This window comes from Pseudodesulfovibrio piezophilus C1TLV30, from assembly GCF_000341895.1.
Classification (GTDB): domain Bacteria; phylum Desulfobacterota; class Desulfovibrionia; order Desulfovibrionales; family Desulfovibrionaceae; genus Pseudodesulfovibrio; species Pseudodesulfovibrio piezophilus.
In genome coordinates this window covers 1,784,347-1,839,973 of sequence record NC_020409.1, presented here as the reverse complement: position 1 = coordinate 1,839,973, position 55,627 = coordinate 1,784,347, and the positions used below count along the sequence as shown (strand labels likewise).

Genomic DNA, 55,627 nt, shown 5'->3' with positions numbered 1-55,627 from the left:
ACCGGCATTGGTCACGGCTCCCATGACGATAAGACGTTTGCGACCAGGGGAGATTCCTTCCGCGACCGGACCACCGAGTGGAACATCGACAGCCAGAGTCTCCGGCAGATCGCCGACATCGGGATTCAGGTTGAGGAACCCTCCGGCGTGGATGCGTTCGCGCACGAGGTCTTCGCGGCGAATAAGCGGTTCAGGGAGATGCTCTTGGTCAATGGCTGATGCCTGTCCCAGAGAAAGGGCTGTGTCCGCATCCACCATCCAGACATTCTTGCCGTGACGAGCCAGCCAGTCGGCCGTCCATGCTGCCAGTGATGTCTTTCCGACGCCGCCCTTGCCTGCAAATGCTATTTTCATAAAAAAGCCTCCTGAGCCGGTTCACCTGTCCGAAAGGAATTGCCGATGTTCCATCATGTTCCAGTGTGTTTGAAATGTAAAATCGAGCTGTGTGACAATCTTTTTTCTCTGGAATGCCTGTCGATTTCGGAGAGCTGACAGGAGCGACATAGGGGGAGCCTTGGTGAAGAAGACTCCCCCCTGCCTAAGAAGGTGATTGCCGTGCTATTCGCTCAGACCGAGGCCCTTGCGCTTCGCTTTTATCCTTTCATCAAACATTTCAGCGGTTTTTACCATGTCTGGTTCGATGAAGAAGGTTGCGCCGACCAGGTCCTCGAGTCCGGATGTCGCGAGGTCTGTGACGACTTCGGAGCCAAGGATGTTCGGCGGATGGCCGAGGTGGGTGTAAATTCCGCTGGCCACGGCGTAAAGGCCGATAGCAGCGGCTTTTTCCGAGTACCATTCAGGCGAAGATGCGCCTACGGGTAGGTCGGAAATATCAACATTCAGTGCGTTTGCCAGGGCTGCGCACAGTTGCAGGATACGGGCGTTGTCAACGCAGGAGCCGTAATGCAGCACCGGGGGAATCCCCAGCGCGCCACAGACTTTCTTGAGACCTGGGCCAGCCATTTCAATGGCGTCGGGCACCAGCAGCCCTGCCTTTCCTGCCGCGGTGGTGACACAGCCGGTGACCAGAACCAGGATATCTTTCTTGATCAATTCCTTGGCAAGCTCCACATTCATGGAATCCTGTTTGATCTTGGGGTTGTTACAGCCGACAATACCGACTGCACCCCGGATGTCGCCTGCGGCGATGGCCTGGACTAACGGGTCCAGAGAGCCTCCCAAGGCTGCGATGACAGCCTCATTGGAGAAACCGGTCATGATCTCGACAGGCTCGCAGGGAATATCAACGCGACCTGCGTCACGCTCTGCAAAGCCTTCAATAGCCAGGTTGACGATTTCCTTGGCCTGTTGCAGGGCGTTATGCGGTTCAATATCAAAGTGAATGGCTCCGCTGAAGCGCGCCTTGTTGGCCGTGTCAATGAATTTGGTATGATAGCAGCCTGCGATTTGAACCAGGCTGGGCATGATACATTGGTAATCGACGACCACGGCCTCGACTGCTCCGGTGATGATGGCCAGTTCGGTCATCAGGTGGTTCCCTGCCATGGGAATTCCCTGGCGCATGAGCAACTCGTTACCGGTGCAGCACAGGCCCGCGACGTTGATGCCTTTGGCTCCCAGTTTTTCTGCTTTTTCCACCAGTTCGGGATCACGGGCAGCGGCCAGGATCATCTCGGAAACCACGGGGTTGTGCCCATGAACCAGGATATTGACTTTGTCTTCCTTGATAACACCGAGATTGGCGGTGGACATTTTTGGGGTCGGGGTGCCGAAAATGACATCGGAAAGTTCCGTGCCGATCATGGAACCACCCCAACCATCGGACAAAGAGGTCCGGGCCGCGTGGATCATGGTGTTGGGCGCGTCATTGTCACATCCCATATGGGTGCGGTGCATCATCTCGGCGATTTCACGATCGACACCGCGAGGCGTCATGCCGAGTTTGGCCCAGATGTCCTTGCGTTTTTGAGGCACGCGGGACAGGAAGGATATTTCCTTTTTGCGTGAACCGAAATCGGCGAAAAAGTTTTCCATGACATCGGTGGCCACATCCTTGAGTTCGCGGCCTTCGACTTCAATGCCGGTTTCAGCGGCAAGCGCTTTCAGCTTGGCTTCATCCGTGATCTTGTAATCCTTGGTTTCCCCTTCGATGATGGCTTCCAGGACTTCGATCAGGTCCCGGCCATGGTCGGAGTGACCAGCGGAGCCTCCAGCAATGAATCGGCCAAAGTTGCGGGCCACGATGACATCGGCATCGGCACCACAGACGCCTCGGGGCATCTTTGCGCTGATACGACATGGACCCATGGTACAGTTGCGGCAGGTCGTGCCCAACTCACAGAATTTACAGTGGGGAGTCTGCTGCGCCAAGCGTTCGTGGACGGTTTCAATGCCCTCGGCCCTGGCTTTGGCGATCATGGCCTTGGCATCATCCCAGATGCTCAGTTCTTCGATCGGTTTGGGTTCTTTTGCCATTTGTTCCTCCAACTACCTGTTTTACCGGACTCGGTCGCGCCAGTCCGATGGGGTAAAAGAAAAGTGCAACCCTGATTGTGATATCCAGCAGTACATCACATCATGTTCAGTGTATGTCGGATAGCCGACAAAAGGGAGCGAAAAATGGCGGGACCGTTCGAACGTGGGTTTTGAGCCGGTTTTGTTAGAGAATTAGAACTGTTCTCCAGCGGCCTTTTCCAGGGCAGCCAGATCTGGGATGAAATACTGCCCCCGACCCCGTTTTTCCATCAGTCCGGCCCGCTCCATATCATTGAGCAAGGTGGACACGGTCTGGCGGGTTGCTCCCATGAGTTGGGCAAGCTGTTCGATGGTCAGGTCAAGGGTGATGCGAATTCCCTGGGCATGGGGGATGCCGGAGGATCGGGCCTCGCTCAAGATGTAATCCATGAGCCGATTGTAGATATCCTTGAAAGCCAGGCCGCCGATGATGGAGAAGGAGTTTTGCAGTATATGGCCGAGCACGCGCACCATGGTTCGTGTGAACATGGGGACTGTATCCATGATCCTTTTGACTGACCGGACATTGGCGACCAGCAGTTCCGTGTCGTCAAAAGCCTGGATATAGCACCCCGCATGGGTGGCGTAGAGATCACCGGGACCGAGGATGCCGAGGGTAAATTCCTTGTCCTCATAGGCGAGGTAAATCCGTACCCGTCCACGGGCGATGACAAAGACGAGATTCTCACCTTCATCCGGGGTATAGATCACCGATCCCTTGGCAAAGTTTCGTTCGCTAAAGACGCTTCGCAGGTCTGCGAGTTCCTCTTTTGCCAATTCGTCAAGCAGATTGATGCCGGAAAATTTCATGTCCTTCCCCTTTCTTTCCACCCAGACTTCCAGTGGATTTTCCCGGTTAGCACGAGCCGCGACAACCGTCCAACAGGATCTACTGTAATCGTTTTCTCACAAACCTGCTTGATTTCGAAGGATATTTACAGGATACTGGTAGAGTGAAAAGACTCTTTGCCATATGCCTCTTGCTGGTGTTCTGCTGTGCTGCTTCAGTGCATGCTGACGAAGATGATCCGTGGAAAGCTCGGGATTCCGTGATCTTCGGTATGCCCTTTCTGTATCAGATCGTACAGCCCGGAAACTCCGGGGTGATAACGTCGCTTCTCGAAACAGTCTATGCTCCTGATAACCTCGACTTCATTCATAAACCCTTGCCATATGTTCGGATCCTTGAAGCCTTGAAAAAGGGGAACATCCATTGCACGCTGGCTCTTAAGGATCGGATTGACGGTGTTTTGCAGGGAGATGTCACTGTGGTCACTTATGATATTGCCGTGGCTCATCTACGCACGACGCCGTTTGCAGGAGTTCAGTCTCTGGCGGGAAGGCGGGTGGCCGCCCGTTTTGGCTTTGGTTTGTCAGAGTTGCTTGGCGTGCCTTTTCAGTATCAACCGATATACGCGCTCAGTTCGGGCTTCCACATGCTCGATAGGGACCATGTGAAGTTTGTACTGGGGGACAGACGATTGCTCAGGCATGCCATGTGGGAGTCGCATCTTTCCCCGGCTGATTTTCTTTTTGACGACATCGGCAGTTATGAAGTGCGGGTAATTTTTGCCCCAACTGAAAAAGGTCGGCGGTTTTTGGAAATCTTCAATTCCAGAATGAAAGAGTTGCGCGCTTCCGGCGAAATCCAGACTTTGATGCTGTCGATGGGGGTTACGGAAGCAGATCTCGATCGGATTCTCAAGTTGAATTGAATTTGGAGAAGATAATGGATGAATATGCCCGGTTCGCTTCGCTTTATGACCCTGTGGTGGGGCCTTTTTTACGCCCCGTTCATAGCGCCATGCAGTCTCTCCTTGTCGAAAACGGGTGCACAAGTGTCGTGGACCTGTGCTGCGGCACCGGCCAGTTCTGCGGCATGGTGTGGGAGGTGGGACTCTCCGCGACGGGGGTGGACAATTCGCCCGCAATGCTCGCTGTAGCCACAAAGAAATGGAGTGGGGCGTCATTTTCGCGAAATGACGCGACCCGCACAGATTTGACTGCTAAAGCATTTGATGCCGTGACTATCAGTTTTGCTTTGCATGAGAAGTCGGCAATGCAGGCCGAAGCGATACTGAAGGAGGCGGAACGTCTGGTCCGGCCGGGCGGAACGGTTTTGGTCTCCGACTACCGTCTCCCATCTCCGTTTCAGGCTCGGTTGACACGAATGGGTATCGGCCTGGTGGAGTGGCTGGCAGGCGCGGCGCATTATGCCCACTTCCGACACTTCATGGCTCAGGGTGGGATAGAGTCGTTTCTAAAGCAATATGGTTTGCCCGTTTCTCCGGTGGCTCTTTTTATGGGGGGGTGGGCCGGGCTGTATATTCATCGCTCGGCAGAGGCATGGAATGGGAGGAGGTCGCGGTGATCCCCCCTCCCAAATAGGATTTTTTTTAGGCTGTGTTGCTTGGATTTTTCTCGACCCCGGACAGTCCGGCAAAAGCGGCCTCATCCACATACCAGAAGGTTTTTTCCGCTTCCAGGCGGGCGGCGGGATACCGTTCCGACGCGCTGGGATCATTCATGATCTCAGAAATCTTGTCCCGTTTATCCGCTCCTGCGGCCAGGAAGAGGGCAACCCGAGCCTGGTTGAGGACCGGAAAGGAGAGTGTCACACGGTCTACCTTCGGATCAGCGGGTGGATCAAAGACGGGCACGACCCAGTCCGTGGCATTGAGATCGTCCGTGCCAGGGAACAGCGACGCGGTATGTCCATCTCCTCCCATTCCCTGAATGATGAGATCGAATCTTGGCAAGGATTCATCTCCAAAGACATGGCGCAGTTCCTCAAGCATGACTTCAGCCGCCTTGGCTGCCCCAAGTTCTCCCCGGATGCGCACGATGTATTCTTTCGGAATCGGAACGTGAGCCAGGAGAGATTCATGGGCAAGTTTGTAGTTGCTCCACTCATGATCCGGCCCCACTGCTCGATCATCTCCCCAGAAAACGACCACGCTGTCCCACTGTATCATTTCAGCGAATTGAGGGGTCGCCAGAATTTCGAAGAGTCTTCGAGGCGTGGAGCCGCCGGACAGTGCGACTATAAAACGGCCGCGAAGGTCGTGGGCCTTGTGGGACAGGTCGGCAAAGAGCCTTGCTGCGGCCTGGCTCAATTCTTCGGTATCGGCATAGACATGAAAATCCACCATTGGATTCCTCCCACTCTGAGTGTTACCAATCGCCTCGCGCCTTTTTGGGACCATCCGTCCCGGCCTTGTACAAGTGGAGGCGTTCTGCCTGTTCTTCGCATTCGCATTCCTTGAGCATCGGGGTCAGGTATGACCAGCAGAGGTCCACACTGTCCTGACGCCAGAAGAGGGTATGATCCCCCATAAGCACATCAAGCAGGACTTTTTCATAGGCCGTCAGTCTGAGGGGGTGTCCCATGGCGTAGTCAAAGTTCATTGTCACGTTTCGCAAACACATCCCTGGCCCCGGGGTCTTGGCCTGGAAGCTGAGCATGACTTCTTCCTTGGGGTGTATGGAGAGGGTCAACCTGTTGGCCGTGATATGTTCGCCCAGAATATTCCTGAACATGGAGTGAGGAACTTCCTTGAACTTGACTTCGATATCGGTCCGCTTGGTGGACATTCGTTTTCCCGAGGTAATGTAAAAGGGCACCCCCTGCCACCGCCAGTTGTCGATATAGGCTTTCATGGAGGCAAAGGTCGGGGTGGTTGAATTGGGGGAGACTCCGGGCTCCGAGACGTAGGACGGCACGGATTTCTCTTTGATCATGCCTGCCGCGTACTGGCCGAGTACGAGATTCTCGTCAAGGCTGTCCATGGGGAACGGCCTGAGGCTTCGGTAGATCTTGGCTTTTTCATCCCGGATACGGTTCGCTTCGTAGATCGAAGGTGGCTCCATGGCCACTAGGGAGAGGAGCTGCATCATGTGATTTTGAAACATGTCGCGCAGGACGCCGGTATGGTCGTAAAATCCGGCTCTGTGTTCAACTCCCAATGATTCTGCTGCAGTAATGTGAACGGATTGGATGAATTGTCTGTTCCAGACCGGTTCGAAGATGGAATTGGCGAACCGGAACATCAGCATGTTTTGCACGGTTTCCTTGGCCAGATAGTGATCAATACGGAAGATTTGTTTTTCCTTGAATCCTTCCTTAAGCGCGGCTGCAAGTTTTCTGGAACTCTCCAGATCGTATCCAAAGGGTTTTTCCACAACCAGTCGCGACCAGTTGTCCTTTTCGTGCGCCAGTCCGACATGGGCAAGTGATTGAGCGATGGCCTCGTATGCCACCGGGGGGACGGAAAGGTGGAAGAGCCTGTTGCCACCGGTCTGGAATTCCGATTCCTTGTCCTTGATGAAACCGGCCAGGTTGGTGAATGTGCCCACGTCATTGACGTCCACGCTCCTGTAAAAAAGGCGGGGCGCAAAATCTTCCCAGCACTTCATGTCCGCATTTGATTCGACCAGAGCCTGCCGTGTCCTTTCACGGTATTCCTCATGGCTGAGGCCGGATCTGGACACGCCGATAATGATGCTTGGATCGGGCAGGCGGCCCGAGCAGAGTAGTGCGTAGAGGGACGGCAGAATCTTTCTCGCCGCCAAGTCCCCGGTCGCGCCGAAGATGACGATGGCGCACGGGTCCTTAGGGGTGTTGTAGTCGCAGGTCTCTATTCCATTGGTATCAGCCATTCTCTACTCCTCGGATTTCTTGACAGCATGGCCTCCGAACTCTCGGCGCAGTGCGGCCAGAACACGGTAGCGGAAGTCATTGGGGCGTCGTGACGCAAACCGCTCCATCAGGGCAGAGGTCAGGACCGGAGCCGGGGTGCTGGTCTCAATGGCCTGCATGACGGTCCAGCGTCCTTCGCCGGAATCATCCACATACCCTTCCAAGTCGTCCAGCCGTTCGCTTTTGGAAAAAGCATCTCCTGCCAATTCCAGCAGCCAGGAACGGATGACGCTTCCTTGATTCCAGAGATCGGACAGTTCCGCAAAGTCGATTCCTGCGCCGAACTGGGAATCCTCTATGAGTGCGAATCCCTCGGCATAGGCCTGCATCATGCCGTACTCGATGCCGTTGTGAACCATTTTGATGAAATGGCCCGACCCGGCCGGGCCACAATACATATAGCCCCTTTCCGGTGCCAGTGCCTTGAAAATGGGGTCAAGTCTGTCAAATTCTTCTCTTGGACCGCCGACCATAGTGCAATACCCGATCTGAAGTCCCCAGATGCCGCCGGAGACTCCGGCATCAAGGTAGTTGATCCCTTTGGCTTTCAGGATCTCGGCATTCTTGATGTCTTCCTTGTAATACGAGTTGCCTCCTTCGATAATGGTATCTCCTTCATCCAGAAGTTCGGCCAGTTCTGCGATGGCAGCTTGGGTGGGGGCTCCAGCCGGGAGCATACTCCAGACCGTGCGTGGTGGTTCCAGTTGCTCCTTGAGCTCAGCGTAGGAGTATGCGCCGAGAGCGCCTTCCACCTTGAGTTGGTCCACCTTGTCTGCGGTGCGGTTGAAAGCGACGACTTCGATATCGTGCTGCAAGAGCCTGCGAGCCATGTTCATGCCCATCCGTCCGAGACCTATCATTCCGATTCGCATTGTCGATCCCCCGTTCTTATAATGAATGAAAAGACAAAAATCACATTTTTTCAGTCAGGAATGAATATCACACCCTGAGGGGTTTGGGAAAAGCTTTCATTGATTTATAAAGCTCCTTTCTCCATACTTTCTTTCATAACATAATTACTTTGGAGAAAGTATGTTTGAAGGACTGTTGACCCTGGAGAATCTTATCGCGCTGATCACCCTGGTCGGGCTGGAGATCGTCCTCGGCATAGACAATATCGTCTTTGTCGTGGTGGTCACCAACAAACTGCCAGAAGCGTCGCGAGCCATGGCAAGACGCCTGGGAATCGGCCTGGCCATGGTGACCCGTATTGCCCTGTTGCTTGCCATTTCCGCTATCATGGGGCTGACGGCACCGTTGTTCACAGTCTTCGGGCATATCGTGTCTGGTCGGGACCTTGTGCTGTTGATTGGCGGGGTGTTCCTGCTTGCCAAGGCAACCCACGAGATTCACGATACAATGGAGGAGTCCGGAGCCAAGGACGGGCATGTCCGGTCACAATATTCCTTTCTCAGTGCCATTGCTCAGATCATGCTGCTTGATCTTGTCTTCTCCCTGGATTCGGTCATCACGGCTGTGGGGATGGCCCAGCACCTTGGCGTCATGGTCTCAGCCATTGTGGTGGCTGTGTTGGTCATGCTGCTCTTTGCCGGATCGGTGAGTGCATTTGTTTCCGATCATCCCACGGTGCAAATGCTCGCGTTTTCCTTCCTCCTGCTGGTGGGGATTTTTCTCATGGCCGAAGGGTTGCATAAGCACATCGATCGCGGCTACATCTACTTCGCCATGGGATTTTCCCTGTTTGTGGAATTTTTGAACCTGAGGGTGAAGAAAGCACGCGCGGCACGGAAGTGACTCCATTGCATTGGAGCGAACTTTGACTGCGACAGGAGATAACCCAGGGCGCTCGATTTCACAGTACTCTATTCATGAGAGAGACCCTTGACCCGTATTCGACTGACCCTTGCCTATGACGGCACCGATTTTTCAGGATGGCAACTCCAACCGCACGACAGGACTGTCCAAGGCGATTTGGAGAAGGCGCTTGGCCGCATCCTGGGCCATTCCCCACGAGTCCATGGCTCGGGGCGAACCGATTCCGGTGTCCATGCCATGGGGCAGGTCTGCCATTTCGACTGTCCCCCAGAACGCGCGGATATTCCCTGGCAACGCGCTTTGAACTCCATGCTTCCAACGGATATTCGTGTCCTTGAGAGCGCACGGGTTCCCGAGATGTTTCATGCCCGTTATTCGGCTACCGGAAAAATTTACGAATATGTCCTTTGGCATACGCGGGAGTTCTGTCTTCCGCAGCGACGCAGGTTTGTCTGGGCGTGCGGCTCGGTCGATTATTCTCTCATGCTTGCCGGAGCCGATGCTCTGCTGGGTGAACATGATTTTGCCGCATTCCAAAATGTGGGAACCCCGGTCAAGTCTACAGTGCGGACCGTGTCCGATATTTCCTTCCGTACCGGTTTGTCCGAACATGAAACAGTCTGGCGGTTCGAGGCAAACGGGTTTCTCAAGCAAATGGTGCGCAATATTGTGGGCTGTCTTGTGGCATGCGGGCGGGGCAGGATTACTCCTCAAGAAGTGCGAGGGCTGCTCAAGGGAAGAAATCGCATGGCAGCTCCAGCCACAGCACCGCCACAGGGGTTGTCACTTGCCTCGGTCCTTTATTCTTCGGAAAAATAAATTTGCCGTTTTGTCACATTCCGGTGACATCTGGATTCCCGACTGTGGTATGACTGCTATTCTATTGAAGAAACAAGGGTTGAGCATGAGTATTCTCAAATATAGATACTGTAAATATTGTGGTGAAAAAACATATCATCGTTATCAAAACAGCTTGCGGTGCCACTTTACACCTCGTGATTGTTGGGTTTGCATTCATTGCGAAAAGCGCGAGCAGGAAAAAGAACGGGAATCGCCGTGGCAGCTTCCTCCCATCCCTCCGGTCTAATTCTCGACCTTTTATAAATTCTACTGTCATCCCTTATAAATTCGCACATGGTCTTGTCTCCAGCATCGTGAAAGTGTAGGTTCACGCTGGCTTTGTGTGACGTCTTGGAGACGTTGCAGACCGGGAAGATTCCGGGCGATGGACCTCTCGGGAGAGGTGTCCTGCCTGGGGAGATGTGCTGGATAGCGGTGGTAAAATTGAGAGGGTATACGTATTCCTTCAAATTCATTTTTTTGCGTGACGCTTGCTCTGCTCTGTCTGTGCACGGTTTCTCCTCCAGCCTTGGCGGCCGGGGAGAGTTCGGCGGATGTCTATCGGCTTGTTTCCGCCGTGGGGCAGGAAATTGAGCACTTGCGATGGGCCATGGGGCGACCGGTGGTGGAAAGGGAAGAACCCCAGGTAGAGAATGTCTCGCCGCATGAGGTGTATTTTCAGGCCATGACGCTTTTTGAAAAAGTGAACCGGCTCAATTTTGAATTGACCCTGCATAGCCGGCCCCTGCCAACGCCGCCCGAAGGACTGATTCTGCCCGAGAATGTCTATATGCTGATCAATGATGTGCGGGAAATGGTCAATAGTATCGAATCTCATCTGAGTTTTCCCTTTAGTACCAATATCCCGGATGTGGATTCCACCCGGACGCCAACGGATGTTTTTCAGTTGGTGGTGCATATCAATCGACAGGTCAACCTGATGTTGGATCAGAAATTTTCACCATCGGACGTGTTCCGACAGGTGACCGTGGCCGTGGATTATGCGGATTCCATTTTGGGAACTCTGGAGAACAAGGCTCCACCACCCCCGCCAACAGATGTTCCGCTGGGGAAAAGGCCGGTTGATGTCTATAAACGCTTGATCAAGGCCTATTCTTTGATTTTCGAAATCAGCCAGAAACGGGGTCTGTCCATGCTCAAATTGAGGAGTTGGACGAAAAGAAGCGATACCATCGTCCCAAGTGATGTGTATGATATCGCGTCGTTATTGGTTTCGGAGCTTGACTTCCTGCATGGGCATACCATGGGGGCGAGGTCGCCGAGGAAGATTCATTGGGTTCGAGGGAAATTCCCATCTGATGTCTATCATCGGGCCGGGGTGCTTGAGAATCTGCTAAAGGAAATCCTCGTCAAGATGGAATAGGAGAGGCTCGTTGCCTCATTTCAGGACCGGTATGTCAGGCGGTTTCTTTCTCATCCCATTTATGGCAGACAGGGGCAGTCCTAAGCACAAAAGGAACAGTCATGTTTGCTGATTTGAATCTCATCGGGTATCTTGGTGGTGTCACCCTTGTCGCCATTATCGTTTATTTTTGGCTTCATTCTCGTGTCACTTCGTTCAAGGACAGCCGGGTCTCCCGTATCAGCGCCTTGGTCAGAGAGCCGGAAACCACCGCTGCCATGCCGACCGAGGTGTTGAGCGACAAGGAAGAGCGCCAGGAACAGCGCCAGATGATCAAGGGAGTTAAATCCCGCTTCACCATTATCAGAAGAACCCTGATTATCAGTATTATCGTGGTGTGGATTCTGGCTCTGATCCTTCCTTTTATCGGGCGTCTGCCCAGCACACTGCTCTCCATTGTCATCGCAGTGTCCACGGCCGTCATTGGTATTGCGGCCCGTCCCCTGGTGGAAAACATGATCTCCGGCATCGTTATCAGTTTTTCAAAACAGCTTCGGGTTGGTGATACCCTGATGATGGATTCGCAGTACGGCACGGTCGAGGATATTTCCATTACTCATACCAAGATCAAGACATGGGATTGGAAACGGTATGTCATCCCGAACAGCCGCATGTTGAACAAGGAATTCATCAATCTGACGCTCAACGATACTTTGCTGTGGGCTTATCTCGAATTTTCCGTGTCCTACGAAGCTGATTTGGATGAAGTCAGTGAGATCGCCATTCGGGTTGCACGCGAAAGTGAGCATCACAATGAGCAGGAGCCGCCTCAGTTCTGGGTGATGCGCATGGATAAGGAGAGTGTGGTCTGCTGGGTGGCGGCCTGGGCCGATTCCCCGGCAGAGGCCTGGAATCTCAAGAGTGATATTGCTATCAATCTGATCCGGCAGTTCAGGGAAAACGGTATCACGGCACACACATCATACGTGGACTTCCGACAAGGGCGTACCTTTCCGACAGATTCGTCCGCTTCATGAGATCATGACGGCAGGAATTGGACCCAGAGAGAGCGAGTTCGTGGGCCGTCAAATTCACAGAAATAAATTTTTTGCCATGTCCCAAGCCTGATTTTACCGCCCTCGACAATGACGAGTTGATCGCAGCCAAACAGGCTCGACTTGATGTGGGCATCGGAATTGCCTTCAGCGTGAAGATAATCGCCATGGTGCGGTATCAGTTTTCGCAAGTTCACCGTGATATCCCTGACCACGTCAGGGTCTGCGCCTTCATTGACGGTGATGGCTCCGGTGGTGTGTGGGCAGTACAGGAGCAGCGCTCCGTCCTTCCACCCTTCTGTCTTGAGGAGAGTTCTGACTGTCCCCGTGATATCAATCATTTCTTCATGGACATGGGTTGTGATATGGATTTGTTCCATGGGATTCTCCTGCGGGACGTTGATGTCGTTTATTTCTTTTGCAGCGTATGGCCTGGCTTTATTTGAAAAAGGAAAAACAGAGCGATCCCCATGGCGCATGCAATCGCACTTGCCCAGGCCAGAATGGTCGGCCAGTCATGGCCGTGAACTTCCGTGATGAACCATCTGCTTTTGAGTCGCTCCCGTTCGCTGTCCTTGATTTTTGAGAAGCCGTCGTTGATGATCCAGAGCAGGGTTTCGTTTCCTTTTCCCACCCCTGCGTGCAAAAGAACAGTGGTCAGGATATCACTGATGCCTGCTTGAATTGGTGTTTCCCGCTTGGCATTTTGAAATCTGAACGAGGGGTAGTCCATGACAATGGCATCAAGCCTGTCCTCGGCAAGAGCATCCATGAGTTGCTTGTGGTTGTCGAAAATGTGGAGTTTGACTGAAGGATAGATGTTTCGAAAAAAAGTGACAGGATGTGATTTGCTGATAACGCCGACTGTTCCCCCTGCATAGATGCGCTTTTTACTGATGTGACTATCTTCCCCTTTGACTATCAGCATGGTGGTGACCGGCATGATGGGATCGGAGAAGTCGAGCAGGGCACGTCGTTCAGGCATATTCACAAGTCCGGCGTGGATGTCGGCCTGGCCTTTGATGACCATTTCCATTGTTTCTTTCCAGGGAGCAGCCTTGAAACGGACAGGAATGCCTGTTTTTTCAGACCATTTTTTCCAGTAGTCAACGAGAAGCCCGACGGGTTTGCCTTCATTGTTTCGAAAATAAATGGGTTGAAATTCGGGGCTGCTGACAATGGTAACACCGTGCTCCCGGTATTCCTCCAGAGGCGTGGGTGCGGCTCTTCCCATTGCTGGCAGCAACTGGAGGAGCATACAGAACAAGAGAAAACGGGGCATGATCAATTTCAGTTTCATATCGTCATCATTATCGTGTCACGTTGTGTACTGATATGCCGATTAGCGCAACTGTGCGGCATGGCCTCGCCTTGTTGTTGAATATCGCTCAGGGTTTTCTGTATCCATGTTCGAATCCCGCGTCGTACAGAAGCGACCTGGCTTCTCCAGCATCCAGCTTCCCCTGTCCGGGCAGGACCAGAAAAACGGTCTGTCGGGTCAATTCATTTTCTCTGGCAGTTTGGGCCAATGCCCCCAGTTCTGTCAGGATGAGACGTTCCTCTGGCCAGCCAACTCTGTATGCCATGGCAATGGCTGTCTGTGGTGACAGTCCTCCCTTTTCCAATTCATGTTGGAGACCCTCCGGGTCTCCGGCGGAAAGATAGATGCACATGGCGGCCCCATGTGCTGCCAAAGCACGAAGATTCTCGGCCTCGGGTACGGGGGTCCTTCCGGCCAGCCGAGTGAAAATGAGTGTCTGTGTCACTTCCGGGATGGTGAATGAACGGCAGGCCGCAGCCGCAGCTGCAAAACCGGCTGTGACGCCGGGGATCACCGAGTAGGTGATCCCATCGCGATCGAGAAGAGCCATTTGTTCTCGAATGGCTCCGTAGAGAGATGGATCGCCTGTATGCACGCGAGCGACTCCCCCCCCCGAAGCCAGGGTTTCCATCATCACAGCGTGGGTTTCCTCGAGGTTGAGGGGAGCTGAATCAACCACGCGGGCGTTTTTGCCGGCTCCGGCGACCACGGCTTGAGGGACCAACGAGCCCGCATAGAGAACAAGGTCGGCCTCAGCGATCAGCCGCTGCCCCTTGACCGTAATGAGTTCCGGGTCACCTGGGCCGGCTCCTATGAAATAGACTTTGGAATCGTGCATGGTTGCGTTGTTTTCTTTCCTGATGTTTTTTTCTGCCAGAGAGCAGGGGATCAAGTCATGAACGATACACGGCGAAGAGGGGAAAGCCAAGCCGCAGAATTGTTGCTGTCTTTTTATAAAGTAGTATTGTTTCCTAGGTTTGTCATGTGCTACGGTGTGAATCCCGGCGGCGGTTGACTCGACCGGGGGAGTCTCAAAAAAGGAGTTCGCATGTTATCTGCACCATATGATAGTATCTATGAGGAGTTCAAGACCATTATCCCTGAAGAGCGGATATACACCGATGCGCTACGCACCATGGCCTATGGCACGGATGCCAGTTTTTATCGGTTGATCCCGAAAATTGTGGTCGATACCGACTGTGAGGACGAGATTGTCCAGCTTCTCAGAATTATCGATCGGCATGGGGTGGCGGTGACTTTTCGTGCGGCCGGAACATCCTTGTCCGGTCAGGCCATCAGCGATTCCATCCTTATTCGCATGAGTGAGGAATGGCGGAATTTCGAAATTCTGGATGATGCAACGAAGATAGCCCTAGATCCCGGCATCATCGGGAGTCATGCCAACCGGATATTGGCTCCTCATGGCAAGAAGATCGGACCTGATCCTGCGAGTATCGATACCTGCAAGATTGGTGGTATCGTGGCGAACAATGCCTCTGGGATGTGCTGCGGCGTGGCGGAAAACTCCTACAAGACTCTTGATTCAATGCGTATTGTCATGGCGGACGGGACCATTCTTGATACAGGGGATCCCCAGAGTCGAAAATGTTTTGCCCAGACGCATGGAGCTTTATTGGAGGGGCTGGCCTGCTTAAGGGAACGGGTGATCGAGGATGAATCTCTGGCCTCACTCATTCGCAAGAAGTTCAAGATCAAGAATACCACCGGCTACAGCCTCAACGCCATCGTGGATTTTGAAGATCCTTTCGATATCCTGCAGCATTTGCTGGTCGGTTCCGAAGGGACGCTCGCTTTCATTTCCAAGGTCGTCTATCGCACCGTGGTTGAACACCCGCACAAGGCCTCTGCCCTGATGCGTTTTCCGAATATCGAGTCAGCCTGTCAGGCCGCCCACATCTGCCGCAAGGAGAAAGTCGCCGCTGCCGAGCTTATGGACCGGGCATCCCTGGCCTCGGTTCAGGACAAGGACGGCATGCCCGAGGGGCTCGCATCGCTCGCGCCCGAAGCTAGTGCTCTGCTTGTGGAGGTCCGTGCTGCCTCTGAAGCGGAATTGCAACAGAAGATCGATGCCATTCTCGGGGCAGTCAAGGAACTCCCGGCAGTAATCCCTCATGAGTTTACGGCCATACCCGCTGAATTCAACGTGCTGTGGAATGTCCGGCGTGGGTTGTTCCCTGCTGTTGGAGCCGTGCGCAAGGCCGGGACGACCGTCATCATTGAAGATGTGGCTTTCCCCACTGAAAAACTGGCAGAAGCGACCCTTGATCTGCAGGCTCTGTTCAAGAAAAACGGGTATGATAATGCAATTATCTTCGGCCATGCCCTGGAGGGAAACCTGCACTTCGTGTTTACTCAGGATTTCAATGTTCAGAAGGAAATCGACCGTTACGCGACCTTCATGGATGATGTCACTGACATGGTGGCCAACAAATACAAAGGGTCGCTCAAGGCGGAACACGGCACCGGGCGCAACATGGCTCACTTTGTGGAGTTGGAATGGGGGCGCGATGCTTATAAACTCATGGAAGATATCAAGGAGCTTTTTGACCCCAAGGGATTGCTCAACCCCGGCGTCATTCTCAATGAAGACCCGGAAGCACACCTCAAGGATCTCAAGCCGCTGCCAGTGGCCCATGACATTATCGACCGTTGCATCGAGTGTGGATTCTGCGAACCGACATGTCCGTCAAGGGAGCTGACGCTGACTCCGCGTCAACGTATCGTGACGTATCGGGAGCTTTCCCGAGTCCAGGCAGAAGGGACCGACTTCCCGGATGCCCTTGAGCAGTTCAAGAAGAGCTTCGACTACGAGGGAGAGGCCACCTGCGCCGCTGATGGGTTGTGCGCTCTGCGGTGCCCGGTTTCCATCGACACAGGTAAATTTATCAAGGTGTACCGTTCATGGGCTCGTGGTACATGGGAAAAAGCAGTTGCCTCACTGGCGGCCAAAGGATTTGGGCCTACGACCCGGTTCATTGAAGTGGACCTCAAGCTTGCTGGTGTGGCTCATGATGTGCTTGGAGACAAGGTCATGGATACAGTGACCGGAGCTTTGCATACCTACTCCGGCAAACATATCCCTCGCTGGAATACTTCCATGCCGCGTGTCGTGCAGCAAGGCACGCATCCTGAAACGCCTCGGAGTGCGCTCAAAGTTGTCTATTTCCCCAGTTGTGTCGCCCGACATATGGGGGTGGAAAAACATGACCCGGATAAGACCGAATTGCGGGATCATACCCTCAGCATCCTGACCAAAGCAGGATACGAAGTCATTTATCCAGACAAGATGAATACGCTTTGTTGCGGTCAGCCGTGGGAGAGCAAAGGGTTCATGGAACAGGCCGACAAGAAATTGGCCGAACTTGAGGTTGCTTTGCGTGCAGCCAGCGAGGATGGAAAGTATCCCATTCTTTGTGACACCAGCCCTTGTCTGTACCGGATGCAGGAGCACATCAAGGGATTGACCTTGATGGAGCCGATTCAGTTTGCCTTGACTCATCTGCTCGATAAGTTGGAATTGACACCGGTGAATAAGCGTGTTGCCCTGCATGTGACCTGCTCCTCGCGCAAGATGGGGCTTGCAGATACCATGGCTGATCTCGCCCGGCGTTGCGCCCGCGAAGTCGTGGTGCCGGACGATATCTACTGCTGTGGATTTGCGGGAGACCGTGGTTTCAACTATCCTGAACTGAACGAGGCGGCTCTGAATCGCCTTTCTGAGCAACTCGAGGGATGTACCGTCGGGTACTCGACGTCTCGGACATGTGAAATAGGTCTCTCTCTGCACGGTAAGGTACCGTATAAAAACATTATGTTCCTGCTTGATGAAGCCAGTTGGCCCAAGGCGTAGCAGGGAATTCATTGGAGGAGCCGTCGTTGCGGGATTGTCGGATGATTTAACCTCCGGTGGTCAAAGGGCACGCCCCCTTTGGAAATCCTGGTCAGCCTGCGGCATTTTTGAAACAGAGTGGGCCTTTAACAAGAATCCCCCTGAAAACAGAGATGTTTTCAGGGGGATTCTTGTAAGCCACTGTACTGTGAAAAGCGATGCAAGCTGCGGGCATCATGGCAGCTTTGCCTGTGGCTCTTACGGGAGAACCTTTTTTAGAAAGGCCGGGTTTTCGCGCAGGCCGCTCACGGCGATGAGGGCACAGGCCTCTGCATCCGATGCCGCATGGTGGTGGTCCAGGGAAATGCCGAGATGCTCACAAACCCTGGGGAGCTTGTTGGAGGGCAGTTCCCATGTCTTGCGCGAAAGCTGGACTGTACAGAGAAAAGGCTGGTGTGGGGCATCCCAACCCGTATCACGGCAACATGTATGGAGGACGGATTTATCGAAGGAGGCATTGTGCGCCACGATGAAATCCGCACCGTGAAAGACGGGTTCCAGTTCAGGCCAGAGAGAGCCGAAGGTCGGTTGATCACAGACATCTTCCCAGTAAATGCCATGGACGCGGACGCAGTAGGGGTTGAATTTTTTTCGGGGTGGTCGAATGAGGCGATATTCGCGGGCCACTATTTCGCCATTTTCGACGACCACAAGCCCGACAGCGCAGGCACTGTCGCGTTTGGAATCGGCTGTTTCAAAATCAATGGCGACAAAGCGGGTATTGTCTATTGTTGAGGGCATGACTTTCCTTGTGGGTGAAGCGATGAGCGGAGCATTGAAACGGTTTAGACCAACCCTGAAAGATCATAGGTGTCAGCTTTTTCAATTCCCACATTGACGATGGAGCCAAGGGTCAGTTCGCTGTCCGGTGGTGCACTGACATAGGTGACTCCATCGACTTCCGGAGCCTGAAACCATGTACGGCCGAGATAGAGACCTGGCCATTCCGGTGAAGGGCGTTCGATAAGGACGGGAAGGGTCTCGCCAACATACTGCTCCAGAATCTCTTCGCTGATGTCGCCTTGCAGTTCCATGAGGGCGTCGCGTCGATAGTGTTTGACGGCATCATCCACCTGATTGTCCATGGCGGCTGCCGGTGTGCCGTCTTCGGCCCAGTAGGGAAAGACGCCGAGATGGTGGAAGCGGGTCTTTTCGGCAAAACGCATGAGGTGATCGAAGTGGGCATCTGTTTCTCCGGGGTAGCCGACGATGAAGGTCGTGCGTAGGGCCGCATCCGGGAAGAAGGAACGAACGCGATCAATGACTTTTTCCGGATTGCGGGCAAAAGGGCGTCCCATGGAAGAAAGGACGTCCGGATGGGCGTGCTGGAGTGGGATGTCGAAGTAGGGAAGAAAGGGGTCGCCGATGTCTTTGAGGAATTGCAAAAGTTTTTCCGTCAACCCGGCAGGGTACAGGTACATGATGCGGAGCCATTGGAGCGAAGAAAGTGCTGCCAGGCCGGAAACCAGGCGTTGCAGGTTGTCTCCATTGTCGAGGTCCGATGCGTAGGCGGTGGAGTCCTGGCCGACCACTATGATCTCCGGCACGGCTTTCGCCAGTTCGGCAGCTTCCCTGACAAGGACGTCCACGGGCCAGCTTGTGTGCGGACCGCGAATGGACGGGATGGTACAGAAATGACAGTTGTGTGAACATCCTTCACTGATTTTGAGGTAGGCATAGCTTGGTGCGGTGGAAAGTCTCCTGGGCGTGTCAGTCTCCATGGGCGCATCGAAAGCACGGGAGACTCTCTCGGGCCAGAGGCCGATTTCCTCCGTGTTCAGCCAGAGGTCCACTTCAGGGAGTTCATCCTTGAGATCCTGTCCGTAGCGGCTGACAAGACATCCCGCAACCGCTATCAGAGGAGTTTTATTTGATGTTTCTGCGGATTCGGCAACTTCGCGGATTGCATCAAGGATCGTATTGACGGATTCTTCCACAGCGGGTTGGATGAAGCCGCATGTGTTGATGACGGTGAGGTCTGCCTCGGCAATGGATTCAACCGGGACCATGGCCTGCCCGAGGGTGCCGAGCAATCGTTCGGTGTCGACTCTGTTTTTGGGGCAGCCAAGACTGACCGTATGTACTTTTATCACGAAATCGGACATTTGATTCATGTCATTTCCTTTGAAATGTTCGTCTCAATGTATTAAACTGGTTACTCGCCCATGTTTTGCGCGGCGAAAAAAGAGTGCACCACGTTCGGACAGGAGGTCAAATTGCTGTCTTCAGAACTGAATCGCGATAAACGATACATTATTGGCGTCATCGGCGATATACCGGCTCTACTGACATTCTGGCAGATGTTCAAGGAGCAGAGTAATGTTGAAGCTCTCAGGGAGATAGGAGTAGTCGCCGCTGCGCTTCCGGGACAGAGCGTCCTTCCTGAGTTGCAGGATGACGCAGATGCCATCCCTACTTATGCGAGCTATCGGGCCATGCTGGATAGTCACCCTGAGATCAATATGGTCATCGAGGCGACCGGGCGCAATGCCCTTGTCCATGAATTACGCAATTATCTGTCTCCCAGCGTCACCCTGGTGGAGAAAGATGCTGCCAGCTTTTTTATCAAGCTCTTGACCTCGGATAAGATGTGGGTGGCATGCAAGGTTGACCTGCTACATACACAGAATATGCTCAAAACGATTATTGATCAGCTTGATCAGGAGATTCTCTTCCTTGATAGGGAAGGGCGGGTCCATGATGCCAACAAGACTGTTCTGGACCGTATGAAGGCCTCGAAAAAAACGCTCATGGGCCGGAACTATTGTTCCATTTTTTCCGGGGTGGACTCCCCGGAATGTGAATATGAGAAAGACCCCTTTGCCCGAACATTGAAAACAGGCGAACCGGCGGAAACCGTGACCAATGCGGTGGATAGTGACGGCCGGATGCAGTATTTCCGTATTTACACCTATCCGATCTTTGATGAGGATGGGGCAGTGAACCATGTGGTCGCGATCAGGCGTGACATTACACAACGAACATCCATGGAACATCGTCTTCAGCAGGCTGAGAAGCTTGCTTCCATCGGGGAACTTTCCACCTATATGGCGCATGAGATCAGGAATCCCCTCTTTACCATCAGCGGTTTTGCCAATTCATTGATCCGGTCCGAGAGTATAGATGAAAAGGCACGGGAAAAGCTTTCTATCATTTTGGATGAATCCAAACGGCTTGATACGATTCTGAAAAGCCTGATGAATTTTACCAGACCGACAGAAGCCCAGGTCGCTGAGGTCGATTTGAATGAACTGGTGACCACGACCATGAATGTCATGAGTCTGCCGTGTCAGAATCAGGATGTAACTGCGACGATCGATCTTGATGAGACAGCAGCCAAGGTCAAAGCCAACCCGGACCTGATCAAGCAGTGCCTTATCAATCTGGTTAAAAATAGTTTGGAGGCCATGGGAAGTGGAGGCAAATTGCTGGTGACCACGGCTATGACAACGGATTATGTTGTGCTGACGGTCGAGGATACAGGGCACGGCATTCCTCTGGATATTCGGGAGAAGATTTTCAGTCCGTTTTTTTCTACCAGAGGGAAAGGGTCGGGGCTTGGCCTCGCCCAGACTCGAAAGATCGTCGACGAGATTGGCGGCAACGTGGAACTCACGAGCAAGGAAGGAGTGGGGACCAAGGTCACTCTCTATCTTCCGCCTCTTCTTGCGGTTGCGGAAGAGGACGAGTCCGAGTAATGAAATGCCCCTGACCAACACTTTCTGAAGGGGAATTTCCTATGAGTACCATTGTCCTGGCGACCAACAACAAAGGCAAAATCAAAGAGCTTTCAGTGATGCTGGAGCCTTTTGGTGTGACCGTGAAAAGTCTGTCCGAATTTCCCGAAATTGGTGAGATTCCCGAAACAGGGGATACCTTCCGGGAAAATGCCTTTATCAAAGCGCGAACTGTTGCTGCAAAGACCGGGTTGGTGGCAGTTGCGGATGACTCTGGTATCGAAGTCGATGCCCTGAATGGTCGGCCCGGTGTGTATTCTGCCCGGTACGCTGGTGAACAGTGCGATGACCATGCCAACAACGAAAAGATGCTGGCTGCAATGAAAGGTGTTTCCGAAGCGGAAAGAACAGGTCGATACCGTTGTGTCATGGCCGCGTCTGCGCCCAATGGGGTGGAAATAGACACTGATGGCGCATATGAGATTCTGGTTGCGCACGGGTATAAGGGAGAGGGTGGTTTCGGCTATGATGTCATCGTCGTGGACCCGGAATCGGGCATGCATGTTGCTGAATTGGACCCCAAGGTCAAGAATGGACGTTCACACCGTGGCAAAGCAATGCGGAAACTGTTGACCCTGTGGCCGGAGTTCTGGGAAAAGGCCCAGCGCTGATCTTTCCGGTTCTCTCCATATGCAAGTTGATGCAGGAGGAACGCATGCCCCGAATCTTTGTCGGACTTCCGGTCCCCTCATCATATATCAAAAAAGTTCGAAATCTTATATCGATTCTGAGTGCCCAAATGGTCTCGCGAGTCACGTGGATCAAGCCGGAGAACAGCCATGTGACATTGCGCTTTCTTGGTGAGGTTGAATTGAACCGGATTGAGGAAATTGCCGATGTTTTGGCATTGGTACGGTTTCCTCAATTCGTCGTGCAACCTCATGGGATTGGTTGTTTCCCGGATTTGAGGCATCCTCGAATTCTTTGGCTCGGGATTGGTGCGGGTGCTCATGAGTGCGAATCCCTGGCGCGGACAGTCGACGCTCGGCTCGTTGCTTGTGGGATAGCCCCCAGGGTCGGGATGTATACCTGCCATTTTACACTTGGCCGCTTTTCGGCGTGGCAGAAGCGCGATTTGGCATATCTCTCTCCTGAGACTGCCATGGATTGGCCGTCGTTCATGGTTGAGGGCATGGTCTTGTGGGAAAGCCTGCTGACCTCGAGTGGTCCGATTTATTCAGAACGTCGGGAATTCCCATTGCTTGATCAGTAATCGATCTCACACCCTTCCCTTTCTGATTGGTCCTTCGACTCGAAGAGGACGTTTATCTGTGCAGGGTTTTCCGAATGAGTGTGCTGATGCCCGAGCGGTATCGTAGCATGTTTTTTTACAGAGAGAAAAGGTGGTTCGAATAGAATCGTGCGAGAGAATTATCCCGCGTCAATGAATTCGCAATCCATGTCGCCGTCTTCTGCAACAGTGACGATTGCCAGGGAATGGGATTCTCCCAGAGAGCCGGGGTTGACAAGTTGCACCCCTCCGAGTCTTGACCAATCCCTTCGGTGCGTGTGCCCATAGCACACGAGGTCATATCCCGGACCAAAAGCCTCGGCCACGGTGTATGCGACATGCGAACGCGGCCCCCATCCGTGGGTTACTCCGAGAGTCAGGTCACCTATTTGGGTGGAAATCATAGGGCTTAACTGGTCAACCAGCTGAGGGTCCCAATCGCAATTCCCGCGAACGCAGAAGAAATTGTCGTGCTGCATGAAATAGGACCAGGTGGCAGGGGATGTGATGTCGCCGCAATGGACCAGAATATCTGCGGGAGCAAGCCACGTCGTATAGACCTGATCAAGCCATTCGGACGGGGTGCCCATATGCGTGTCGGAGATCACCGCTATTTTCATACGAGCGGATTCTGCGGGAGCTTATTCCTTGACCTTCTTGGCACGGAAACGGATATACGCATCCCTGACTGCGGCGTACTTGTCTACAGCGCCTTCTGTCAGCGTCTCGTATTCATTACCTTCCAGTTCGAGGGACAAGGAGTTGAGGTTCTTGTATGCTCTGATTCCGGCTAATTCAAGGAAACTGAAGTCTGCATATGTCAGAGGATCAAGATAGGTGTCTCCGACCCAACCCACTGTTTCACGGACAGAACTTGGCCCAAGGAACGGCCAGACAATGTAGAATCCATGCCCGAGACCGGTCTTGCCCAGAGTCTGCCCGAATCCGTCAGCAGTGGGGCGCTCAGGCTCCCAGTTGCGCTTCATGGTTGAGGCTACATCGGCAAAGCCGAGCAGTCCCCAGGTCGTGTTGGCAATGAACTTGGACGTCTCCATGTACGCCGCGTCAAACTTTCCCTGAAGAATATTGTTCACAAAGCGAACAGGAAAGAGAATATTGACAAAAAAGTTTCTGACCCACTGGCGAGGCTTTGCAGGGATGGCCCATGCATACCCTTCGGCCACAGGGTGAAAAACGCCATGATACAAAGCATCGTTGAAGTGGAACATGACAAGGTTGAAGCCGTACAGGGGGTCTGCAATCAGTTCTTCACTGTCTGCATATTCCTCTTCCGCAAAGATGTCTTCATCCGAGAGCGCATCAGGGGCATCGGCTGCTGCGCCCGCTCCCTTCATGTCGGAGAACTGGGCCAGCAGAGTCGCATTCTTGAGCGGAAGAGTCTTCTCTGCCGCAAAAGCAGTTCCCGATGCGAGCACAAGGAGGGCGGCAAGGGCGATGAGGATGAAGGCTCGTGTGTTCATGGTGTCTGTTCTTTATTCTTCTTAGAGCGTGTCGGTGGTTCCGTCGTCCGTGCCCTGATCCAATTTGGTTATGCGTTCTCTGATTCTGTGAAGCAGATCTTCTGGTGTTCCTTTGTCCAGAATGTGGGAAAACTGGGTCCGATAGTTGGAAACCAGGCTAACACCTTCAGCGACCACATCGTACACCATCCACTGCTCTCCAGTGTCTCTTAATCTGAATTCAACAACAATTTTCCTGTCTTTGTCAATGATTTCCGTAAAGACCTTGGCCTTTTTGCCCGAAACAAGCTCTTTTTTGTAATCGACATTCTGTCCGCCATAGGCTGGAATCCTTTTGAGGTAGGAGCGCTCAAGCAACTGAAGGAATGCTTCGGTCAGGTCTTCCTGCATCTGTTGTGACATGTCCAGCCACTGTCTTCCAACCGCGTACATAGTGACCAGGCGGAAATCCACATACTCCTCAGCAGTCTGACGCAGTCTGGCCACAGCCTGTTTATGCATTCCTGGTTCCTGCATGGCCGGGTCTGACAGAACTTTGATCAGTTTGTCTGAAGCTTCCTGAACACGCTCTAAAGGAGTCTGGCGCGCTGCTGCCACCGAAGAAAGTGTGGCGAGCAACAAAAGAATGAGCAGTGGAGATGATATTTTTTTGAAAATCATATGAGAGCCTTACTGTGCTGAAAGTCTGGAATTAGACTTTTCCGAATGCAAATTTGCTAATTAAGTCTTCTAAATCAACCGCAGGGTTGGTGTCAAACAATGAACCGTCCGGGCCGATAGGATCTCCCAATCCTCCGGGGGCTATTTTCAGGTATTTGTCACCGATTAACCCGTTGGTCTTGACCGAAACAATGGCATCGTCACTGAGGGAAACACCCTTTTCTATAAGCATGGTGACGCTTGCCACTCCTTTTTTCTGGTCGAGGCCTATTGTTTCGACAAAGCCGATCTTGACGCCGTACATTTGGACAGGTGCGTTGACCTTAAGGCCGGAGATATCCGAAAAATCGGCGTGAACCGCATAATACTTGTCTGTAAAGACTTGGACGTTTCCCAGTTTGATGCTCATGTAAGCGATGGCCAGGATGCCGATGAGAACAAACAGGCCGACTGCGGTTTCTTTTCTTAATTTGAACATTGTCTATCCTTCCGAACGGTCTCTTTTTTGCCCAATATGCTATCACAATTGAGCTTCATCATTCCTGGATCAATGGGAGGCATGGTCAGTCTGGGGGCATCGCGTTCTGCTGTTGAACGGTCCAGGAAATGCCGTAAATAGGGGTCTTCAGTCTTTTCCAGTTCTTCGATGTCGCCCTGGTAGAGGCATCTGCCTTCTCCCAGAATGACAACGTGGTCTGCCAAGGCACGCATGCTGGCCAGATCATGAGTCACGACAACCATGGTCATGTCGAAGTGGCACATCATTTCAAGTAACAACTGGTCCAGTTCTGCTGACATAACAGGGTCCAGACCACTGGTCGGTTCGTCACAGAAAAGGACCTGCGGGTCCATGACCAGGGCACGGGCCAGTCCGGCCCGTTTACGCATACCTCCCGAAAGCTCATTTGGGTAGAGTTCCAAGGCGTGTCCAAGACCCATCAGATTCAGACGGTCTTCCACGATGCGCTGTATCTCTTTTTCGCTCAGGCGGGTATGTTCCCGCAGGGGAAGGGCTATATTATCCACCAATCGGAGCGAGCCGAGAAGGGCACCATCCTGAAACAGGACACCTGTACGTTGCTTGATACAGTGTTGCTCTCGCTTGCTCAGGGTGCTCATGTCATTTTCCCCGATGAAGATTCTGCCGGCCTTGGGCGGGAGTAATTGCAGAATATGCTTGATCAGGGTGGATTTTCCGGTTCCTGAACCGCCGACGACCATGGAAAGTTTCCCGCCGGGAAATTCGATATTCAAATCTTTGGCTATGGTCTTTTTGCCATACCCTATGACCAGGTTTTCCAGGCGAATATTGGGTGCAGTGCTTGTGTTCATGGGCGGCCTACCAGAGCAGCGACGTCAATATGTAATCCGCCGCAAGAGTTATGACACAGGATTTGACCACCGCGTTGGTGGTGGATTGACTGACACCTTCGGGTCCGGCGTGTCCGGATCGCGTGTGTGTCCAGTATCCTTCGAAGCAGCAGATAACGCATACAAGGACACCAAAGACCATGGCCTTGATGAAACCACCCTGGATATCTGCCCAGTCCAGCGCAGAATTAACCCGCGCCCAGTATACGCCCTCATTGGCTCCCAGCAATTTTACACCGGTCAGCCAGCCGCCCCACAGAGCTATCAGATTGAAGAGCGCAGTCAGGATCGGAAAGCTCAGCAGGCAGGCTCCCAGTTTGGGGGCAACCAGATAGCGCATAGGGTTGATATCCATGATGCTCAGAGCGTCGATCTGTTCGGAAATGCGCATGACGCCAATTTCAGCAGTCATGGCTGATCCGGCACGTCCGGTGAGCATGATGGCAGTCAGTACAGGGGCTAATTCCCGGACCATGGATAAAGCCAGTCCGGTGCCAAGGAAGCCATCCGCGCCGAACACGGACAGGGCGTAATAGAGCTGCATCCCCATGACCATGCCGGTGAAAAGACCGATAAGTCCGATGACCGCTATCGACTGAACCCCAATGAAATATATCTGGCGTATGGTTTTGGGCAATTGCCCCCAGCCCGCAAATATGAGGATGAATGCCTCGAACAGGAACAGAGCCATCTCTCCCAGTTCATCGAGTATATTCAGTATTCCGCGGCTAATGGGAATTGTGGGTGTACCAGATTCTTGAGCCTTTTCGGCCATGAAAAAAACCGTCCTCAAGCAGGGGTATTTGCTTGTCTGAATAGAATTGACTTTAAAATTCAAAAGGTTGATCTGTCCCCTTGTCTCTGAAATCCCTCACAGTTCCAGAGACTTCCAACCTTTGCTTTGAGTGTGTACCCAAATTGAAACAAAACAGCAAGGCTGTTTGATCTTTCCTATAACGTATTCAGGAGTTTTTCCCAGTCCTGTTACAATTTTTTACAATTCGGTATCAGTCCCGTTTTTCTTGATCCACCATTCAGGGTCTGGCCCCAGAAACCACCAATCCTTGTGGTCTGTTTTGGTGATGGTCTCGGCCAACTCCTTGCCCCATTCGGTTCGGACGCGTTGAACGGCAACTTCAAGCCATTCTCCCGCATATTTGTTCCCCATGTCGAGTTCTTCCTTGAGGATAAGGATAAAATCGAGCTGGTCGGCATCCTGAGCCAGCTTCGCTTCCAGGGTGGCTGTTTCTTCCAGTTCTTCCCAGTATCCGAGTATCGCTTCTTCCAGCCCGGTTCCTCCCACCGAATGCTTTAAGGCTGTGGTGCGCTCTGATTTGTTGTAAATCTGGTTGACATAATTGAAGTCTCCTGTCCGAGCCTCATGAAGATCATGGAAAAGGCACATGGAAGTGGTACGGGCCACATCAGCACCAGCCATCAAGGCCAGAACATGCCCGATGACTGCTGTGCGGAATGAATGCTCGGCTACACTTTCGCTGCCTGACCCCAGAAATTGGTATCCTGTTCGTGGTGTCTTTCTCAACATGCCACATTCATTTAAAAAATCAACGATTCTGGTCTGCTTGTCGCGTCTTTTCATAGGTGCCATACGTGCCTCCCGCGGCAAAAGGGGCGAGGAGAGAGCTGTCCAGGTCCCTGTGGTCTCTTGGAAGTTCTTTCCATCAATTTTGAGAACAAGAAAGACAGGGGAATACCGCCAGTTTCGTTTCTGAACGGTCCCCCTGTATTGTGTGTTGTCTTTGTTCGGCTCGATGTTTTTCGAGTCGATTACTCTGAATCAGGTTTGTCCGGGAATCGTTCGCTACAAAGTTGTCCTGCCGCGCCCCAGTTTTCCTTGTCTCTTTCATCGATGAGGACAGTCACGGCTTCGGCCGGGCAGCCAAGAATTCGTATGGCCTCGCGAGTCATGGACTCCACAAGGTCCTTTTTTTTCTCCGATGACAATCCTGACCATGTCTCAATTCTGAAGATGGGCACGGGGCCTCCTAAGAGCGGTAATCCGCGTTGATACTGACATATTCTCGGCTCAGGTCCGAGGCCAGGAGCATTGAGCTGCCAGGCCCTTCCCCTATGTCCAAGTGGATGACAATGTCCCGCTCGGCCATGATCGGGTTGAGCAGGTCGTCCATATTACCCGGTTCCGGGGTGCCGTTGCGAAAAACAAGGACGCCGCCGATTTTGAGGACGAGTTCTTCGGGATTGAAATCGGCTCCGGAATATCCGGCTGCACAGATGATACGTCCCCAGTTCGGGTCGCTTCCGAACAACGCAGTCTTGACCAGAGGCGAATTGCCCACGGCACGAGCGACTCGTTCGGCATCGGCATCGTTCTTTGCTCCTGAAACCTGGATAAAGGCGACTTTTGTGCCGCCCTCGGCATCCATGACTATCTTGTATGCCAACTCCTCGAGCACTTCCAAGAGGTGTTTGCGCAAGAGAATATATTCCTCTTCGCTCTCGATGGCGATGCCGGATGCGCCGTTGGCCAAGGCCATGACACAGTCGTTTGTGGACATATCGCCATCCACGGTCACCCGGTTGATGGAAAGATTGACGCAATCTGTCAACATGGTCTGCCAGGCCTCGGTGGAGATATCGGCATCACAGGCGATAAAGGAAAGCATGGTTGCCATATTCGGGCTGATCATCCCCGCTCCTTTGCACATACCGAGCAGGCGGACCGTGCCGCCTTTGAGTTCAAAGGATGCTTCGGCAAGCTTGTGCACCGTGTCCGTGGTCATGATCGCCTTGGCGGTCTCTTCCGGGGAGACCGTGCCAAGGCTCTTGGCCAGTGCGGGCATGGCCGCTTCCCATTTGTTCATGTCGAATTGGGCGCCAATGACTCCTGTTGAGGCCGGGAGCAATTCATCTGCCGGGATATCAAGTGCCATAGCTGCGAGATTGAGAGTCTCTCGGCAGTTGGCCCGCCCCTGGTCCCCGGTGCAGGCGTTCGCCTGACCTGAGTTCACCAGAAAACCGGACATCTTTCGTCCCGAGTCGAGCATCTCACGGCACTGGAGTACCGGGGCTGCCTGAAATTTGTTGGTCGTGAAAACCCCGGCGGCAATGGCCGGATTGTCGCTGACGACGGCGCCGAGATCGAGCTTGCCTGCATGCTTGAAGCCCGCTTGTGTGGCGGCGAATCTGAAACCCTTGGGTATGTGCATCGTTGTCTCCGAATTTCGTCTCTATGTCATGGCATGGTGAAGAGAGTGTCTTCTCTTCCTCCCTGCAAGATCATTGCTTTACCGTAGAGTGGCAAAAGAGAAAAGAGGAACCTGTTGCGTTGCCCCAGGGGAGAGCGTAACAGGGAATACCCATGGAACTGCATGTTATGATCCTCGTTTTCGCCACCTTTTCGTTCGCAGCTTTTCTTAAAGGGACTGCGGGGCTCGGGTTTGCCACGACCTGCCTCGGCATCATGGCCAGCTTTCTGGATATGCGCATTGCCATTCCCCTGGTTATCGTGCCGTCGCTCCTTTCCAATGCCATGGTGATGATTGATGCCGGAGGTTTTCTTCGCATCTTCAAACGTTTCTGGTTCATGTATGCTTCAGCCATGCCGGGGCTTGTTTTCGGGCTCTGGGTTCTTGGAGGTGGGGAAACCCCTGTGCCACGCGCCGTGCTCGGAGTTTCCATGTTTCTGTATGGGCTTTGGGGACTTTGGGGAGGCTCTCTTTCCCTGAAACATACTCCGTTTTCATCGCTGATCGTCGGGCTGACAACCGGGCTGGTCAATGGCTTGACCGGCTCCCAGATCATGCCGATCCTACCATATCTCATGTCACTTGATATTACCAAGGACGAGCTGGTTCAGGCCATCAATACTTCTTTTACCATCGCCAGTGTGGTCATGCTGCTTGGTTTGGGCAAGATTGGTCTGCTTTCAAGGGATATTCTCTTTATCTCTATTGCGGGTGTTGTTCCCGTCTGGGGTGGTATCTGGGTTGGGGGCAAGGTGCGTCGCCTTTTGCCGGAGGCTGTTTTTCGCACGGTCGTTCTTGGGCTTATCATGCTGCTGGGTGCTGGCTTGGTGGTGCGGTCCTTGCCTCTATAATTCGTTTTGATTCCGGTCTGTTTGTCTTGCAATCCGGCAGGCGAACGGGCATATTCGTGGGAAATCCCGACCGCATAAGGAGTGACCCCATGCGCATGCCTTTTCCAAAATTTCTTCTGGCTGTTACGATTCTGCTTCTCCTGTCGGCAACGGCTTTTGCCGGGAGAAAAATGCAACTTTCAAAGGGACAGAAAGTGTATGTGCCGGTGTATTCCCATATATATCAGGGACCGAAAAATCGGCCCTATAGGCTCTCGGCTCTGCTCTCTATCCGTAATGTCGATGCCAAAAATGCCATCACCATAACCTATGTCAGGTATTATGATGACGACGGACGACTGGTGAGAAATTTTTTTGAAGACCCCATTGTCATTCCACCTTTGGCAACCAGAGAGGCTTTTATTTCCGAACGGGACAGCAGCGGCGGTTCCGGGGCCAACTTTACGGTCAACTGGACAGGAAGCGGGAAAGTTTCTGTTCCCATCATCCAGGCCGTCATGATCGGCACGGCGTCCACCCAGGGCATTTCTTTTGTCTGCACCGGGGTCGCCATAGAAGAAGTCGAGTAGAGGCCGAAAGAAGGCATCCTGTGGAGACGCTGCGGCTTTGTCCTGCGAGTGAATACAAAGGTTTCCCCCTTGAAAATTCTATTTTCAAGGGGGAAAGTTGTGTCATCGGCTTTTTGAGAAGCCCGAAAGGGAGAGAGTCCAGCCCTTGCCCGTCTGATTACGCTTCCAATTCCTGCATCAACCACTCCTTGATCGGAGGTGTCAGTTCGAGAATTCCCTTGATTCCCTTGATGTCGTCGAGGAGTTCCTTGGCAAGTGGGGCGGGGATGCTCTTGGTACAGAGAATGGTGGAGCCGTAATTGTCCATCTTCATCAGTACGACCTTGGGAGCCTCCCATGTATCGATCGCAAAATATATGGAGTACTCACCGCTGGTGGTGACAGGCGAGCGCATGGCATCGCGGTAATTGTTGTTTCCCCATTCCAGATAGAGGGTCACGGCGTCTTCGTGGATCATGTCCCAGTTGACTTCGTTCAGCCATTGCTTGCAGGTGTTTTCATCACTCATATTGGTTCCTCCGAAAAGTTGTCCTGTTCTTACAGAATTCTATAGCATCCGGTCGATGCCGCGTCCATGGGTCCCCTATGGATCGATGCCGCCGTCAATGTTTTCCCGCCTGACATGTAGGAGGTACCCGAAAGCAACAATCAGGGCGAGGACGGCGAGGTCCCGCGTCCAGAGCGCCCAGAGAGTGATTCCTGTGATAAACAGGCAGATTATGAATCGGCGGATCTTATACCAGTTCCAGGGGGCAGCCACCCAGTTCTTTTCCCACTCCACAGCTGACGAGACAAAACGTATCCATCTATTTTCTGGGATTTCTGGCAGATTGAGGTCAAAGAACCCTGCTCCAAACAGAACGAGACTGGCGGCAAAGAGCAGAGAGCTGTGTGCTGCCATGGTGAGGGCGAACCCGACTAGCCCCATGAAGTGGAGAGTCCAGTTCCATGGGCGTCGATGTCTGGTCAGGGCCAGGGTGAGGAGATGCGAGGGAGTGACTGTCATTGTCATAGTCTAGCCGTGAGGATACCGGGATTGCAACTGCTTAAGGTATTTTGTAGAATCAAAGGCGGAGGACATTTATGGATACGTATCTTATTGCTCGGGCGGTCTCTGAATTGGGAGAATCGTTGCGGGTTGAAAAAAACATGTTGGCCACGGCCGAATCCTGCACCGGAGGTCTCATCGCCAGCACGCTGACGGATGTTTCCGGGAGTTCCCAGTGGTTTGCGGGGAGCGTGGTGGCTTACTCAAATGAGGTCAAAAAAACATTGCTCGGCGTGAAGCAGGCAGTGCTTGATGAACATGGTGCAGTCTCGGAAGCTGTGGTGCTTGCCATGGCCGAGGGTGTGCTGAAGACTGTGGGAGCAGATGTTTCAGTTGCCGTTTCAGGCGTCGCCGGTCCCACGGGAGGGTCGCCGGAGAAACCCGTGGGCACGGTTTGGATAGCCTGGGCATGGCCCGGTGGGGCCAGGGCGAAGCTCTGTAATTTTTCGGGTGACAGGGCACACATCAAGGAACAGACGGTCATGGCAGCCATCAACGGCCTGTTGAGAGCGACTCGTTAAGGACTGAGTGGCCGGGCGGGAAAGCATGTCTCTGCTCGGCTATGTGTCTTTTTTCGGACCATAGGCCCGTACAAACCATTGAACCTGTCTGGAAACCCCCATCAGTAAATTGAATTCATTGCGTTTGAGATTGATCTTGGAGAAGAAACGGCGGACTGGGAGCATCCAGTAATCCGGATTGTCCTCCTTGAGAAAATTAATCGCGAGCAGGCTTTCCTGAAGGTTGGCGAACAGGGTCTCCTGTTCTTGAATGGTCGTGGGGCGTTCTTCCGGCGGACCATCTGGGACAAATGGTTTGCTGAGAGCCTGTTTGAAACATTCATACAAGACAATGACCACGGCCTGAGCCAGATTGAGGGAGGTTCCCTCCCGGCTGGTCGGGATGGTCATCAGGCCGGAGCAGAGGCTTGTCTCCTCATTGGTCAGTCCTTTGTCCTCGGGGCCGAAGACGAGTGCGACTTTACCCCCTGTATGCAGGCGTTCATCCACGACTTTTGCCAGGGTGGAAGGAGACATGATCCCCTTGCGCCAGCCTCCGGTTCTGGCTGTGGTGCCGTAGACCGCGGTAAACCCTTCCAGCGCTTCGGGGAGCGTTTCGCAGATTCGTGCGTTTTCCAGCACATGCTTGGCGTGGGCCGTGGCCAGGGGCAAGGCTTTGTCCATGTTGAAGTTATAGGGGTCAACAATAATCATTTTGGTGACTCCCATATTGAGGCAGGCGCGGGCCGTGCTTCCTATGTTCTCAGGAAATTTGGGTCGGAAAAGGACCACGGTAAGATCGTCGAGCATCGGTTCTCCTTCTGGTGAAAATCGGTCTAGACCGGACGCACGGCATCTACGCACTTCACCCAATGATGTCAAAAATCGGCATGCCAGAAGTTGTTGTTTTGCGGTGGTTCATTGTTTGGGGATGTATTCTCCGGCAGAGGATTCATTCTCGTACTGGCGATAGAGGCCGCTGGCACGGAGTCGTCTAAGCCCTGTGTTGAAACGAGCGATGATCGCCTTGCCATCGGGATATTTTTTTGAGATCAGCAGATAGAGTTTCCCTTCGTGCAGAGGGCGTGGATGGGAGTGGATGGTCGCTCTTGTCTCCGGCGGAAAGCGAGTCTTGAGGAGATAATTGCCGACGGCGAGGGCACAGGGGAAAACGTCTATTCTGCCTGCGGCCAGTTTCTGGAAATTGATCAGGTCGGTGGGGGCGGTGGCGAGGGAGCCTCCCCTGGCTTCGAGAGTGGCTTTGAGCATGTTTGCATAGGTATACCCCAAAGTGACCCCGACGGTCATGTGGCCGACATCCCCGAGTCCTTCCCAGTGAAACTGTTTGCCCATTCTGTGAAAGAAGACCGCCTTATAAGTCAGTATTGGGTCACTGAAGAGGAAGTCCCTTTCCCGGTCCGGCGTCTTGATCCATCCCATGGCCCCGGCATACTGTCCCAGTCTGGCTGCTTCAAAACCACGCTTCCAGGGCAGATATTCGTATCGGGCTTCCATATTGGCCAAGGCAAAGGATTCCGTTACAACCCGCGTCACGAATCCGCCGTGGAGAAATTCCTTGGAAAAATAAGGGGGCCACTCTCCTGTCGTGAGTGTAATGGTTTCGCCCGCCCAAGCACTGGGAGCGCCACAGAGAAGCGCCCACAGCACAAGAATGAATGCGAACTGTTTTGTCATGAGAATCCCCCCGAATTTTCATCTGTCCATGAAGAATAATACGTATATTGACAAGAACCGCAAAGGGTAATTCTGATCATGGGGACTTCTGCGGTTATCGGTGGATAGTGAGACATATTATCATGGGAATCTCAGTATGCGTCGTGCAGGATGAAGAAAATCTGTGGTCTTTTGTTCTGGAGAGATGATGAAGCGATTCAATTCTGTTTTGGTCATTGGGGCGATGGTCGCATTCCTCTGTGGATGCACCTCAGAGCCTGATCAGCAATCAAGATCCGGTTCGGGCGGTGGGCATCAGTCCATGGTCATATTTTGCGGCGGGCCAACAGGGGGGACGTTCAATTTTTTTGCGAACAAGATTGCTCGTATTGTGGCTCAGGGCCAAAACGGATTTGATCTTGTCGCCAAAGGGTCCGGAGGGTCTGGAGAAAACGTGCGTACGCTGCACAAGCATGGGGCGGATATGGCGATCGTCTATGCCGGGGATGCCTTTCTCGGGAGGAATGGCAAGCTGCCGGGGGATCCAATTTATTATGATACTGTGCGGAGCCTTTCCTACCTCTACAACGCACCGGCACAGCTTGTCGTTCGTCGGGAAAGCGGTATCCATTCACCTCAGGAACTGGTGGGCAGGAAAGTTGCTATTGGCAATCCCGGTTCCGGTGCGGCTTTTTCCGCCGAACGATTCTTCAGGCACCTCCAGTTGTGGGACGATATCATTCCGGTGAACCTTGGCTATTCCAAGGCGGCAGAGGAGTTCATAGCGGGGCGTATTGATGCTTTCTGGGTGTTGGTGGGGCCTCCGAATGCTTCTGTCATGCAGGCTGCTTCATCACTTCATATCGCTCTCTTGAACCTTGATGACGCTGCTGTGGTTTCTGAGTTTTACGATACCTATCCGTTTTATACCAAAACTGTCATTCCGGCAGGAACATATGAGGGTCAGACACACCCCGTAGCAACATTTCAGGATGCAGCTCTGTGGTGTGCGAGCAGTGCTCTTTCGGAGCAGACTGTCTATGACAGCCTCAGCGCCATCTATTCTGCCGAAGGGCTTGGGAAACTCGCGGGAACGCACCGTGCGGCACGGGACATGGGCCTCGCAAATGGCTTGAATGGGGTTGCCATTCCATTGCATCGAGGAGCATATCGTTTTTGGCGTGACAAGGGGATTCACGTCCCGTCAAATATTATTCCTCTTCCCAAATGAGTGAGGAGGGTATCCTCCCTGATATTCAGATGTTTTTGGCGAAGAGTTCCCCAACATACTGATTTGATTGGACGCTCAACCAGCATGATGCCATTGTCGATTCTTGAGTAATGGAAATGCTTGGTGTTCAAGGAGAAAATGTGCTTGACGCCACTTGAAATTCCCCCTTACCAAAGTGATTCAGACTGTTGCGGTCCATTTTTAGAACAGAATTTCAAGGAGGCCTGACATATGGCACTGTTCACCAAAGAAGAGGCATTGCGATACCATTCCGACAAGCGCAAGGGAAAGTTGGAGGTCATCTCCGTCAAGCCGTGCGATAACCAGAAGCATCTGTCCATGGCCTACAGCCCCGGCGTTGCCGAAGCCTGCCGAGAAATAGCTGCTGATACCGACAAGGTGTACGAATACACGAATAAAGGAAACCTGGTTGCCGTGGTTTCCAATGGCACCGCTGTGCTGGGTTTGGGGAATATCGGGCCGGAGGGCGGAAAACCCGTCATGGAAGGCAAGGGTGTTCTCTTCAAGATCTTTTCCGATATTGATGTCTACGATCTGAACATCAATGCCACGACCCCGGATGAGATTGTTTCTTTTTGCAAGATGCTTGAACCGACCTTCGGTGGCATCAACCTTGAAGATATCAAATCCCCGGAGTGCTTTGAGATCGAACAGCGTCTCATAGAGGAAATGAATATTCCGGTTTTTCATGATGACCAACACGGTACAGCCATCATTTCCGGGGCCGGTATCCTCAATGCGTTGGAAATTGCGGGCAAGGATATCACGGATATCAAGGTTGTTGTTTCCGGAGCCGGAGCTTCTGCCATTGCCTGTTCCGAATTTTATGTCTCCATGGGAGTCAAGCGGCAGAACATCTTCATGTTCGATTCCCGTGGGCTGATTCATGTCGGACGGGAAGGGCTGAATGAATTCAAGAAGGCTTTTGCCCAGGACAAGGATTACGGCTCGCTGGCTGATGTCATGGTCGGGACGGACATGTTTCTTGGGCTTTCGGTCAAGGATGCCATCAATCAGGAGATGGTCAAGACCATGGCCGAAAACGCCATTATCTTTGCCTGCGCCAATCCTGATCCTGAAATTGCATATGAAGACGTTAAGGCAGTGCGGCCCGATATTGTCATGGGAACCGGGCGTTCCGATTATCCCAATCAGGTCAATAATGTCCTTGGTTTTCCTTTCATCTTTCGTGGGGCGCTGGATTGCAGGGCTTCCGCGATCAATGAGGAAATGAAAATCGCTTGCTCCAAGGCTCTGGCCGATTTGGCCAAAGAGCCTGTGTCCCAGGAAGTCTGCGATGCGTATGGGGTGGATGCGCTTGAATACGGCATTGATTATATCATCCCCAAACCTCTTGATCCACGTGTCCTGACACGGTTGGCCCCGGCTGTTGCCAAAGCTGCCATGGAGACGGGGGTGGCTCGTGTGCACCTTGATCTGGAGCAGTATGCTAAGGATCTGGAAGTGATGATGACAGCCTCCAAGCTTCGTACCAAAGGGGTTGTCGATACCTTTGGTTATGATTTCTAACCGGTTAATCACACCTTTTGCGGCCCCGTTCCTTTCAAGGGAGCGGGGCTTTCTTCTTTGTTGGTAGTCTCTCTTTCGTTGCGCCGGATTCGATTGTTCTCTATGGTTCTGCCATGAAACAGTGTCGGTCAAAAATTATGGGCGTAGTATCGATTTTTCTGCTGGCGAGCATGCTCCTTTTCTGTCTCGGCTGCCAGGGAAAGACGTTGCCCTTATGGGGCTTTTCATCCGGGCAGCAATATGTGGGGAGTTATCTGGACTCTGCCGATATCTGGCGGATCGGCCATGCCCTGAATACCGTGTCGCCACGAGTTCCGGTCCAATGGGAGAACAAGACCACGGGGTATCAATATTCGATGATGGTTTTTACCAGTGCCGAGGCTGATGGCCAGTCAACTCGTGGATTCACTGTTTTGGCTATCGCTCCCTCCCGAGAGGCGGAAGTCCTCAATCTGTCAGGGCGTTCTCATGGGGGAAATGCATGGTCCATTGTGGCCCAGAGCAGAGCCTCGCGAGTCGGGACAGCGGCCAGAATGCACCTGCAGACACCGTCTGTACCGGAGAAATGGCTCGCATCCAGAGAAGTCTTTGACGGATTTCCGGTGGTGGAGTGAGCCATGGATGAGCAAATGCATGAAAAATTGTGTCGGTTGGCCAAAGAAAGTGGTATTGATGTTTCTCTATTGGAAGCGGCGCTGCCCCCGGAAGGTATGCCTGCTGATCTTGAGCAGGGCATAGCCAGTGTGCTTGGTGTTATCGAGCAATTCGGTATGGAACCGCCTGCGGATTCGGCATCCAGTGCCATTGAGCCTGATGGTGATGAATAAAATGGTAAGAGCTTGAAGTCGCACAAAAAAATCCCGCCTTCGATGTGAAAGCGGGATTTTTGGTGGCTCTTGAATAGAGTCTCTGCTGATTCGCTCACTCTTCCAATTCATCGGCTAGAGCCGTGATTTCTTCTCGAATGATACGAGCAGCTTCCGCCGGGACAAGCTGAGCTATTTCTTCTCGCAGCATGGTTTCCAGGTCTTCGACGCGAGTCTCGAGCATGGCGACTTTTTCCTGCAATTCTGCAATGACCGAGGCTGATGTCTCGCTCCGCACATCGGCCAGCAGTTGGTTGACATCAACATCATCGGAGACATCAATCCCTGCGTCCTGGGGCATATTTTCCGAGGTGAGTACCTCGTCCATATCGACTCCTGCCATGATTTCGTCCGGCAGGTCTTCTCCCAAGTCCTCTTCTGTCTCCATGGCGCTGACATTTTCAGTGGCAGTGTCCATGTCAGAGGTTTCTGCATCGGTCAGAGCAGCCTCTGCCGCATCTGTCGGGGGAATTGTCGGAAAATCGGTGTCCGGGATATCCACTTCGGGGATGTCCAGATCCGCTTCATCCGTTTCGACTGACGTTTCGACATCTGAAACATCCACCTCGACATTGTCGAGCAGGCTATCCATGTCATCCATTCCTTCATCTTCCAGCGCCTCAAGCCCCGCCAACTCACTCATGTCGTTGTCATCGGTCTTGAGGATATCCTCTTCTGAGGCTGGCTCAGGAGTCGCTTCTGATGCAGGCTCATCCATGAGGAGATCGATATCTTCCTCAAGCACAGCCTCATCCACCGGGATTTCCGGGCCAGACTCTTCTGCCAGGGCAAGGTCCACCATATCTTCAGGGACCGTTGAAATCTCTTCTCCTGATTCTTTCGTGGGAAGAACATCTTCGGCGTTCGTAGTCTCATCAAGTGAGGATACTGGCGTTGCAGGCTCGATATCGTGTTTCTGTGAAGTGGCATCATCACTCTTCAGTTCTTGGGTGCCTTCTTCCTCGGGCTGATCTTTTGTCTCCGAAAGAGCTTCAGCCATGAGAGCCTCAGAGGCTTCCACTGGAGGCTCTGCCGAGAGCATCTCTTCGGCATCGGTCAGAGCTTCTTCCGTCAGGTCACCCAGTTTGTCCGATTCCATCGGCTCAACCTGGACAGTTTCTGGCTCAAGGTCTGTGATGGTGGAAACGTCTTCAGCTTCATCCCCGACCATTGCTTCGGCCATGGTTTCGGCCATGTCGTCAGGGAGTGTCGGTTCGGTTGCCTCTTCGGCGGTAGGCTCGATTTCAGGCTCCATTTCTTCGAGGAGCATGGTGTCGTCATCGGAAGAAGGGGCTGTTTCCGTTTCCTGGAGAAGATCATCGAGTTCAACAATTTCTTCGGGTGCCTCTGAAACCTCTTCGGGACGACCTTGTTCGAGTAGGTCGTCGAGTTCGATGATTTCTTCTGCGTCGGCAGAGGGGGGAGTGACGGTGTTGTCTTCTGCGATGTCATCCACCAGGGCGGCAATATCATCAGGGTCTGTCCGGACTTCCGGGACTTCCTCAATCACTTCATCAAGTAGCATGACGTCGTCGTCTTCTTCCACCACGTCGTCGAGAATCATCATCTCTTCGCTGTCATCCTCAGCGACATCGTCAAGGACGAGTGCTCCTTCGTCATCTTCTTCCGTCTGAGCGGTTTCGATATTCTCTTCCGGTTCGACTGGAGCAGGATCGTCTATGGCGATGTCTATGTCTTCAGTCGTGACGTATTCATCGAGCACAATAGGTTCATTGTCCTCGGCCATGGCGGCACTGGCCGCAGCCTCCTCTTCGAGGTCGTCGGAAAAAAGATCTTCAAGCTCCTGTTCGAAATCGGCATCAACGGTATCCGGGTCAAGAACATCGTTATCAGGAACGCCGTCGTTGAGCATGTCATTGACTTCGTCGGTCGGGGGAGGCGGGGGAGCCGGGGTCATATGTACCTCCGTGGGAGAAGGTTTGAAAAAAAGGGGAGCTGGTGCCCAGCCCCCCTTGAGTTACCCTAGCAGATTGCTACTTCTTGGGGTGGCAGTCCTTGCAGGATACCGGTGCACTTTTGCCAGCTTTCTTGGCCTTTTTGTGACAACCCAAGCAAGCGGCTTCGGATTTCTTATTATGGAAAGCCTGGTAGTAGCCCTCGGGGTCTTTCTTGGCTTTCTTACCGGCGTCAGTGTGGCAACCTTCGCTGGCACAGCCCTTGACATTATCTTTGCTGGTTGCCTTGTGGTGGCAGACCAGACAGTCGATACCATTGTCAACGTGCATCTTATGCGGAAATTCCACGGGTGTCTTGGACATTTTCTGTCCGTTGGGAGCAATCATGGTGATGGTATCGGCGGGAGCATTACCTGCGATAACGGCGGGCAATGCAAAGACACATACCATGGCCGCAACCATCAGGCAGATCATCAGAGCTTTTTTCATTTACCTTTTTCCTCCTGTTGCAAAAAATAAACTGTCACACTCTCTACTTATGCGGGATAAATAAGTATCCCTCCCCTGTCAAGCGGGGGAGTCATCGTAGACGCTTGCTTTTACCTGAAAAAGAGCGGGCTATGCAAGGGGTTTCCTTAGAAAGAGGCATTGTTTTTTATATCATATTTGTTGTGATAGCCCCGGGGAGTTATCATTTTTCCACCGGCCATGCGCGTGGCCGAGTTGCCGATAATCAGAACGGTTTGCATATCAACTGTTGTCGGATCGACTTCATTCAAGGGAACTGTCTGAATGGATTGGCCTTCTCTGTATGCGCGTCCGACAATGCCAACCGGCGTGGTGTTTTTTCGGCTTTCTGCTATGATATCAAGCGCTTTTTGTAACAATTTGCTTCTTTTCTTTGAGCGGGGATTGTAGATGGCGATAACAAAATCGGCCTGTGATGCCAGCCTGAGTCTCTTTTCTATGACGTCCCAGGGTGTGAGCAGATCACTCAGGCTGATCGAGGCGAAGTCGTGCATGAGAGGAGCGCCCAGCAGTGCTGCGGCACTATTGAAGGCTGCCACTCCCGGCACAACGGAAAAGTTCACTTTATCCAGAAGATTTTCCGCTTCCAGAATCTCAAGCAGCAATCCAGCCATGGCATAGATACCGGCATCGCCGCTGCACACCATGACGGTTTGTTTACCGGAACGAGCGTTTTCAATGGCCATCTTGGCCCGTTCCACCTCGCCCATCATGCCTGTTGAGATGACCTCTTTGCCTTCCAGCAATTCTGGCGGCACCAGGGTGATATACCCTTTATATCCCGCTATGACATCAGCATTTTCCAGGGCGGCTCTGGCCGCCGGAGTCAGGAGGCTGTGGTCTCCGGGACCGAGGCTTACGGCTGTCAGCATGGACGTCTCCTCGCCACGGCCAGCGTGACGGTTTTGGTTTTGGTCTTTTCAACGAGTAATTTTCCATTGTCCGAGAGAATGATGGCGGCGGCTTCGGAAACGGATTCTACGCCCATTCGGCGAAGGACTGTGCCGGATGGATTCGGGGTATCGATTGTTTCCAGATGTGATTTTTCAAAGAATTCAGGGGTAACATTCAAACGTTCTGCTGCCTGGAGCAGTCCTGGCTCATCAGCCTTCGCAGTCACACTTGCCAGTCCGCCGACACTTTGAAGCGCCAGGCCCGCCGCATCGAAAACCGCGTGGATATGGCGTGTGATTTCCTCTTCAGCCACGCCTCTTCGACACCCGACTCCAAGCATGAGAACCCTCGGATACAGACGCAGGGCCGCGTCATCTGGGCAGTCCGTTCGAAATGAAACCCAGACTCCGGGGCGTTCCGGTTTCCAGTCTTCGGGAGACTCTACCGGGGTGAATCGAGGGTTGTCAGCCAAGCCAAGGGTGTCATCAGGGTCGAAAAGTTGGACCTGGGTTGTATCGAGCAAGCTCCCGTTGATTGTCTTGATGCGGTCGATATTGCCGATCACCAATCCTCTGGCTTGAGCCAGCATGTCCATGGAGGGAACCCCTGTCGAGTCCGTGGCTGTGGTGATCACCGGGTGTCCTCCGATACACTCGGCGCATCGGACGGCAAGTTCGTTGGCCCCTCCTAGGTGTCCGGAAAGCAGACTGACGGCGAATTGCCCCTCCTGGTCCATGCAGACCACAGCCGGATCAACGTCTTTGCTTTTCAAAAGCGGCCCAATGCACCGGACGGCAATCCCGGCTGCCGTGATGAAGATGTGACCGTCATACCGGGAGAATGTCGTGTTGATCAGTTCGGGCAGGGAGGTGAAACCGTGAATTCCTTTTTCATCCACATGGCGATGAGACGCATATATCGTGGCGCCCAAGGCGGTGGCCAGCCTTTTGGCCAAGCGTAGCCCGTGTCGGGTCAGGGTGTATATGGCGATGGAGATATCGGGCATGGTCACCATTGTATCAGTTGATTCAGGTCTAAGGAAGGGAATGCCTTTGAATCGTATGTTCCAGTGACAAAGTCACGGGAAAGCCCAAGCAGAAGGCGTCGCATGCCGGACCTCCTTGGGCTTTCGAGAGATTCATGGAGTTGCCGCCCTGCCATTGATGGAAGGGCGGCATAGTGATTGTCGGCTAAAATTGCACCTTGCGGGCAGCTTCAAGGGTCTTTTCGAAATCCTCGTCCGTATGGGCAAAGGAAGTGAACGCGCACTCGAAACCGGCAGGAGCCAGATAGATGCCGTGAGCCATCATCTGCTGCCAGTATGTCGCGTACGCTTCTGCGTCACACTGGCTGGATTCGACCATGCTGACGACTGGTTTATCCGAGAAATACATGGTGAAGGCCGAACCGATGGTGGCCAGAAAAACCGATTGCCCTTTACCGGTTATAATGGAGGTCAACTCTTCGGCCATTCGTTTGGTGCGGATCTCCAAGGCCTCGTAGTCGCATTCCTGCAATCGTTTGAGTGTGGCCAGACCGGCAGCCATGGCTACAGGGTTGCCAGACAATGTTCCGGCCTGAAAGACCCCTCCCATCGGGGCCATCTGCTCCATTATCTCCTGCTTGCCGCCGTAGCAGCCGACCGGAAAGCCTCCACCGATGATTTTTCCGAGGGTCGTCAGGTCCGGGGTGATGCCGAACCGTTCCTGTGCGCCCCCGAGGGACAGCCTGAAGCCGGTGATAACTTCATCAAAAATGAGGAGTGCCCCATACTGGGTACACAGATCCCGCAAGCCCTGAAGAAACCCTTCGGCCGGGGGAACCAGGCCCATGTTGCCGGCAGCAGGTTCAACAATGACGCAGGCTATTTCGTCTCCGGCTGTCTCGAAATGTTCCTGAACGGCTGCGAGATCATTGTAATGGGCCAGCAGCGTATGGCTGATGACTTCCTCCGGGACTCCGGGGGTCCCGGGAATTGTCCCTGCTGCAGAGCCTGCGGCAGCCAGAAAGGCATCGGCATGACCGTGGTAGTTGCCGATGAATTTGACGAACTTGTTGCGGCCCGTGTAGCCGCGGGCCAGACGCAGGGCAGACATGGTGGCTTCGGTCCCGGAAGAAACCATGCGCATCATCTCCATGGATGGGATGAGCTTCTTGATTTCTTCGGCAAGGGAGATCTCTCCGAGGCAGGGTGCGCCGTAGCTGGAGCCGAGGTCGATTGCCTTGTGAGCGGCTGCGGAGACCGATGGTTCCTGGTGTCCGAGAATCTGTGGACCCCACGAGAAGACATAATCTATGTATTGGGTGCCATCCACGTCCCAAAGGTAGGCACCTTTGGCATTGTCAATGAAAACGGGTTCGCTCTTGACATATTTGCAGGCTCGCAGGGGAGAATTGACACCGCCGGGCATGAGGGTCTGAGCCTTGGCGAAAAGGGTCTTGGAATCCATGGGAAGCTCCTGTTGGCTGTGAGTTCTTGTGTGGGCGGAGAGCGAGCAAAAAGGCAGACTCGAAGAATGCGACCCCTTTTTCGTTTCCGTTTGCAAACAGCCTGTATTCGTATTCTATTTGAAATAGACCATGGAGGTCTTTTTGAGTTCTTTCAAAGAGTTCAGTGTGCAGTTGTCACTGACTCCTACTTCTTTTTCAAGCTCGGCCACGACGTCGTCGACATGGCCCGGCCGTTCACCATGAATCATGGTGTAAAAATTGTAGGTCCACTCAGGGTAGGTCCGGCGAATGTAGCAATGGGAGATTTCGGGTCTGGCCGCGAAGATGGCCCCCACTTCATCATCCCGTTCTTCCGGAATACGCCACGCGACCATCGCATTGTGCCCGTAGCCTGCTTTCTGATGACGCAAGGTGGCACCAAAACGGCGAATGACCTTGCGATCCTTGAGGTCGGTGAGCAGGGCGAGAACCACGTCTTCATCAACGCCGACCTGATCGGCGATGGTTTTGAACGGACGCTCGGTATCCGGCAGGTCTGCACCTGCCAGGGCCAGGATCTTTTCTTCTGTCTCGGTGAATTGTATAGCCATGCATGTGGCTATACCCGCCCTCGCTTCCGGATGCAACAGGCTGAGCAGTGAAAACCGTCATAACTTTGAGTCTGTGGGGAGAAGAGCCCCTGTGACCGGCAATATAGGGGGGAGCGCAAAGCCCCGGTTTCTGGAACAGGGGCTTTGCGCGGGAGAGAGTGCTTAGAATCGCTCGAACTGGTCGTCGTCAAGGTCCATATCAAATCCTTCGTCACTTTCGATGGCTTGAGGGGCTGGTGTGTCCCGTGTCGGCTTGGCAGGAGCGGAAGCGGCTGATTTGGCTGGCAGAGCGGGTGCTCGCGCTGGACGCGCAGCCGGGGTTGTTATCCCGCTTGCACTGAAATAGCTCACTGATTTCATGAGCATTTCAGCCTGACCAGAGAGGTGTGTTGATGTGGAAGCCATCTCTTCCGCAGCTGCGGCATTGGCCTGGATGACCGAGTCGAGTTCTTCCACTGCTCCGGCCACTTCAGAGACATTGGCCGACAACTCGTCATTGGCCGTGGATATGGATTGGATCATATCCGAGGTCAGTTTGATATCGGGCACCATTTGGCCAAGGAGGTTGCCTGCACGTTCAGCTACTTCCACGCTGCTGACGGAGAGTTCACTGATCTCCTGTGCGGCTGTGCCGCTGCGCTCTGCCAGTTTTCGAACCTCGGCGGCAACCACGGCAAATCCTTTTCCATGATCTCCTGCGCGGGCGGCTTCGATGGCCGCGTTGAGGGCCAGCAGATTGGTCTGGCGGGCTATCTCTTCAATGATTGCGATCTTTTCCGCAATATCTTTCATGGCCTCCACAGTTTTTTGTACGGCAGACCCGCCGTCTTCAGCCTTGTCAGCCGTGCGGGTGGCTATCTGATCTGTTTCACGGGCGCTTTCGGCGGTGGTCTTGACTGCCGCGCTTATTTCCTCGATGGAGGTTGAGACCATCTCCGCTGAGGCTGCCTGCTTGGAAGCTCCTTCGGATACGGCCTGAGCCGTTCCTGCCAGTTCCTGGCTCCCGGCGGAAATATTGGAAGCGCCTTCCTGAATATCAGTGAAAACACCACGAAGTTTGTCTCGCATGAAGGTCAACCGTGTACCCAATATGCCTATTTCATCATTGGTTCGTATTGTAATGTTTGCATCAAGGTCGCCGTCGGCCAGTTGGTCGGCAAAGGTCACACCGGTTCCCAGACCGCGAAGAATCGCGGAGGAGAAAAGAAGAAATGTGGGGATCAGGATGCCAAGGGCAATCAGAAAGATGGAAAAAGACACCCAAAGGGTTTTACCGATGATGGCATGAAGCATGTCTGTTGCTTCTTCTGCTTCTTTTTGGATGGATTGAACCATGATATCGAGACCGTCAACAATAGCTTCTCCTTTCTCGTCAAGTTCGTCGTCCATTTGGGCAAAGGCGTTTTCTGTTGCTTTTTTTTCTGTGGCCCCCATTTCGATCAGGTTTTTCAGGTCCACCTTGATGGCTTTGATGATGTCTGGCAGCGCCTTCCCGATTTGGGCTGTAAGAGCGATCTCTTCCGAGTTGGAAACCATGGTTTCCAGCCTGCTATGAAGGGTTCCCAGTATGATTGATTCCTGGTTGATAATGCCAAGTCTTTCCTCATTGATCCGCCCTTCTTCTCTGTCGATGATGGAGTCCATGGCCGCGAGAACCAGCCTGGTTTGAGAAAGTTGCATGAGGGTGGTGATATTGACCGCACCCTGAGCTGATCTGGCGGAAAAAAGTGTATTCAGGCGTGAAAGAGACTCCTCGATGGCACTTCCGGCATTGTCGATGTCGTCATCCATGGCGGCAAAAGCAGTATCGATATCGGCAACGTGGGTGGCGCTGTTTTCAATCAGTTCTTTGAGATCGACGCTGACTGAGCGGGTGAATCCCTGGATCGCCCCGGCAACCTTGGTCGCCTGCTCGCGTTCTCTCGGAGTGTCTGCGGCGTTGACCAGAGCTTTCGCGTTATTCTTCAGCAGTTCGGATGTTTCTTTCATATGCTCCAGGCGTTCCGGGGCAATCGTCCCTTCATCTTTGTCCACGATTGAATCCATGGCGGCCAGCAGCAGTTCGACCTGCGCCATTTTCATATCCTTGGCGACACGAAGTTGTTGATCACGAAGAATCAACGTATCCGTATACATCTCAACGATAGTATTGCTCCAATACATGGTTCCACCCATGACGGTCAGGGCGAGAATCACGCCGCACATCATGAGAGTCATCTTGAGTTTCAGGCTCATAGTTGTACCTCCTGTATCGGTGTTACTGTATTTTTGTCACTTTGGGGTATGATAGTTTTGTTGCGATGGGGAAAAATCCGTTTTTTCGCATGAAAATTGGAAACGCTTCAGGTCTTCCTTTCACGCATACGTGATCCATGGTGCTGGAAACATGGGGTCTCTTTGAAGGTCTGCGCTTGCCTCCTCGGCAGCCCGCACGTATGCTCTGTGACTTCAATTAGCATGACAAGGAGTTTCAATATATGAAGATAGCTGTGCTCGGTGCCGGAGCCTGGGGGACAACCCTGGCCGATATGCTCGCCAAAAACAGTGTGGAGACCGTGCTTTGGGCTCGCGACCATGAGATGGTTGAGGAAATGAATACCCGTCGGGAAAATACGGCGTACCTCCCTGGAGTCCCGCTTTCGGATTCCCTGAAGGCCACGACGGATGCCGGGGCCGCATTTGCCGGGGCCGACTACTTGCTGGTGGCTATTCCCAGTCAGTATATTCGCTCAGTCTTGGGCGAATTTCGGGATATTTTGCCAGACAGGCCGGTCATCGTCTGTGCTTCCAAAGGAATCGAACTGGACTCCCTTGAGCCTATGAGTCGTGTGATTGCCCACTCTCTGGATGGTAAACATCCCCGCTATGCTTCTCTTTCCGGTCCGTCTTTTGCCGCCGAGGTGTGCCGGGATATGCCGACGACCGTTTCTCTGGGATGTGAGGATCATGAATTGGGGCGTGAGCTTCAGGCCGCTTTTTCAACTCCGGCCTTTCGCGTCTACTTTACGCCCGACTATCGGGGGGTCGAGCTTGGGGGGGCGGTCAAGAATGTCATAGCAATTGCGGCCGGGATCGCTGACGGGCTGGGGTTTGGGCATGATGCCCGTGCTGCCCTGATTACGCGGGGGCTGGCCGAGATGAGCCGTCTGGGCATAGCCATGGGGGGGCAGCAGCGCACGTTCATGGGGCTTTCAGGCATGGGCGACCTCGTGTTGACCTGTACCGGAGATCTCTCCCGCAACCGACAGGTCGGATTGCAGTTGGGGCAGGGGCGCACGCTGGACGACATCATCAGCGAAATGAAAGCAGTGGCTGAAGGGGTGAAAACAACCCGTTCCCTCTATGACCTTTCAAAAAAATTGAAAGTGGAGTTGCCCATTACGGAACAGGTCTATAGTATCCTATATGATGACAAGGATGCGACCCTGGCGGTACGGGATTTATTGAGCCGTGATTTGACAGACGAATAGAAGAATGAGGTCTTGGATGCAAAAGGTGTTTTTCTCTCTTGTCCTGATGGTGGTTCTGCTGGTGGCCGGGTGTTCCCGTCCGTGGGTCAACCCTGATATCCCCGATGCCACACAGGCGGATTACCAGTTTGACAAGGATTCCACTGATTGTGGTATCGTTGCCAGTGAGCAGTACCCGCTGGATCAGGATCGGCAGTTGCCTATTTACAAGAAGTGCATGGAAAGCAAGGGATGGATTCTGAAGGACCCGTCCGACGGTATTCCGCTCAGGAAGTAAGGGAAGTTCCGAAAAGGGAGGCGCAAGCCATGGATGAGCGTCCTGTTCTGGTTCTTGGTTCCACCGGCTATGTAGGAGGGCGGCTGGTTCCGGCGTTGCTGGAGTGTGGTCACCGAGTCCGGGCAGCCGGGCGCAGTGTGGATAAAATTCTGTCTCGTCCATGGGGCAAGAATTCGGGGGTCGAGGCCGTTCGTGCAGACATGCATGATGTCACATCCCTGATTGAGGCCGTGCAGGGCTGCCGGGCAGTCTTCTATCTTGTTCATTCCATGGGAGGACCCTCTCGTGATTTCGCGGCTCAGGAACGAGACGCCGCTTACAATATGGTCAGCGCGGCTCAGGAAACAGGTCTTGAGCGGATCATTTACCTTGGTGGCCTGGGTGAGGATCAGGAAGATCAGCCTCTTTCAAAGCACCTGCTCTCACGGGCCGAAGTCGGCCGAATCCTGCATCTTGGTCCGGCCAGTGTCACGACGCTCCGTGCTGCTCAGATTATCGGGTCCGGTTCCTCTTCTTTTGAGATGATCCGATATCTTGCCGATCGCCTGCCCGTGATGATCACGCCCAAATGGGTGCGTACCAAAGCGCAACCGATTGCGATTCGCAATGTCCTTGGCTATTTGACTGGATGTCTGGAGAATGAAGAAACGGCCGGACTGACGCTCGATATAGGTGGCCCGGATGTGCTCTCCTACATGGAACTCTTTCGGCTCTATTCCGAAGTGGCCGGACTTCCCCGACGGCGTATCCTCTCTGTGCCGTTCCTGTCTCCGTATCTATCCGCATTCTGGGTATCCATGATCACGCCTGTTCCCATTACCCTTATCAGATCTCTGATCGAAGGCCTCAAGAACGAAGTCGTCTGCCGCAATGAGGATATTCGCGCACTCGTTCCCCAGGAGTTGCTTTCCTGTCGTGAAGCCATTCGTCGAGCGCTGGAAAAAACCGAGCACCAGATGGTGGAAACGTGTCTTTTTGATGTCGGCAGCGCCTGCATGCCGGAGTGGGCCAGCCTGGATGATCCTGAGTACGCGGGAGGCACGCAATTCGAGATGGGGTATAAGGCCCGGCTTCAGGGCGATCCGAAGAAAGTCTGGGGGGTGATTGAGCGCATCGGAGGAGAGCAGGGATGGTATTACGGTGATCCCTTATGGCGGTTGCGGGGCTTTATCGACCGGCTGCTTGCCGGGCCGGGAATGGCTCGTGGGAGACCTCGCGGTGACAAGGCTCCTCGGGTGGGAGACGCCCTTGATTTCTGGCGTGTTCTGGCCAGTGACACAGGGCGGCGACTGCTCCTGTTGGCGGAGATGCGACTGCCCGGTGAAGCGTTGCTTGAATTCAAGATGGAGACCAATTGGGAGAATGCCGTGGATTTGTCCATGACTGCCAAATTTCTACCACGAGGTTTGACAGGATTGCTCTATTGGTACGCCATGTATCCATTTCACATTGTCCTGTTCACGAACATGATCGAAAACATATCCAGCCAGGCTGGGACACATTTGTATTCAGGTCCTGACAGGATCAAATCCCGGTCATGATCGGTCCCTTTCGGGAGAAGCGAAGCCTGTTACTCAGGGCGACGCCCGAATATGTCTGGCCATTCCTGTCCCGTATAGGCGGAGACACCGGGTGGTACTCTGCCGATTGGCTTTGGGCGGTGCGAGGTTGGCTCGATCGGCGAGCAGGAGGAGTGGGGCTGCGGTCGCGACGGGACCCGGAAGTGTTGTTGCCCGGAGACCATGTAGATATGTGGTGCGTCGAGACGGTTCAAGAACCGATTTCATTATGCCTTTTGGCCGAGGCTGTCCTTCCCGGTCAAGCACGGCTTGAGTTTCGCCTTCACCCCGTGGATGGGGGCACTGCATTGACTGCTGATTTCATGTTTTCTCCCACCTCTTTTCTGGGCACTGTCTATTGGTATGCGGTATTGCCCCTGCATGTCTGGGTGTTTCGCGGTATGCTCACAGGCATTGCCAAGGCTGGTGGTGTTCCTTATGAATGGATCGCATGACAGAGCACGAATCCAAGAAATTGCGGACCGGACGGACGACCGGCAGTTGTGCCACGGCAGCGGCCATGGCCGGGACCCTGTATCTGCTGGGGGGAGAGTGCCCGGAGACAGTGGACGTCCCTTTGCCGCCCGGCGGGACCTTGCGCGTGCCGATTGCTCGGTTCGAGAAGGTTTCGGGTGGTGTCCGCGTTACGGTGGTCAAGGATGGCGGGGATGATCCTGATGCGACCCACGGACATGATATTCAAGCCGTGGTTTCCATGTCTGGCGGGACTTCCGGCCCTCTGCGGGTGGAGATAGACGGTGGTGCCGGAGTCGGTCGCGCCTCCTTGCCTGGTCTGCCGATCCCGGTTGGTCAGGCAGCTATCAATCCAGAGCCGCGAAAGCAGATAGAGCAGGGGGTGCGACAGGCGGCCAAGGGAATGGGGACTGGCTCCATTTCAGTGCTTGTCGAGGTCCCGAATGGGCACATTATCGCCAGAAAGACCATGAACGCGCGTCTTGGGATTCTCGGCGGGATTTCCATTCTCGGTACACAGGGGATCGTCAAGCCATACTCTCATGCTTCATGGAAAGCGACTATCGAGGAAGGACTGGATGTGGCTCGGGCACAAGGGCTTGACGCCGTGGTTCTGACAACGGGCCGCCGTTCGGAACGCCTGTATCTGGAGGCCTTTCCGGGGGTGCCGGAATTGGCCTGCATCCAGGCAGCGGATTTTTTCGAGTCCTCCATGCGGGCGGCCGCAGACCGTGGCATGGCCCGTGTCACATGGTCCCTTTTTTTCGGTAAGCTGGTCAAGCAGGCTCAGGGGTTGGCTTATACCCATGCCAAAACCCATCCCATAGATTTTGACCGATTGGCCGGATGGTGCAGTGAGGCCGGGTGTGCGCATGAACATATACAGGATATCCTCAATGCCAATACCGCTCGTCAAGTACTTGCTCTGCTGGAAGATGACCGGCTCCGGTTCCGACTCATTGCAGCCCTGATTGACCGGGCGACTCGTGTTGCCCAAGCTTTCTCCGGCGACCGATGTGCGGTGGACTACGCTGTTTTTGATTTTGACGGAACCCGTTTGGACATGCCGACATCCTGAAAGAGTCTTGTATGAAAGGATGGTGTGCCTCAAGAGGCAAAAGAAATGGCCTGCCAGGTTCTCGCTGACAGGCCGTATGCGCTTCGGAGGATGAACGATCTTATCCTTTTTCAGCCTGAAAGGCTTCCCAGTCTGCCAGAAAGGTCGCCAATCCGTTGTCAGTCAATGGATGCTTCATCAGTTGCATGATGGTTGAATAGGGAAGTGTGACAACATCAGCGCCGATGAGTCCGGTTTCCAGTACATGCATGGGATGGCGTACCGAGGCAACGAGGATTTTGGTTTCATAGCTGTAATTGTCGAAAATGGTGCGCATCTGATCCACGGTTTCCATACCGCTCTGGGAGAGCGCGTCGAGCCTACCGACAAATGGAGAGACGTATGTCGCGCCGAGTTTTGCGGCGAGCAAGGCCTGGGCTGGGGAGAAAATGAGGGTGACATTGGTTTTCACACCACGTTCCGACAGTTCCTTGAGTGCCTTGAGTCCTTCGGCTATCATGGGGAGCTTGACCACGACATTGTCTCCGAAGGAAACAAGATCCTTGGCTTCCTTGATCATCTCCTCACGAGTTGTACCGATGACTTCCAGTGAAACTGGACCATCCACCATTTCGCATATCAGTGCTGCCTGTTCCCGCCAGTCACCGCCTTCGCGGGACATCAGGGTTGGATTGGTCGTGACACCATCAAGCAGGCCGAGTTCGTTGACCTCGCGGATTTGATCCAGATTTGCCGTATCGAGAAAGAATTGCATATGTCCTCCTTCTTGCGGTCATCGCCGAATCGGCGCGACACTTCTTATTCCCTTTTCCCTATCAGAAATAGTGCTGTGTGGGAACCGTCCGTAATCGCTTTTATAACTCGTTGCATTGGACCTTTCCCCCTGCGCCGGTTTCGTTTACATTACCATGCATGTCGACAATGGAACCCGTCCGCATCATCGGACTTACCCCCGGATCTCTTGAGATGTCCAGTACCGCACTCGCGGCGCTGGACAACGCCGATCTCGTGGTCGGCGGCAAACGATTGCTCGCGGCCGGTTTATCCGCTTCGACAGGGAATAAGGCTCGACAGCTTCCCATAGCCGGTCCCTTGCCTCCGATCCTCGAAACGATCCGTGAGACGGCTCAGTCCGGTGGAAAAGTTGTGGTTCTGGCCGATGGAGACCCGCTGTTTTTCGGAATCGGCAAACGGTTGGGGGATGAACTGGGGCGCGAAAATCTGCTGGTGGAACCAAATCTTTCGACCATGCAGCTGGCCTCGGCCCGCCTCGGCCTTCCTTGGCAGGAGATGGATTTTGTCTCCCTGCATGGGCGGGATGATTTTTCGCCTCTGTATGCCGCGCTGGTCCGGGCTGATCTTGTTGCGGTCTTTACCGATGCCATCAATACTCCGGCCGAAGTGGCTCGCGCCCTGCTTGTACGCGGGGCCGATTGCTTTTCGATGACCGTGCTTGAGGATATCGGCGCACCGCAAGAGCGTATTCGCGCCCTGGCCCTGCCAGAGACCTGGGGGATGGACTTTTCTTCCTTGAACCTGGTCATTCTCGAACGTCAGTATCCACCGGAAATAGAGCTGACTTTGGGCATTCCTGATCACTATTATCTGCATCAGAAAAATTTGATCACCAAGTTGCCCGTCCGAGCGGCCGGACTGGCCTATCTCGGCGTGACTCCCCATTCGACAGTGTGGGATTTGGGCGCAGGGAGCGGGTCGGTCTCCATCGAGGCCTCCCATCTGGCCCGGAGAGGGAGAGTCTTTGCCGTGGAGCGTAACAAGACCCGTGCGGCCATGATTCGTGAGAATATCCGGCGGACAGGGGCGTGGCTGGTCGATACCATCCTCGGTTCAGTTCCTGATTGTCTCGTTGATCTGCCTGACCCGGATCGTATTTTTATAGGCGGAGGGCTTGGCGGTCATGCCAATCAGGAGACCCTCTTGCTGAAGGTCGCCTGTGAAAGACTCAAGCCGCAGGGACGCCTCGTTGCACACACCATCCTTCTCGACTCTCTGCATACAGCCAAGGACCATTTTCAGAAACTCGGATGGCATTTTGGCGTGACCCAGCTTCAAGCATCTTCCACGGATTCGCTTGCGGGCGACCTGCGTTTCAAGGCGCAAAACCCGGTTTTTATCATCTGGGCGGAAAAACCCTGATTTTTTCTGATTGCCGTCTGGGATTCCTGATCAAGGTCCAACGGTGTTATCAACGGAGCAAAACCTTTTATTCTGCACAGTCCACGCAGAATAACGTTTCGGGCATGGCCTTGAGCCTCGCCATCGGAATCGGATCGCCACAGTCCACGCACAGGCCGAAATCTTCATCACTTTCAAGTCGTTTGAGAGCTTTCTCCAGTCGGATCAGGCGAATGCGGGATTTAGAAAGCTGTGCCTCGGCCACAGATTGATTGACGATGTTGTCCATCCGCGAAAGACGTCCAATGGCATTGTCCGGTGACACGGGCTTGAGTAATGCTTGCAGTCGAGGAATTTCAGCCTTCAGGGATTCGATTTCGCGGTTGGCATAGCCTCTGAAGTCCTGTTTCTGGCTATCATTCATGCTGATTCTCCTCGCAGTCGGCTCATGGCTTTCTCCAGTAGGGGCATCTCTTTCGCAAAGCAGAAGCGGGCCAGCCCCTCACCCTCATTACCCTGATAAAAAGCCGATCCTGGCACGCAGGCCACACCCGTCTTATCCAAGAGGTTCAGTGCTCGATCTTTGGCCGTCTCTCCGGGGAGGGAGGAGATGTCCGCGAGGGTATAATATGCTCCTTCAGGGACATGGGGGGGCAAACCAATGTCGCGCAAAGTGGCGCAAAACAGGTCGCGTTTGACTTGGTGCTCATCGGAAACAGCTTGATAATAGTCGGTCCCAAGCTTTTCAAGACCACGGGCAGCCCCTATCTGCAGTGGGGCCGGAGCACAGACATAAACAAGATCATTGAAGTGCCCGATGGGCAGTGCCCACTCCGGGTCGCAAAGGGCATAGCCCAATCGCCAGCCAGTCACGGCAAAAATCTTGGACAGACCGGAGATGGTTATGGTGCGCCTGGCCATGCCGGGCAGGGTGGCCGGGGCAATATGCTCCCGCCCGTCAAAGACGAAATGTTCGTATATCTCATCTGTAAAAACAAAAAGATCGTGGGATTCGGCAAAATCGGCGATAATCTGTAATTCGTTCCGGGCAAAGACCTTTCCAGCCGGATTGGAAGGGGTGTTCAGGAGGATTGCTCGTGTTTTATGAGTGACGACCTTTTCCAGGTCATCTTCGGAAAAATGCCAGCGTGGTGGCTTCAGGGTAACGAAGGCAGGTTTGATACCGAGCGACTCCATGGTCACGATATGGTATCCGTAGTACGGTTCGAAAACCACGACCTCATCACCTGCGTCAAGAAGAGCGAGACAGGTGGAGTAGAAGGCCCCGGTGGCTCCGGCGGAAACGATGATATGTCCTTCGGGGTCCACGTCCATGCCCGTGAATCTGTACTGCTTGGCGGCTATGGCCTTGCGTAGTTCGAACCGTCCATCAAAACGGGTGTAGATGTTGGTCCCGTGTTTCATCGCTTCTTCCGCGCCGTTGATGACGACATCCGGCACCGGCAGGTCACAGACTCCCTGAGCCAGATTAATGCCCTGCACTCGGGCACATTCAATGGACATGCTTCTGATTTCGGACTGTGCCACAAGGTTGCGGCGTTTGCTGACTCGCAATGACATATGTCTCAATCTCGCGTAGGGTCGTGGTTAAAGAGAAGGATACATACTATATGACTTTGCTAAGGAATAAAACCCTGGTCCTGACCGGGGCATCAATGGGCATCGGAAAAGCCCTGGCCAGTGAACTGGCTGTGGAAGGGGTCAACCTTGTTTTGGGAGCGAGATCCAAGGAGCCGCTGATTATCACGGCTGCGATGTGTCGCAAGCATGGTGTCAAGGCGGCGTTCGTTTGTGGCGATGTCTCCTCGACCAACGTGGCCCGCCAGTTGGTGAACACTGCCAAGGAGTTCGGCGATTTCTACGGTTTCATTCATGCTGCGGGGGTTTTGGCTCCTGGCCCGGCTGTGTGGGAATTGAACAAATCACAATTCTCCGAGGTCATGAATGCGTCGGTCACGGGTGCGCATCAACTCATCCGGCAAGCCGTGCCGGAATTACTATGGCGAGGCGATGGGTTGGCGGTGTTCTTTGGTTCCGGGGCCGCGGACAGAGCGCAACCCGGCATCGGCGCATACTGTGCTGCCAAGGCTGCCGAGGAGCATCTGGCGCGGCAATTGGCGGCCGAAGCTCCTCCCCTCACCACCATCATCTGGCGGCCGGGTATCGTGGAAACTCGGATGCAGAAGGATGCCCGCAACAGTCAGGGCCAGAGTGCCAACAAGCTCAAGGCTGTGTTTACGCCGTGGAAGGAACAGGGGCTGTTGCTGACGCCGGAGGAATCGGCGCGTGGGCTGGTTCGTTTTCTCAAAGATGACCCACGAAAGAAAAATGGTGAAGTTGTCGATATAAGGAAGCTTTGATTTATGCTTGATATTTTTCCCTTGTGGGGGCTGAAGCCGGGCCGCCTTCGCTCGGATATCGCATTGCCCGGCAGTCCTGAACGGTGCGCTTCTCGCCAGGCCGTTGAAGACGATCAGGGTCGAGTCTGGGTACTGGAGTGCCTGCGTCCGGCACAACTGGAACAGCGGGAGCGGATTGGTCAGGCTCTGGCCCAGTTGGAAGGAATGGGGCTGCCTGTGCTCGCGTACAAGCGGGGATTGGGCGATCATTTCGTTTTGCAGCATGCGGATGCTCATTGGCAGCTTTCCCGCTTTGTTCCTGGCGATCCCCTGCCTCAACCCGATTTTGTTGATGATGCCGAACGGGGCAGACACCTCGGCGATTTTGTGGCCGGTCTGAATCGGGTAGGAGGGTTGGTCCGCACTTTTGATGCGGAACCGGCGTTCATTCTTGAAGA

General features: G+C 53.6%; 59 protein-coding genes (2 of these 59 running past the window's edge). 25 read left to right on the top strand and 34 right to left on the bottom strand.

Annotation, left to right across the window (positions count from 1 at the left end; translation table 11 throughout):
- The 3 genes from BN4_RS08840 to BN4_RS08830 all read right to left on the bottom strand — a co-directional run.
- Nucleotides 1-354: the beginning of an ATP-binding protein gene (locus BN4_RS08840; protein WP_015415040.1), read on the bottom strand. Its footprint begins 432 nt before the window's first position; the window shows 354 of its 786 coding nt (coding positions 1-354); its start codon is at nt 352-354; its stop codon lies beyond the left edge, outside the window.
- Between the two features lie 204 nt (nt 355-558).
- The gene (gene cooS, locus BN4_RS08835; protein ID WP_015415039.1) at nt 559-2,436 is read right to left on the bottom strand and encodes an anaerobic carbon-monoxide dehydrogenase catalytic subunit; all 1,878 of its coding nucleotides are present in this window, start codon (nt 2,434-2,436) and stop codon (nt 559-561) included.
- A gap of 192 nt (nt 2,437-2,628) precedes the next feature.
- Complete coding sequence (locus BN4_RS08830) at nt 2,629-3,285, bottom strand: Crp/Fnr family transcriptional regulator (protein WP_015415038.1); 657 nt, start codon at nt 3,283-3,285, stop codon at nt 2,629-2,631.
- A gap of 143 nt (nt 3,286-3,428) precedes the next feature.
- Here BN4_RS08830 and BN4_RS08825 point away from each other — a divergent pair, with 143 nt between their 5' ends.
- Nucleotides 3,429-4,190: an ABC transporter substrate-binding protein gene (locus tag BN4_RS08825; RefSeq protein ID WP_015415037.1), complete on the top strand. Its 762-nt coding sequence runs from the start codon at nt 3,429-3,431 to the stop codon at nt 4,188-4,190.
- A gap of 14 nt (nt 4,191-4,204) precedes the next feature.
- Nucleotides 4,205-4,846: a class I SAM-dependent methyltransferase gene (locus tag BN4_RS08820; protein WP_015415036.1), complete on the top strand. Its 642-nt coding sequence runs from the start codon at nt 4,205-4,207 to the stop codon at nt 4,844-4,846.
- A 25-nt stretch (nt 4,847-4,871) separates the two neighbouring features.
- Here the strand turns inward: BN4_RS08820 and pgl are convergent, their stop codons facing one another.
- Genes pgl through gnd form a run of 3 tightly spaced genes read right to left on the bottom strand, consistent with a single transcriptional unit; the run spans nt 4,872 to nt 8,046 of the window.
- Complete coding sequence (pgl, locus tag BN4_RS08815; protein ID WP_015415035.1) at nt 4,872-5,627, bottom strand: 6-phosphogluconolactonase; 756 nt, start codon at nt 5,625-5,627, stop codon at nt 4,872-4,874.
- Nucleotides 5,628-5,649: 22 nt separating this feature from the next.
- Nucleotides 5,650-7,134 (bottom strand): glucose-6-phosphate dehydrogenase, encoded by a 1,485-nt coding sequence (gene zwf / locus BN4_RS08810; protein WP_015415034.1) that lies wholly within the window; start codon nt 7,132-7,134, stop codon nt 5,650-5,652.
- Nucleotides 7,135-7,137: 3 nt separating this feature from the next.
- Nucleotides 7,138-8,046, bottom strand: a complete 909-nt coding sequence (gene gnd / locus BN4_RS08805) for a phosphogluconate dehydrogenase (NAD(+)-dependent, decarboxylating) (RefSeq protein ID WP_015415033.1) — start codon at nt 8,044-8,046, stop codon at nt 7,138-7,140.
- Nucleotides 8,047-8,206: 160 nt separating this feature from the next.
- Here gnd and BN4_RS08800 point away from each other — a divergent pair, with 160 nt between their 5' ends.
- The 4 genes from BN4_RS08800 (at nt 8,207) to BN4_RS08780 (ending at nt 12,190) form a co-directional block, all read left to right on the top strand.
- Nucleotides 8,207-8,929, top strand: coding sequence for a TerC family protein (locus BN4_RS08800; RefSeq protein WP_015415032.1), 723 nt, complete (start codon nt 8,207-8,209; stop codon nt 8,927-8,929).
- A gap of 87 nt (nt 8,930-9,016) precedes the next feature.
- Nucleotides 9,017-9,769, top strand: a complete 753-nt coding sequence (gene truA / locus BN4_RS08795) for a tRNA pseudouridine(38-40) synthase TruA (protein WP_015415031.1) — start codon at nt 9,017-9,019, stop codon at nt 9,767-9,769.
- 505 nt (nt 9,770-10,274) lie between these two features.
- Nucleotides 10,275-11,174 carry a hypothetical protein gene (locus tag BN4_RS08785; protein WP_015415030.1) on the top strand — a complete coding sequence of 300 codons (900 nt, stop codon included), beginning with the start codon at nt 10,275-10,277 and terminating at the stop codon, nt 11,172-11,174.
- 101 nt (nt 11,175-11,275) lie between these two features.
- On the top strand, nt 11,276-12,190 hold the full coding sequence (locus tag BN4_RS08780; protein ID WP_015415029.1) for a mechanosensitive ion channel family protein: 915 nt from the start codon (nt 11,276-11,278) through the stop codon (nt 12,188-12,190).
- 2 nt (nt 12,191-12,192) lie between these two features.
- Here the strand turns inward: BN4_RS08780 and BN4_RS08775 are convergent, their stop codons facing one another.
- The 3 genes from BN4_RS08775 to cobM form a co-directional block, all read right to left on the bottom strand.
- Entirely contained in the window at nt 12,193-12,588 is a 396-nt protein-coding gene (locus BN4_RS08775) for a secondary thiamine-phosphate synthase enzyme YjbQ (protein WP_015415028.1), read from the bottom strand.
- A 29-nt stretch (nt 12,589-12,617) separates the two neighbouring features.
- Nucleotides 12,618-13,508, bottom strand: coding sequence for a transporter substrate-binding domain-containing protein (locus BN4_RS08770; protein ID WP_015415027.1), 891 nt, complete (start codon nt 13,506-13,508; stop codon nt 12,618-12,620).
- An 88-nt stretch (nt 13,509-13,596) separates the two neighbouring features.
- On the bottom strand, nt 13,597-14,367 hold the full coding sequence (cobM, locus tag BN4_RS08765; RefSeq protein ID WP_015415026.1) for a precorrin-4 C(11)-methyltransferase: 771 nt from the start codon (nt 14,365-14,367) through the stop codon (nt 13,597-13,599).
- A gap of 210 nt (nt 14,368-14,577) precedes the next feature.
- Between cobM and BN4_RS08760 the strand changes: the two genes are divergently transcribed.
- On the top strand, nt 14,578-17,400 hold the full coding sequence (locus BN4_RS08760) for an FAD-binding and (Fe-S)-binding domain-containing protein (RefSeq protein WP_015415025.1): 2,823 nt from the start codon (nt 14,578-14,580) through the stop codon (nt 17,398-17,400).
- Between the two features lie 237 nt (nt 17,401-17,637).
- On the opposite strand, the gene BN4_RS08755 is transcribed toward BN4_RS08760, so the two are convergent.
- Both BN4_RS08755 and rimO read right to left on the bottom strand, forming a co-directional pair.
- Nucleotides 17,638-18,180, bottom strand: a complete 543-nt coding sequence (locus BN4_RS08755) for a 3'-5' exonuclease (RefSeq protein WP_015415024.1) — start codon at nt 18,178-18,180, stop codon at nt 17,638-17,640.
- A 44-nt stretch (nt 18,181-18,224) separates the two neighbouring features.
- Nucleotides 18,225-19,553 carry a 30S ribosomal protein S12 methylthiotransferase RimO gene (gene rimO, locus BN4_RS08750; RefSeq protein ID WP_015415023.1) on the bottom strand — a complete coding sequence of 443 codons (1,329 nt, stop codon included), beginning with the start codon at nt 19,551-19,553 and terminating at the stop codon, nt 18,225-18,227.
- A 102-nt stretch (nt 19,554-19,655) separates the two neighbouring features.
- Between rimO and BN4_RS08745 the strand changes: the two genes are divergently transcribed.
- The 3 genes from BN4_RS08745 to thpR are packed head-to-tail and all read left to right on the top strand — an operon-like array spanning nt 19,656 to nt 22,389.
- Nucleotides 19,656-21,137 carry a two-component system sensor histidine kinase NtrB gene (locus tag BN4_RS08745; RefSeq protein ID WP_231856596.1) on the top strand — a complete coding sequence of 494 codons (1,482 nt, stop codon included), beginning with the start codon at nt 19,656-19,658 and terminating at the stop codon, nt 21,135-21,137.
- 41 nt (nt 21,138-21,178) lie between these two features.
- Nucleotides 21,179-21,787: an RdgB/HAM1 family non-canonical purine NTP pyrophosphatase gene (gene rdgB / locus BN4_RS08740; RefSeq protein ID WP_015415021.1), complete on the top strand. Its 609-nt coding sequence runs from the start codon at nt 21,179-21,181 to the stop codon at nt 21,785-21,787.
- A 44-nt stretch (nt 21,788-21,831) separates the two neighbouring features.
- Nucleotides 21,832-22,389 (top strand): RNA 2',3'-cyclic phosphodiesterase, encoded by a 558-nt coding sequence (gene thpR / locus BN4_RS17180; protein WP_015415020.1) that lies wholly within the window; start codon nt 21,832-21,834, stop codon nt 22,387-22,389.
- Between the two features lie 158 nt (nt 22,390-22,547).
- On the opposite strand, the gene BN4_RS08730 is transcribed toward thpR, so the two are convergent.
- The 9 genes from BN4_RS08730 to argJ form a co-directional block, all read right to left on the bottom strand.
- A complete protein-coding gene (locus tag BN4_RS08730) occupies nt 22,548-23,027 on the bottom strand; it encodes a metallophosphoesterase family protein (RefSeq protein WP_015415019.1) in 480 nt (159 codons plus the stop codon).
- Between the two features lie 21 nt (nt 23,028-23,048).
- On the bottom strand, nt 23,049-23,888 hold the full coding sequence (locus tag BN4_RS08725) for an MlaA family lipoprotein (RefSeq protein WP_015415018.1): 840 nt from the start codon (nt 23,886-23,888) through the stop codon (nt 23,049-23,051).
- Between the two features lie 21 nt (nt 23,889-23,909).
- Nucleotides 23,910-24,548, bottom strand: coding sequence for a Tgt2/MlaC family protein (locus BN4_RS08720; RefSeq protein ID WP_015415017.1), 639 nt, complete (start codon nt 24,546-24,548; stop codon nt 23,910-23,912).
- Between the two features lie 31 nt (nt 24,549-24,579).
- Nucleotides 24,580-25,026 carry an outer membrane lipid asymmetry maintenance protein MlaD gene (gene mlaD / locus BN4_RS08715; protein WP_015415016.1) on the bottom strand — a complete coding sequence of 149 codons (447 nt, stop codon included), beginning with the start codon at nt 25,024-25,026 and terminating at the stop codon, nt 24,580-24,582.
- Nucleotides 25,014-25,880 carry an ABC transporter ATP-binding protein gene (locus BN4_RS08710; protein ID WP_015415015.1) on the bottom strand — a complete coding sequence of 289 codons (867 nt, stop codon included), beginning with the start codon at nt 25,878-25,880 and terminating at the stop codon, nt 25,014-25,016. The genes mlaD and BN4_RS08710 overlap by 13 nt, the downstream gene beginning before the upstream one ends.
- 7 nt (nt 25,881-25,887) lie before the next feature.
- The gene (locus BN4_RS08705; RefSeq protein ID WP_015415014.1) at nt 25,888-26,694 is read right to left on the bottom strand and encodes an MlaE family ABC transporter permease; all 807 of its coding nucleotides are present in this window, start codon (nt 26,692-26,694) and stop codon (nt 25,888-25,890) included.
- 219 nt (nt 26,695-26,913) lie between these two features.
- Nucleotides 26,914-27,528, bottom strand: a complete 615-nt coding sequence (locus tag BN4_RS08700) for an HD domain-containing protein (protein WP_015415013.1) — start codon at nt 27,526-27,528, stop codon at nt 26,914-26,916.
- A gap of 179 nt (nt 27,529-27,707) precedes the next feature.
- Nucleotides 27,708-27,917 carry a 4-oxalocrotonate tautomerase DmpI gene (dmpI, locus tag BN4_RS08695; RefSeq protein ID WP_015415012.1) on the bottom strand — a complete coding sequence of 70 codons (210 nt, stop codon included), beginning with the start codon at nt 27,915-27,917 and terminating at the stop codon, nt 27,708-27,710.
- A gap of 8 nt (nt 27,918-27,925) precedes the next feature.
- A complete protein-coding gene (argJ, locus tag BN4_RS08690) occupies nt 27,926-29,107 on the bottom strand; it encodes a bifunctional glutamate N-acetyltransferase/amino-acid acetyltransferase ArgJ (RefSeq protein ID WP_015415011.1) in 1,182 nt (393 codons plus the stop codon).
- 152 nt (nt 29,108-29,259) lie between these two features.
- Between argJ and BN4_RS08685 the strand changes: the two genes are divergently transcribed.
- On the top strand, nt 29,260-29,997 hold the full coding sequence (locus tag BN4_RS08685; protein WP_015415010.1) for a sulfite exporter TauE/SafE family protein: 738 nt from the start codon (nt 29,260-29,262) through the stop codon (nt 29,995-29,997).
- Between the two features lie 89 nt (nt 29,998-30,086).
- Nucleotides 30,087-30,566 carry a DUF3124 domain-containing protein gene (locus BN4_RS08680; protein WP_015415009.1) on the top strand — a complete coding sequence of 160 codons (480 nt, stop codon included), beginning with the start codon at nt 30,087-30,089 and terminating at the stop codon, nt 30,564-30,566.
- 157 nt (nt 30,567-30,723) lie between these two features.
- Here BN4_RS08680 and BN4_RS08675 read toward each other — a convergent pair whose 3' ends face one another.
- Together BN4_RS08675 and BN4_RS08670 are read right to left on the bottom strand one after the other, a co-directional pair.
- Nucleotides 30,724-31,074 carry a DVU0772 family protein gene (locus BN4_RS08675; RefSeq protein ID WP_015415008.1) on the bottom strand — a complete coding sequence of 117 codons (351 nt, stop codon included), beginning with the start codon at nt 31,072-31,074 and terminating at the stop codon, nt 30,724-30,726.
- A gap of 75 nt (nt 31,075-31,149) precedes the next feature.
- Nucleotides 31,150-31,578 carry a hypothetical protein gene (locus BN4_RS08670; RefSeq protein ID WP_015415007.1) on the bottom strand — a complete coding sequence of 143 codons (429 nt, stop codon included), beginning with the start codon at nt 31,576-31,578 and terminating at the stop codon, nt 31,150-31,152.
- 71 nt (nt 31,579-31,649) lie between these two features.
- Between BN4_RS08670 and BN4_RS08665 the strand changes: the two genes are divergently transcribed.
- Entirely contained in the window at nt 31,650-32,135 is a 486-nt protein-coding gene (locus BN4_RS08665) for a CinA family protein (protein ID WP_015415006.1), read from the top strand.
- A gap of 39 nt (nt 32,136-32,174) precedes the next feature.
- Here the strand turns inward: BN4_RS08665 and BN4_RS08660 are convergent, their stop codons facing one another.
- Together BN4_RS08660 and BN4_RS08655 are read right to left on the bottom strand one after the other, a co-directional pair.
- Complete coding sequence (locus BN4_RS08660) at nt 32,175-32,924, bottom strand: RNA methyltransferase (protein ID WP_015415005.1); 750 nt, start codon at nt 32,922-32,924, stop codon at nt 32,175-32,177.
- 108 nt (nt 32,925-33,032) lie between these two features.
- Entirely contained in the window at nt 33,033-33,809 is a 777-nt protein-coding gene (locus tag BN4_RS08655; RefSeq protein WP_015415004.1) for a substrate-binding periplasmic protein, read from the bottom strand.
- 187 nt (nt 33,810-33,996) lie between these two features.
- Here BN4_RS08655 and BN4_RS08650 point away from each other — a divergent pair, with 187 nt between their 5' ends.
- The 4 genes from BN4_RS08650 to BN4_RS08635 all read left to right on the top strand — a co-directional run bounded on the left by BN4_RS08650 (nt 33,997) and on the right by BN4_RS08635 (nt 37,397).
- Nucleotides 33,997-35,019 carry a TAXI family TRAP transporter solute-binding subunit gene (locus BN4_RS08650; RefSeq protein WP_015415003.1) on the top strand — a complete coding sequence of 341 codons (1,023 nt, stop codon included), beginning with the start codon at nt 33,997-33,999 and terminating at the stop codon, nt 35,017-35,019.
- A gap of 231 nt (nt 35,020-35,250) precedes the next feature.
- Entirely contained in the window at nt 35,251-36,570 is a 1,320-nt protein-coding gene (locus BN4_RS08645; protein ID WP_015415002.1) for a malic enzyme-like NAD(P)-binding protein, read from the top strand.
- A 137-nt stretch (nt 36,571-36,707) separates the two neighbouring features.
- A complete protein-coding gene (locus BN4_RS08640; protein ID WP_041720239.1) occupies nt 36,708-37,184 on the top strand; it encodes a hypothetical protein in 477 nt (158 codons plus the stop codon).
- Nucleotides 37,185-37,187: 3 nt separating this feature from the next.
- A complete protein-coding gene (locus BN4_RS08635; protein ID WP_015415001.1) occupies nt 37,188-37,397 on the top strand; it encodes a hypothetical protein in 210 nt (69 codons plus the stop codon).
- A 94-nt stretch (nt 37,398-37,491) separates the two neighbouring features.
- On the opposite strand, the gene BN4_RS08630 is transcribed toward BN4_RS08635, so the two are convergent.
- The 7 genes from BN4_RS08630 to BN4_RS17175 form a co-directional block, all read right to left on the bottom strand.
- Nucleotides 37,492-39,354, bottom strand: a complete 1,863-nt coding sequence (locus tag BN4_RS08630; protein WP_015415000.1) for a midas domain-containing protein — start codon at nt 39,352-39,354, stop codon at nt 37,492-37,494.
- Nucleotides 39,355-39,430: 76 nt separating this feature from the next.
- Entirely contained in the window at nt 39,431-39,841 is a 411-nt protein-coding gene (locus tag BN4_RS08625) for a cytochrome c3 family protein (RefSeq protein WP_015414999.1), read from the bottom strand.
- 146 nt (nt 39,842-39,987) lie between these two features.
- Nucleotides 39,988-40,752 (bottom strand): precorrin-3B C(17)-methyltransferase, encoded by a 765-nt coding sequence (gene cobJ, locus BN4_RS08620; RefSeq protein WP_015414998.1) that lies wholly within the window; start codon nt 40,750-40,752, stop codon nt 39,988-39,990.
- Nucleotides 40,746-41,780, bottom strand: a complete 1,035-nt coding sequence (locus BN4_RS08615; protein ID WP_041720859.1) for a cobalt-precorrin 5A hydrolase — start codon at nt 41,778-41,780, stop codon at nt 40,746-40,748. The genes cobJ and BN4_RS08615 overlap by 7 nt, the downstream gene beginning before the upstream one ends.
- A gap of 184 nt (nt 41,781-41,964) precedes the next feature.
- A complete protein-coding gene (hemL, locus tag BN4_RS08610; protein ID WP_015414996.1) occupies nt 41,965-43,224 on the bottom strand; it encodes a glutamate-1-semialdehyde 2,1-aminomutase in 1,260 nt (419 codons plus the stop codon).
- Between the two features lie 114 nt (nt 43,225-43,338).
- Nucleotides 43,339-43,815 carry a siroheme decarboxylase subunit beta gene (gene ahbB / locus BN4_RS08605; protein WP_015414995.1) on the bottom strand — a complete coding sequence of 159 codons (477 nt, stop codon included), beginning with the start codon at nt 43,813-43,815 and terminating at the stop codon, nt 43,339-43,341.
- A 162-nt stretch (nt 43,816-43,977) separates the two neighbouring features.
- Nucleotides 43,978-46,050 (bottom strand): methyl-accepting chemotaxis protein, encoded by a 2,073-nt coding sequence (locus BN4_RS17175; RefSeq protein WP_015414994.1) that lies wholly within the window; start codon nt 46,048-46,050, stop codon nt 43,978-43,980.
- A 242-nt stretch (nt 46,051-46,292) separates the two neighbouring features.
- Between BN4_RS17175 and BN4_RS08595 the strand changes: the two genes are divergently transcribed.
- From BN4_RS08595 to cbiD, 5 genes are read left to right on the top strand one after another with little or no spacing between them, the layout of a single operon-like run.
- Nucleotides 46,293-47,285: an NAD(P)H-dependent glycerol-3-phosphate dehydrogenase gene (locus tag BN4_RS08595; protein ID WP_015414993.1), complete on the top strand. Its 993-nt coding sequence runs from the start codon at nt 46,293-46,295 to the stop codon at nt 47,283-47,285.
- A gap of 16 nt (nt 47,286-47,301) precedes the next feature.
- Complete coding sequence (locus BN4_RS08590) at nt 47,302-47,562, top strand: hypothetical protein (protein ID WP_015414992.1); 261 nt, start codon at nt 47,302-47,304, stop codon at nt 47,560-47,562.
- A gap of 29 nt (nt 47,563-47,591) precedes the next feature.
- Entirely contained in the window at nt 47,592-49,103 is a 1,512-nt protein-coding gene (locus tag BN4_RS08585; protein ID WP_041720238.1) for an SDR family oxidoreductase, read from the top strand.
- Entirely contained in the window at nt 49,100-49,576 is a 477-nt protein-coding gene (locus BN4_RS08580; RefSeq protein WP_015414990.1) for a DUF2867 domain-containing protein, read from the top strand. Before BN4_RS08585 ends, BN4_RS08580 begins: the two co-directional genes overlap by 4 nt.
- Nucleotides 49,564-50,673, top strand: a complete 1,110-nt coding sequence (gene cbiD / locus BN4_RS08575; protein WP_231856595.1) for a cobalt-precorrin-5B (C(1))-methyltransferase CbiD — start codon at nt 49,564-49,566, stop codon at nt 50,671-50,673. Before BN4_RS08580 ends, cbiD begins: the two co-directional genes overlap by 13 nt.
- A 100-nt stretch (nt 50,674-50,773) precedes the next feature.
- Here the strand turns inward: cbiD and fsa are convergent, their stop codons facing one another.
- Complete coding sequence (fsa, locus tag BN4_RS08570) at nt 50,774-51,427, bottom strand: fructose-6-phosphate aldolase (protein ID WP_015414988.1); 654 nt, start codon at nt 51,425-51,427, stop codon at nt 50,774-50,776.
- Nucleotides 51,428-51,594: 167 nt separating this feature from the next.
- On the opposite strand from fsa, the gene BN4_RS08565 reads away from it, so the two are divergent.
- Nucleotides 51,595-52,830: a bifunctional cobalt-precorrin-7 (C(5))-methyltransferase/cobalt-precorrin-6B (C(15))-methyltransferase gene (locus BN4_RS08565; protein WP_015414987.1), complete on the top strand. Its 1,236-nt coding sequence runs from the start codon at nt 51,595-51,597 to the stop codon at nt 52,828-52,830.
- Between the two features lie 67 nt (nt 52,831-52,897).
- On the opposite strand, the gene BN4_RS08560 is transcribed toward BN4_RS08565, so the two are convergent.
- Both BN4_RS08560 and BN4_RS08555 read right to left on the bottom strand, forming a co-directional pair.
- Nucleotides 52,898-53,233 (bottom strand): TraR/DksA family transcriptional regulator, encoded by a 336-nt coding sequence (locus BN4_RS08560; RefSeq protein ID WP_015414986.1) that lies wholly within the window; start codon nt 53,231-53,233, stop codon nt 52,898-52,900.
- Nucleotides 53,230-54,390 carry a pyridoxal phosphate-dependent aminotransferase gene (locus BN4_RS08555; RefSeq protein ID WP_015414985.1) on the bottom strand — a complete coding sequence of 387 codons (1,161 nt, stop codon included), beginning with the start codon at nt 54,388-54,390 and terminating at the stop codon, nt 53,230-53,232. The genes BN4_RS08560 and BN4_RS08555 overlap by 4 nt, the downstream gene beginning before the upstream one ends.
- 50 nt (nt 54,391-54,440) lie before the next feature.
- On the opposite strand from BN4_RS08555, the gene BN4_RS08550 reads away from it, so the two are divergent.
- Together BN4_RS08550 and BN4_RS08545 are read left to right on the top strand one after the other, a co-directional pair.
- Nucleotides 54,441-55,190: an SDR family NAD(P)-dependent oxidoreductase gene (locus BN4_RS08550; RefSeq protein ID WP_015414984.1), complete on the top strand. Its 750-nt coding sequence runs from the start codon at nt 54,441-54,443 to the stop codon at nt 55,188-55,190.
- 3 nt (nt 55,191-55,193) lie between these two features.
- A protein-coding gene (locus BN4_RS08545; protein ID WP_015414983.1) for a phosphotransferase enzyme family protein crosses the window boundary here: on the top strand, nt 55,194-55,627 show its start. 508 nt of this gene lie beyond the right edge of the window; 434 of the gene's 942 nt are visible here — the first part of the coding sequence; it begins with the start codon at nt 55,194-55,196; the stop codon falls past the right edge of the window.

Coding starts and splice junctions, on each gene's coding strand:
- cooS (WP_015415039.1), bottom strand. CDS start 2,436: ATGGCAAAAGAACCCAAACCGATCGAAGAACTGAGCATCTGGGATGAT.
- BN4_RS08830 (WP_015415038.1), bottom strand. CDS start 3,285: ATGAAATTTTCCGGCATCAATCTGCTTGACGAATTGGCAAAAGAGGAA.
- BN4_RS08820 (WP_015415036.1), top strand. CDS start 4,205: ATGGATGAATATGCCCGGTTCGCTTCGCTTTATGACCCTGTGGTGGGG.
- pgl (WP_015415035.1), bottom strand. CDS start 5,627: ATGGTGGATTTTCATGTCTATGCCGATACCGAAGAATTGAGCCAGGCC.
- zwf (WP_015415034.1), bottom strand. CDS start 7,134: ATGGCTGATACCAATGGAATAGAGACCTGCGACTACAACACCCCTAAG.
- gnd (WP_015415033.1), bottom strand. CDS start 8,046: ATGCGAATCGGAATGATAGGTCTCGGACGGATGGGCATGAACATGGCT.
- BN4_RS08800 (WP_015415032.1), top strand. CDS start 8,207: ATGTTTGAAGGACTGTTGACCCTGGAGAATCTTATCGCGCTGATCACC.
- BN4_RS08780 (WP_015415029.1), top strand. CDS start 11,276: ATGTTTGCTGATTTGAATCTCATCGGGTATCTTGGTGGTGTCACCCTT.
- BN4_RS08775 (WP_015415028.1), bottom strand. CDS start 12,588: ATGGAACAAATCCATATCACAACCCATGTCCATGAAGAAATGATTGAT.
- BN4_RS08770 (WP_015415027.1), bottom strand. CDS start 13,508: ATGAAACTGAAATTGATCATGCCCCGTTTTCTCTTGTTCTGTATGCTC.
- cobM (WP_015415026.1), bottom strand. CDS start 14,367: ATGCACGATTCCAAAGTCTATTTCATAGGAGCCGGCCCAGGTGACCCG.
- BN4_RS08760 (WP_015415025.1), top strand. CDS start 14,578: ATGTTATCTGCACCATATGATAGTATCTATGAGGAGTTCAAGACCATT.
- BN4_RS08755 (WP_015415024.1), bottom strand. CDS start 18,180: ATGCCCTCAACAATAGACAATACCCGCTTTGTCGCCATTGATTTTGAA.
- rimO (WP_015415023.1), bottom strand. CDS start 19,553: ATGAATCAAATGTCCGATTTCGTGATAAAAGTACATACGGTCAGTCTT.
- rdgB (WP_015415021.1), top strand. CDS start 21,179: ATGAGTACCATTGTCCTGGCGACCAACAACAAAGGCAAAATCAAAGAG.
- thpR (WP_015415020.1), top strand. CDS start 21,832: ATGCCCCGAATCTTTGTCGGACTTCCGGTCCCCTCATCATATATCAAA.
- BN4_RS08730 (WP_015415019.1), bottom strand. CDS start 23,027: ATGAAAATAGCGGTGATCTCCGACACGCATATGGGCACCCCGTCCGAA.
- BN4_RS08725 (WP_015415018.1), bottom strand. CDS start 23,888: ATGAACACACGAGCCTTCATCCTCATCGCCCTTGCCGCCCTCCTTGTG.
- BN4_RS08720 (WP_015415017.1), bottom strand. CDS start 24,548: ATGATTTTCAAAAAAATATCATCTCCACTGCTCATTCTTTTGTTGCTC.
- mlaD (WP_015415016.1), bottom strand. CDS start 25,026: ATGTTCAAATTAAGAAAAGAAACCGCAGTCGGCCTGTTTGTTCTCATC.
- BN4_RS08710 (WP_015415015.1), bottom strand. CDS start 25,880: ATGAACACAAGCACTGCACCCAATATTCGCCTGGAAAACCTGGTCATA.
- BN4_RS08705 (WP_015415014.1), bottom strand. CDS start 26,694: ATGGCCGAAAAGGCTCAAGAATCTGGTACACCCACAATTCCCATTAGC.
- BN4_RS08700 (WP_015415013.1), bottom strand. CDS start 27,528: ATGGCACCTATGAAAAGACGCGACAAGCAGACCAGAATCGTTGATTTT.
- argJ (WP_015415011.1), bottom strand. CDS start 29,107: ATGCACATACCCAAGGGTTTCAGATTCGCCGCCACACAAGCGGGCTTC.
- BN4_RS08685 (WP_015415010.1), top strand. CDS start 29,260: ATGGAACTGCATGTTATGATCCTCGTTTTCGCCACCTTTTCGTTCGCA.
- BN4_RS08680 (WP_015415009.1), top strand. CDS start 30,087: ATGCGCATGCCTTTTCCAAAATTTCTTCTGGCTGTTACGATTCTGCTT.
- BN4_RS08675 (WP_015415008.1), bottom strand. CDS start 31,074: ATGAGTGATGAAAACACCTGCAAGCAATGGCTGAACGAAGTCAACTGG.
- BN4_RS08670 (WP_015415007.1), bottom strand. CDS start 31,578: ATGACAATGACAGTCACTCCCTCGCATCTCCTCACCCTGGCCCTGACC.
- BN4_RS08665 (WP_015415006.1), top strand. CDS start 31,650: ATGGATACGTATCTTATTGCTCGGGCGGTCTCTGAATTGGGAGAATCG.
- BN4_RS08660 (WP_015415005.1), bottom strand. CDS start 32,924: ATGCTCGACGATCTTACCGTGGTCCTTTTCCGACCCAAATTTCCTGAG.
- BN4_RS08655 (WP_015415004.1), bottom strand. CDS start 33,809: ATGACAAAACAGTTCGCATTCATTCTTGTGCTGTGGGCGCTTCTCTGT.
- BN4_RS08650 (WP_015415003.1), top strand. CDS start 33,997: ATGAAGCGATTCAATTCTGTTTTGGTCATTGGGGCGATGGTCGCATTC.
- BN4_RS08645 (WP_015415002.1), top strand. CDS start 35,251: ATGGCACTGTTCACCAAAGAAGAGGCATTGCGATACCATTCCGACAAG.
- BN4_RS08640 (WP_041720239.1), top strand. CDS start 36,708: ATGGGCGTAGTATCGATTTTTCTGCTGGCGAGCATGCTCCTTTTCTGT.
- BN4_RS08635 (WP_015415001.1), top strand. CDS start 37,188: ATGGATGAGCAAATGCATGAAAAATTGTGTCGGTTGGCCAAAGAAAGT.
- BN4_RS08630 (WP_015415000.1), bottom strand. CDS start 39,354: ATGACCCCGGCTCCCCCGCCTCCCCCGACCGACGAAGTCAATGACATG.
- BN4_RS08625 (WP_015414999.1), bottom strand. CDS start 39,841: ATGAAAAAAGCTCTGATGATCTGCCTGATGGTTGCGGCCATGGTATGT.
- cobJ (WP_015414998.1), bottom strand. CDS start 40,752: ATGCTGACAGCCGTAAGCCTCGGTCCCGGAGACCACAGCCTCCTGACT.
- BN4_RS08615 (WP_041720859.1), bottom strand. CDS start 41,780: ATGCCCGATATCTCCATCGCCATATACACCCTGACCCGACACGGGCTA.
- hemL (WP_015414996.1), bottom strand. CDS start 43,224: ATGGATTCCAAGACCCTTTTCGCCAAGGCTCAGACCCTCATGCCCGGC.
- ahbB (WP_015414995.1), bottom strand. CDS start 43,815: ATGGCTATACAATTCACCGAGACAGAAGAAAAGATCCTGGCCCTGGCA.
- BN4_RS17175 (WP_015414994.1), bottom strand. CDS start 46,050: ATGAGCCTGAAACTCAAGATGACTCTCATGATGTGCGGCGTGATTCTC.
- BN4_RS08595 (WP_015414993.1), top strand. CDS start 46,293: ATGAAGATAGCTGTGCTCGGTGCCGGAGCCTGGGGGACAACCCTGGCC.
- BN4_RS08590 (WP_015414992.1), top strand. CDS start 47,302: ATGCAAAAGGTGTTTTTCTCTCTTGTCCTGATGGTGGTTCTGCTGGTG.
- BN4_RS08585 (WP_041720238.1), top strand. CDS start 47,592: ATGGATGAGCGTCCTGTTCTGGTTCTTGGTTCCACCGGCTATGTAGGA.
- BN4_RS08580 (WP_015414990.1), top strand. CDS start 49,100: ATGATCGGTCCCTTTCGGGAGAAGCGAAGCCTGTTACTCAGGGCGACG.
- cbiD (WP_231856595.1), top strand. CDS start 49,564: ATGGATCGCATGACAGAGCACGAATCCAAGAAATTGCGGACCGGACGG.
- fsa (WP_015414988.1), bottom strand. CDS start 51,427: ATGCAATTCTTTCTCGATACGGCAAATCTGGATCAAATCCGCGAGGTC.
- BN4_RS08565 (WP_015414987.1), top strand. CDS start 51,595: ATGGAACCCGTCCGCATCATCGGACTTACCCCCGGATCTCTTGAGATG.
- BN4_RS08560 (WP_015414986.1), bottom strand. CDS start 53,233: ATGAATGATAGCCAGAAACAGGACTTCAGAGGCTATGCCAACCGCGAA.
- BN4_RS08555 (WP_015414985.1), bottom strand. CDS start 54,390: ATGTCATTGCGAGTCAGCAAACGCCGCAACCTTGTGGCACAGTCCGAA.
- BN4_RS08550 (WP_015414984.1), top strand. CDS start 54,441: ATGACTTTGCTAAGGAATAAAACCCTGGTCCTGACCGGGGCATCAATG.